We start from the raw sequence: 48,614 nt of genomic DNA on the forward strand, positions 1-48,614 counted from the left end.
GAGGCGGCCGAGCGTCACGCGCCGGTTCGCCCAGAGGAAGGCGCTGCTCGCCAGGCCGAGGCCCGGCGCGCGGCGGAAGGGCTCGGCCGCGTCGATGTCGTAGGGGTGGCAGTAGCTCCAGGCGAGCGGGCCCTCCAGCCGCGCCGACATGGCCCGGAGGTCCCAGGGCGGCAGGTAGCGGAGGTACATGCCGCCGAGGAAGGGCAGGCGCGCCGGGCCGAGGCGGGCGAGCGGCACCGGAAGCTCCAGCAGCCCCTCCCCGCCCTCCAGCGGCCAAAGGAAGGGGCGGCGGGGCGCCGCGGGGTGGCCGTGCAGGAAGCCGCGGGCCGGCAGCACGGAGGAGGAGTAGCCGTGCCCGGCCTCGGCGATCACCGCGGCGGCCCAGGCGGTGCGGGGCGTGAGGGAGAAGAAGGGCGCGCGGAAGCCCGGCACGGCCTGGCCGGAGGCGTCCTGCAGCGCGGCCCGGGCGCGGCGGGCCTCGCCGAGCAGGCCCCGGGGGCCGAGCGCCTCGAGGTCGCGGTGGCTGTGGTTGTGGGAGGCGACCTCGTGGCCCCGGGCCGCGATCTCGCGCACGAGGCGGGGCGCGGCCTCGGCCACCTCGCCGAGGATGAAGAAGGTGCCGCGCGCGCCGGTCTCGTCCAGCAGGTCGAGCAGGGCGGCGGTGGCGTCGAGGTGGCGCCGGCCGCCGGGTTCGGCCGGGCTCGGCTCCACGTCCGCCGTGAAGGTCAGGCGGCGCGGGAGGGCCGCGAAGGGGCAGGGATCATGGCGCGCGCGCATGGTTTGTGGCTTACTGCGCGGCGTCATCGAGATTTTTTAAAGCGCAGTGCCATCCCCTGTGCTTAATCCATGGAACGAAATGGGCGCGAGGGTGGAAACGCCCAGGGTGGAGATGGAAAGAGTGACTTCGACCACGACGATGACGGCGCTGGAAGCAGAGGTTGCGGGTCTGATCGTCGAAGCCCTGCAACTCGAGGTTACGCCCGAGGAGATCGACCCGGAGGCCCCGCTCTTCGGCGAAGGCCTGGGGCTGGACAGCATCGACGCGCTGGAGATGGCCCTGGCCGTCTCGCGCCGCTACGGCTTCCAGCTTCGCTCCGACGATGAGCGGAACGGGCGGATCTTCGCCTCGCTGCGGAGCCTGTCCGCGCATATCGAGAAGAACCGGGTGGGCTGAGCCGTGCCCCTTCGCGCAAGGGGTGCCTGGCTGTTCCGGCGGCTCGGGCCCCTGGCCCTGCCGGGCGCGGCCTGGCTGCTGTTCGGCCACGACGCGGTGCTCGCGGTCCTGCCGCTGGTGCCCGCGCTCGCGCTCGCCGGCTTCGCCTGGGGCTTCGCGCGCACGCTGCGCGCGGAGCGCGAGCCGCTGATTGCCCGCTACATCCGCTTCGACGAGCGGCGGGACGACGCGGAATGCGCGGGCTACGCGCGGCGCCTGACAGGCCTCTGGGCCCTGGCGCTGGCCGCCGCCGCCCTCGCGCAGCTCGTCCCGCTGGCGGGGGGCGGGGCCGGGTGGCACGTCGTGCCGCCGCTGCTCCTGCTGGCGCTGTTCCTCGGGGAGCACGTGGTGCGGAGCCTCCGCTTCCCCGCGGGCGGCATCGCCTGGCCCGACCAGACCTTCCGCGCCATCCTGCGGTCCGAGCGCGCGCGGCATGGCTAGCCTCCCCTTCCTCGACCGCGCGCCCGGGGAGGTCCTGGCGCGGCGCGGGGGGCGGGCCGTCACGGCCGGCCGCTTCCTGGCGGATGTCGCGGCGCTGGCGGCGCGGCTGCCGGCGGCGCCCTACGCCCTCAATCTTTGCGCGGACCGCTACCTGGCGCTGGTCGGCTTCGGCGCGGCGCTGGCGCGGGGGCAGGTGACCCTGCTTTCGGCCGACCGCTCGCCCTACCGGCAGCGGGCGCTGGCCGCGCTCCATCCCGGCGCCTACGCGCTGGTGGACGGCGGGGAAGCGGTGATCCCCGCGGCGGAGGCGGGCGCCTGGGGCGAGGGGGAGGGCGCGAACTTCGACCTCTCCGCCGAGGCCATCGCCGCCATCGGCTTCACCTCCGGCAGCACGGGGGAGCCGGCCGCGCACGCCAAGCCCTGGGGCGCCCTGGTGGCGGCCGCGCGGGCGGCGGCGCGGCGATTCGGGCTGAACGACGCGGCCGACCCCGCGACGGTGATCGGCACGGTGCCGGCCCAGCACATGTACGGCTTCGAGACGACCCTGATGCTGCCGCTGCGGGCGCCGGTGGCCATCCATTCCGGCGCGCATTTCTACCCCGTGGAGGTGGCCGAGGCGGTGGCGGCCGCGCCCGGGCGCCGGGTGGTGGTGACGACGCCGCTGCAGCTCCGGGCGCTCGTCGCGGGGGGCGTCGCGGGCGTCTCGGCGGTGATCTCGGCGACGGCGCCGCTCGCCCCCTCCCTCGCCGCCGCGGCGGAGGCGGCGCTCGGGTCCGCGGGTGACCCGGTGCCGGTGCTCGAGATTTACGGCGCGACCGAGATGGGCTCCATCGCCAGCCGCCGCACGGTGGAGGGCGAGGCCTGGACGCTCTACGACGGCGTGCGGCTGCGGGCGGAGGGCGGGGAGGCCGTCAGCGCCCTCGTACCTGGCCTCGACGCCCCCGTGCCGCTGGCCGACCTGGTGGAGGTCGCGCCCGACGGCCGCTTCCGGCTGCTCGGCCGCCGCGGGGACCTCGTGAAGCGCGGCGGGCGGCGGGCCTCGCTGGCCGCGCTCAACCGCGTGCTCTCGGAGATTGAGGGGGTGGAGGACGGCGTCTTCCTCGCGCCCGAGGACCTCGACGCCAACCCGACGGCGCGGCTGGCCGCCTACGTGGTGGCGCCGGGCCTGACCCCGGCCGGCATCGTCGCGGCGCTGCGCGAGCGGGTGGAGGCGGTGTTCCTGCCGCGCCCCCTGGTGATGGTGGAGCGCCTGCCGCGGGACGCCGTCGGCAAGCTCACGCGCCGCAGCCTCGAGGCGCTGCGCGAGCGCCTGCCGGCGGCCGAGGCCGAGCGCCGGCCCGCTGGCGCCGAGCGCCTGTCCGGCGCCGCCGGGGGCGGGGCATGAGCGAGGGGCGCCGGCTGCGTTTCACCGTGCCGCCGGAGCATCCCTGCCTGCCCGGCCATTTCCCGGGGCGCCCCGTCGTGCCCGGCGTGGTGCTGCTGGACCGGGTGATGGCGGCGGCGGGGATGGCGGGCGCGGGGCGGCTGCCCTCCGCCAAGTTCCTGCGGCCGGTGCTGCCGGGGGAGGAGGTGCTCGTCGAGCTGCGCCCGCTGGAGGGGGGGCGGCTGGCCTTCACCGCCCATGTGGGCGCGGAGCTGGCCTTCCGAGGGGAGGTCGCGCCGCCATGAGCTGGACCCGCGAGCGCGAGCGCGGCGGCGCGGCGCTGCGGCTGATGGCCTGGATCGCCCGGCGGATGGGCTGGCGCTTCTCGCACGCGCTGCTCTACCCCGTGACGGCCTGGTTCATGCTCTCGGCCCCGGCCCGCCAGCGGGAATCCATGCGCCGCTTCCAGCGCCGGGCGCTCGGGCGGGAACCGGGCTGGGCGGATCTCTGGCGCCCCTACTTCGCCTTCGCCGCGACCATGCTCGACCGCGTCTACCTGCTGCAGGGCCGCACGAAGGGCTTCGAGATCGCCGTCACGGGGCTGGAGGCGCTCGACGCGCATATCGCGGCGGGCTGGGGCTGCGTGCTGCTGGGCGCGCATTTCGGCTCCTTCGAGGCGATGCGCGCGCTCGCCGACCGCGGCTGCCCCGTGGAGGTGATGGCCTTCATGTACGAGGCCAACGCGCGGCTCGCCAACGCCGTGTTCAGCGCGCTGTCGCCGGAGAAGGCGGAGCGGGTGGTGGCGCTCGGGCGGGCGGATTCCATGCTGCGGGCGAAGGAGTGCCTCGAGCGCGGGGGGCTGGTCGGCATCCTCGCGGACCGCCGACCGGCGGTGGGGGAGGACCGGGTGGTGCCGGTGCCCTTCCTCGGCGCGGCCGCGCCCCTGCCGGCCGGGCCGCATATCCTGGCGGCCGTGCTGGGGGCACCGGTGATGCTCGCCTTCGGGGTCTGGCGCGGGCCGCGGCGCTACGAGATCCGCTTCGAGGAGTTCGCGGCGCGGGTGGTGCTGCGCCGCGGGGCGCGCGAGGCGGACCTCCGCGACTCGGTGCTGCGCTATGCCGCGCGGCTGGAGGCGATGGCGCGGGCGCACCCGGCGAACTGGTTCAACTTCTACGACTTCTGGGAGGAGCTGGACGGCCCCGGCCGGCCGGCGCCCGTGCCGGCCGCGGTCTCGCCGGCCGGCCGACGGGCCGTGCTGGCGCTGCCCGCGCTGGCCGCCGCCCCCCTGGCGGCACCCGGCGCCGCGGAGGGCGGCGGGCTGGAGGCGGTGATGGCCGCCCTGGCCGCGGTGCGGCGGAGCGAGGCGGAGTTCGTCGAGACGAAGGAGATCGCGGGCCTGGCCGACACCTTGCCGAGCCGCGGCACCCTGCTGTGGCAGGCGCCGTCCACGCTCGAGAAGCGGGTGGTGGAGCCCTTCCAGGAGCGCATCGTCGTGAGCGGGGAGCGGCTGGTCTACGAGCGCCCCGCGCGGGGGGAGCGGCAGGAGGTGAACCTCGACCAGGCGCCCGAGGTGCGGGCGCTGGTGGAGGCGATCCGCTCGACCCTCGCCGGGGACCTGGCGACGCTGCGGCGCTACCACGAGGTGTCCTTCGCGGGCACGCCGGAGGCCTGGACGATCGTGCTGCACCCGCTTTCCGTGCGGGTGCGGGCGGTGGTGCAGCGGCTCGAGATCCGCGGCGTCGCGGGGTCCATCCGCTGGTTCCAGACCGTGGGCAACGAGTCCTCCGTCATGCAGGTCACGCCCCGGACGTGAGATCGCCCCTCGTGCGGCCGGCGCTGGCCCTGGCCGCCCTCGCGCTGCTCGGCCTCCTCCTGTTCCGCGCGGTCGAGATCCGCACGGACATGGCCGACTTCCTTCCCCCCGCCGCCACCCCCGGCGCCGCCTTCCTGCTCGGCGAGCTGCGCGACGGCGCCGCGACGACGCTGCTGCTGGTGGGGCTGGAAGGGGCGGAGGCGCCGGAGCTGGCGCGGGTCTCCAAAGCCATGGGCGCCGCGTTGCGAGAGGGGGGCCTCTTCGCCTTCGTCGGCAACGGCACCGGGGACCTGACGGAGGGCGAGCAGGCGCTGCTGTTCCGCTACCGCTACCTCCTCTCCCCGGCGGAGGGCGTCTTCGAGGTGGCGGGGCTGCGCCGGGGGCTGGAGGCGCTGCTGGACGGGCTGCGGTCCTCCATGTCGGGCGTGCTGTCGCGCCTGGGCTTCGCCGACCCGCCCGGCGTGTTCCTCGACCTGCTGAAGGGGTGGCTCGGCGGCAGCACGGTGACGATGCGGGACGGCGCCTGGTTCGCGGGCGGGGACGGCCCGCCGCGGGCGCTGCTGGTGGCGAGGAGCCGCGCGCCGGGCACGGACATGGAGGGGCAGCGCGAGGCCTCCGAGGCGGTGCGGGCCGCCTTCGCCGCCGCGGAGCCTCGGGGCGCGCGGCTGCTGCTCTCCGGCCCGGGCGTGTTCGCGGCCAGCGCGGCGGCGGCGGTGAAGGCGGACGTGGAGCGGGTGTCGATCCTTTCGGGCGTGCTGCTGCTGGCCTTCCTCGTCTGGCGCTACCGCTCGGGCGCGATGCTGCTGGCGGCGGGGGTGCCGCTGCTGGCGGGGAGCCTCGCGGGGGCGCTGGCCGTCTCGCTCGTCTTCGGGCGGGTGCAGGGGGCCGCGCTCGGCTTCGGGGTGACGATGCTCGGGGTCGCCGTGGACTACCCCATCCTGCTGCTGACGGGCCGGCGCCCCGGCGAGGCGCTCGGGGCGGCCGCGCGGCGGATCTGGCCGACGCTGCGGCTGGCGGCCGGGGCGGCGGCGCTGGGGCTGGTCGCGATGATGGCCTCGGGCTTTCCCGGCCTCGCGCAGCTCGGGCTCTTCGGGGCGGCGGGGCTGCTGGCGGGGGTCGCGGTCACCCGCTGGGGCCTGCCGCGCCTGCTGCCGGGCGAGGCGGTGGCGGCGCGCCCCCTGCCGGGGCCGGTCATGCGCGGGCTGGGCCGGCTGCGCGGCCGCCGCGTGCTGGCGGCGGGGCTGGTGGCGCTGGCGGCGCTGTGGCTGGTCCTGGCCGGGCCGCCGCGCTGGGAGGACGACATCGCCCGGCTGAGCCCGGTGCCGGAGGCGGACCGGAACCTTGACGGGGAGCTTCGCGCGCAGCTCGGCGCGCCCGACGTGCGGCACTTGGTGGCGCTGCGGGGAGCGAGCGCGGAGGCGGTGCTCCGGGCCTCGGAGAGGGTGGCGGGGGCGCTGGCGCCCTTGCTGGCGGCGGGGAGGCTGGGCGGGCTGGACCTGCCGAGCCGCTACCTGCCGAGCCTCGCGGCCCAGGCCGCGCGCCGGGCGGCCATGCCGCCGCCCGAGGTGCTGGCGGCGCGGCTGGAGGAGGCCGGGCGGGGCCTTCCCTTCCGCCCCGGCGCCTTCGCGCCCTTCCTGGCGGCGGTGGAGGAGAGCCGCGCGCTGCCGCCGCTCGACCTCGCGGCGCTGGCCGAGGCGCCGCTGATCTCGGCCCGCCTCTCGCCCCTGCTGACGGGCGGCGAGGGCGGCTGGCGGGGCCTCGGCCTGCTCTCGGGCGTGGGCGACGCGGGCGCGGTGCGGGCGGCGCTGGAGGGGCTGGGGGACCCCGGCATCCTCTTCGTGGACGTGAAGGGCGAGACGGAGGGGATGATCGCGGCCGCGACGGGCGGCGCGCTCCTCTGGTGCGGGGTCGGGGCGTTGGCGGTGCTCGGGCTGCTGGCGGCCGGGCTCGGCGGCGCGGGGGCGGCGCTGCGGCGGGCGGCGCCAATCGCGGGGGCGGTGCTGGTGGTCCTGGCGGTCCTCTCCGCGGCGGGGGAGCGGCTGACGCCCTTCCACCTCGCGGCGCTGCTGCTGATGGCCGGCGTCGGGCTCGACTACGCGCTGTTCCTGGGGCGCGCGGAGCCGGACGCGGCGGAGGCCGCGCGGAGCCTGGCCGCCGTGCTCACCTGCACGGTGACGACGCTGCTGACCTTCGGGATGCTCGCCCTCTGCGCGACGCCGGTGCTGCACGGGATCGGGCTGACGGTCTCGGTGGGGGTGGCCGCGGCCTTCCTGCTCGCGCTCGCGCTGGCGCCGCGCGCGGAAGCCACGGCCTAGATGGCGCGGGCGCGCGCTAGAATTCGCCGGTTCCCCGCTGCACAGCGGGCTTGCCCGATGCGATAGAGCCGTCAGATGTCACCCATGCTTCCCCCTCTCGCCCTCGCCGCCCGGAGCACCGTCAGCGCCATGGGCACCGGCGCCGCGGCCACGCGGGAGGCGCTGCACGCCCGGCGCGGCGGGCTCGCGCCCTGCGACCTGCCGGGGATGCCCGAGGGCATCTGGGTCGGCCGCGTGCCGGGGCTGGAGGCGGTGGCGCTGCCGGAGGCCCTCTCGCGCTACGTCTGCCGCAACAACCGGCTGGCGGAGATGGCGCTGCGGACAGACGGCTTCGCGGAGGCCGTGGCGGCGGCGGCCGACCGCTACGGGCCGCAGCGCGTGGCTGTGGTGCTCGGCACCAGCACCTCCGGCATCGCGGAGACCGAGGAGGCTTATGCCCGGCGCGGCGCGGACGGGGCGCTGCCGGCGGAATTCGACTTCACCCACACCCACGACCTGCACGCCCTGCCGCGCTACGTCCGGGCGCGGCTGGGGCTTTCCGGCCCCGCGGTCTCGATCTCCACCGCCTGCACCTCGGGCGCGCGGAGCTTCCTGGAGGCCCAGGTGATGATCGCGGCCGGGCTCTGCGACGCCGCGGTGGTGGGCGGGGTGGACACGCTCTGCCGGATGACGCTGCACGGCTTCCGGGCGCTGGAGCTTCTCTCGAAGGCGGCCTGCCGGCCCTGCGCCGCGGACCGGGACGGGATCTCAATCGGCGAGGCCGGGGCGCTCGTGCTGCTGGTGCGGGCGGAGGACGCGGCGCCCGGCACCGTCGCCCTCCTCGGCGCCGGGGCGAGCGCGGACGGGCACCACATGTCCTCCCCCCACCCCGAGGGGCTGGGCGCGGTGGCCGCCATGCGGGCCGCGCTGGCGGCGGCCGGCGAGGGGCCGGTGGACTATGTCAACATGCACGGCACCGGCACGCGGGCGAACGACGCGATGGAGGGGAACGCGCTCCGCGCCCTCTTCGGGGAGGGCGTGCCCTGCTCCTCCACCAAGGGCTGGTCCGGGCACACGCTCGGCGCCTCGGGCGCGCTGGAGGCGGTGATCGCCGCGATCTGCGTGGAGGACGGGCTGGTGCCGGGGTGCCTGGGCGTGGAGACGCCGGACCCGGAGTTCGGCGTGGACGTGGCGGTGGGGAACCGGGCCGCGCCGGTGCGGCGCGTGCTGAGCAACTCCTTCGGCTTCGGCGGCAGCAACCTCGCCCTGGTGATCGGGCGGGCGTGAGCGGGCCGCGGAGGACGTCCCGGTGAGGTGCGGCATCGCGGGCATCGGCCTGATCGGCCCGGGCCTGGCCGGCTGGGCCGCGGGGCGCACGGTGCTGGCGGGGGAGGTGCCCTGGGAGCCCGCGCCCGTCGCCCTGCCGCCGCCGGCCGCCCTGCCGCCGACCGAGCGGCGCCGCACGAGCCCCTCCGTCCGCCTCGCCCTGGCCGCCGCCGCCGAGGCCGCGGCGGGGTCGGGGCTCGCGCCCGACGGCCTGGAGACGGTCTTCGCCTCCTCCAACGGGGACGGCGCCGTGGTGGGCTCCATCCTGGAGGCGCTGACGGCGCCGGACGGCGCCATCTCGCCGACGCAGTTCCACAACTCCGTCCACAACGCGGCGGCGGGCTACTGGGGCATCGCCATGGGCTCGACCCGCGCCTCGGTGAGCCTCGGCGGGCACGACGACAGCTTCGCGACGGGGCTGGTGCAGGCGGTGGCCAACGTCGTCGCGCGCGGGGTGCCCGTGCTGTTCTGCGCCTACGACGCGCCGCTCACGGCGCCGCTCGACGCCAAGCGCCCGACCGAGGCGCCCTTCGCCGCGGCGCTGGTGCTGGTGCCCTCAGGCGGCGTGTCGCTCTCCGTGGAGATGGCGGTGGGGGCGGAGGAGACCCCGGCGGGGGCGTGGGAGGGCCTGGCACGCGGCAACCCCGCGGCGCGCTCGCTGCCGCTGCTGCGCGCCCTCGCCCGGCGCGAGGCGGCGCGGATCGGCCTCGGCCTGGCCGATGGCGGGGCGGTGGTGGTCGAGGTCGGCGCGTGACGCCGGTCGTGCCCCATGGCGGGGCCATGCGCCTGCTCGACCGCGTGGTGTCGCACGACGCGGAGAGCATCCTTTGCGCGGCGGTCTCTCACCGCGATCCCGGCAACCCGCTGCGGCGGGACGGCGCGCTGCCGGCGGTCTGCGGGGTGGAGTACGCGCTGCAGGCCATGGCCGCGCACGGGGCGCTGACCGGCGACGGGCCGCAGCCCGCGGGGTATCTCGCCAGCCTGCGTGGCGTCGCGCTGCACGCCGCGCGGCTGGACGACGTCGAGGCCGACCTCCTCGTCTCGGCGCGCGCGCTGTCGCGGGCGGCGCGGGGCTTCGTCTACGCCTTCGAGGTCTCGGCGGAGGGCCGGGCGCTGGTCTCCGGCCAGGCCGCCATCATCCTCCCGGAGACCGCATGATCCGTGCCCTGGTGAGCGGGGGCGCGAGCCCCATCGGCGCGGCGATCTCGCGCGCGCTGGCGCGGGACGGGCACCACGTCATCGTCCACGGCAGCGGCAACCCGGATCGCGCGCGGGACGTGGCGGACGGGATCGCCGCGGCGGGCGGCAGCGCGGAGGCGGTGGCCTTCGACCTGACCGATGACGACGCCTGCGGCGCCGCCCTGGCGCGGCTGCTGGAGGGCGGGCCGGTGCAGGCCGTGGTGCACAACGCCGGACTGCACGACGACGCGCCGATGGCCGGCATGTCCGCGCGGCAGTGGCACTCGGTGGTCGACGTGTCGCTGAACGGCTTCTTCCGCCTCGTGCAGCCGCTGCTGCTGCCGATGATCGGCACGCGCGCGGGGCGGATCGTCGCGATCTCCTCGGTCTCGGGCGTGATGGGCAACCGGGGGCAGGCGAACTACGCGGCGGCGAAGGCGGGGCTGCACGGCGCGGTGAAGTCGCTGTCGATGGAGTGCGCGCCGCGCGGCGTCACGGTGAACGCGGTGGCGCCCGGCATCATCGAGAGCCCGGCGACCGAGGCCTTCACGAAGGAGCAGCTCCGCGCGCTGGTGCCCGCGCGCCGGGCGGGCCGGCCGGAGGAGGTGGCGGAGCTCGTCGCCTTCCTCGCCTCCCCGCGCGCGGCCTACATCACCGGGCAGGTCATCTCGATCAACGGAGGGATGGCGTGACCATCGAGACCTTGTCGACGCGCATCGCCTACGAGAACCCCTGGACGCGGCTGCGCGAGGACATCATCCGCCGCCCCGACGGGACGGAGGGCCTCTACGGCGTGGTGGAGCGCTCGGACTTCGTGGTGGTCGTGCCCGTGCAGGACGGGCGGGTGACGCTCGTCGAGCAGTACCGCTACCCCGTGCGGGAGCGGCTCTGGGAGTTCGTCATGGGCATGTGGGAGACGCGCCCCGGCACCGACCCCGCCGCCATCGCCGCCGGCGAGCTGCGGGAGGAGACGGGGCTCGTGGCGGGGCGCATGACCTATGCCGGGGGGATGTTCCAGGGCGCGGGCTACTGCAACCAGCGCGGCCACGTCTTCCTGGCGACGGAGCTGACGCGGGGCGAGACCGCGCGGGAGGCGACCGAGGCGGACCTCGTGAGCCGGGACTTCGCGATCGGGGAGCTGGAGGCCATGCTGCGCGACGGGGTGATCCGGGACGCGATGAGCATCGCGGCCTTCGGCCTGCTGCGGCTGAAGGGGCTGATATAGGAAGCCCCGGGAGGGGGGACCCTCCCGGGGCTTTCGCGCCTTACTTCGTCTGCTGGATCGCCGAGAGGATCCAGGGCTCGCCCGGGCGGCGGGCGAAGGTCCAGATCTCGGTGGTGGTCTGCCGGGCGTTCGGGTTGCCCTCCACCACCGACCCCGCGGCGTCGCGGGTCACGTCCACGAGGCTGAAGCGCATGGCGACCGTCGCGTAGTCCGTGCCGTTCTCCGACCAGGCCTCGGCGAGGTCGCCGGCCTCGAGGCGGACGTCGCTCGTCTGGTTCCGCCAGCCACGGGCCGCGAGGTCGCGCAGGTCGCCCTCGAAGTAGCGGGCCATCTCCGGGGTGGAGAGGCGGCGCAGCGCCGCGACGTCACCGGCCGACCAGGCCTGGTTGATGGCGACGAGGCTGTTGCCGAAGGCCGCGAAGTCGGCCTCGCCGACCTGCAGCGGGCGGGTGGCGGCCTGGCCGCCGGCGCCGCCCATGGTGTTGCCGTCCATCTCGCGGGCGTAGGCGTTCGGCACGGCCCCACGTGGGCCGGGGCCGGCCATGGCGGGCATGCCCGGCGCCTCGGCGCGGCGGCTGCGGATGACGCGGAGCACCAGCCAGACGATGCCGGCGATGAGGGCGAGCTGGAGGAGGAAGCCGAGGAAGCCGGCGCCGCCCGACATGCCGCCGAAGGCGCCGTGGCCGAACAGCATCCCCGCGATGCCCGCGCCCAGCAGGCCGCCCATCAGCCCCGACATGAAGCCGCCGCCGAACATCCCGCCCCGGTTGGGCGTGGTGTAGGAGGGCGAAGGGCGCGGCTGGAAGCCCGGGTTCGTGGCGCCGGGGTTCCCGCGCGGCGCTTCCGTGCGGTTGAAGGGCGTCGCGGTCTCCGGCGCGGTCCGGGTGGTCGGCGGCGGGCTGTAGCTGCGGGAGCCGCGGCTGCCCGAGGAGAAGCCGCCGCCGGGACGCGCCTCGGCGATGGCGGGACCGAGCGCGAGGCTCAGGGCGGCGAACGCGGCCAGGAGGCGGGCGCGGCGGCGCATGGGGTGGGTGCTCCGGGACTGGTTTCTCACAACGGTGTAATATAGTGGAAAGGCCGCTGGTTTCCATGGGGGCCCCTCAAAGGGCGGCGCGGCCGCCCGGGCCGCGCCGGGGGCCGCCTCAGGCCGGCTCCGCCTCCCGCTTCCGCATCATCGCCTGGAAGGCCGGGCGGGCCTGGCAGGCGGTGATCCAGGCCTGGATGTGGGGCCTCTTCTCGAAGAGGGCCGTCGCGGGCTGGGCGTAGCGGAGCACCTCGGCCAGGTTGATGTCGGCGACGGTGAAGCGGCCGCCCAGCAGGTGACCGCCGCCCTCGGCCAGGGCGGCGTCCAGCACGGCGAAGGGCGCGCGGAGGCGGGCCGCCGCGGCCTCGGGCTCGCGCTTCTGCACGATGGCCAGCGCGTCGGCCTCGAGGCCCATGCCCCAGAGCGCCCACATCACCGCCAGCCCCTCCTCCTTCGCGTCGCGCGGCGCGAGCGGGCCGCCGTGCTTGCGGGCGAGGTAGAGGCCGATGGCGAAGGACTCGTGCAGGACGAAGCCGTCATCGTCCATCGCGGGGATCAGCCCGTTGGCGTTGACCGCCCGGAAGGCGGGGGAGGCGGTGTTGAGCGGCGCGTCGGGGGCCGCGGGGTCCTTCAGGCGATAGGCCTGGATGACCGGGACGTGCTCGAAATCGAGGCCGAGCTCCATGGCGGTCCAGACGGGGCGCGTCGCGCGGGAGCGCAGGACGCCGTAGAGCTTCAGGGGCATGCACCGTTTCCTCGATCGTTGGCGAGGAGCCGATAGCACGCCCCCAAGATGTTGATCAGGGGCGGGGATCAGGCCCCCGCCATGGTCAGCCCCTCGATCCGGAGCGTCGGGCTGTCGGTGCCGCGGCGGAAGCGGAGGTCGCTGGCGGGGGTGATGTTCAGGAACATCTCCAGCAGGTTCCCGGCGATGGTGACGCCCGAGAAGGGCTCGGCGAGCTGCCCGCCCCGGATCATGAAGCCGGAGGCGCCGCGGCTGTAGTCGCCGGTCAGGCCGTTGATGCTGCTGCCGATCATCTCCGTGACGTAGAGCCCCTCGGCGATGTCGGACATCAGAGCCTCCGGCGAGAGCGTGCCCGGCTCCAGCCAGAGGTTGGTGGTCGACGGCGAGGGCGTGCCGCCGACCGAGCGGGAGGCGCGGCCGTTGGAGGCGAGGCCGAGCTGCCGCGCCGCGCGCCAGTCGAGCAGCCAGTGGTTCAGCACCCCGTCCTCGACGATGGCGAGCGGCGCGGTGGGCATCCCCTCGGCGTCGAAGGGGCGGGAGCGGGGGCCGCGGGGGCGGGTGGGGTCGTCGCGGAGAGTGAGGCCCTTGGCCATCACCTGGGTGCCCATCCTCTCCCGCAGGAAGCTCGTGCCGCGGGCCACCGAGGCGCCGTTGGCGGCGCCCACGAGGTGGCCGAGGATCGAGCCGGCGACGCGGGGGTCGTAGACCACGGACAGGCGCGCGGTCGGCGGGCGGATCGGGTTCAGGCGGCGCACCGCGCGCTCCCCGGCGTTGCGGCCGAGCGTCTCGGGGTCGTCGAGGTCCGACAGGTGGGTGGCGGAGGCGTAGTCGTAGTCGCGCTCCATCCCCGTGCCCTGCCCGGCGAGCGCCGTGACGGAGAGGCTATGGCCACTGCGGGTGTAGGTGCCCGCGAAGCCGTTGGAGGCGGCGAGCGCGATCACGGTCCGGCTCCAGCCGGCCTCCGCGCCCTCGGAATTGGTGACGCCGGCGATGGCGCGGGCGGCGTCCTCGGCGCGGCGGGCGCGCTCGGTGAGGCGCGCGACGTCGGGCTCGACGCCGTCGTCCATGTCGAGCGGCAGGTCGGCCAGCGCCGGCACGCGGTCGGGCAGGCCGCCGAAGGGGTCCTCCGGCACGGCGCGGGCCATGGCGACGGCGCGCTCGGCGAGGCCCGCGAAGCCGCGGGGGTCGGCGTCGGTGGTGGAGACGATCGCCTGGCGCTTCCCGAGGAAGACGCGCAGCCCGATGTCGAAGCCCTCCGCGCGCTCGACGTTCTCGACCTCGCCGAGGCGCATCTGGAGGGAGAGCGAGGCGCCAGCCGCGAGCATGGCGTCGGCCGCGTCCGCCCCGGCCGCGCGGGCGGCGGCGACGAGCTCGGCCAGCGTCTCGCGCGGGTCGGCCTTGGAGAGGACTTCGCTCACGCCGCCAGCCTCTCGACCACCTCGGGAAGGTGCGGCACGCGCCCGGCGGGGCCGAGGGCGGCGAGCGTCGGCGCTGCGCGGAAGACGCGGGCGGCGGCCTGCTGGACCTGCTCCACCGTGACCGCGGCGATGCGGGCCTTGGTCTCCTCCACCGGGATGATGCGGCCGTGGACCTGGAGCTGGCGGGCGAGCTGCTCGCAGCGGGAACCCGTGGATTCGAGGGACATGAGCACGGAGGCGCGGAGCTGCGCCTTGGCGCGGGCGAGCTCCTCCTCGGTCACGTCGTGCTGGATGCGGCGAAGCTCCTCCAGCGCGGCCGGCATGAGCTCGGCCGCCTGCTCCTCGCCGGTGCCGGCGTAGATCGTGAAGAGGCCGGAATCCCGGTAGGGCGAGTGGAAGGAGTAGACGGAGTAGACGAGGCCGCGGCGCTCGCGGATCTCCTGGAACAGCCGCGACGACATGCCGCCGCCGAGGATGGTCGAGAGCAGCATCGTCGGGTGGTGCATGGCGTCGCCGTAGGCGGGGCCGGGGAAGCCGAGCAGCAGGTGCACCTGGTCGAGGTCGCGCTCCTCGCGGAACTCACCGCCGGTGTAGCGGGCGGGCTCGGCCTCGTGCTGGTCGATGCGGGGCAGGTCGGCGAAGTGCTGCTTCGCGAGCTCCACGAGGTTGTCGTGGTCCACGGCGCCGGCGGCGGCCACCACCATGCGCGACGGGCCGTAGTGGCGGCGCATGTAGCCGGTCAGCGCCTCACGCGGCAGCGTCTCGATGATGCCGGCGGGGCCGAGGGTCGGGCGGCCCATGGGCTGGTCGTGGAAGGCGCGGTCCTGGAAGTGGTCGAAGACGATGTCATCAGGCGTGTCGTTCGCCTGGCCGATCTCCTGCAGGATCACGCCGCGCTCGCGCTCCACCTCCTCGGGGATGAAGGTGGAGTGGGTCAGGATGTCGCCGAGGATGTCGGCGGCGAGCGGCAGGTCCTCCTTCAGAACCTTGGCGTAGTAGGCAGTGGTCTCGCGCGCCGTGTAGGCGTTGAGGTGGCCGCCCACCGCCTCGATCTCGCGCGCGATGGCCTGGGCGTCGCGCTTTTCGGTGCCCTTGAAGGCCATGTGCTCGAGGAAGTGGGAGACGCCGTTCTCCTCGGCCGTCTCGTCGCGCGTGCCGGTGTGGACATAGGCGCCGATGGAGGCGGTCTCGACGCGCTCCATGGCGTCGGACACCACGGTCAGGCCGTTCGGCAGGCGGGTGAGGCGGATCGCGCCGCCCGTTGCGGGGTCGGTCGCGGCGGCGAGGGTGGACTCGGTCATGCGGGGAGGGGGCTTCCGGAGTGGGGACGCTTCGTCCGCCCAATGTAGGGCGGAAGGGCGGCCGGTGCGAGGCGTGGGGGGAAGCGGCGTCCGACGATCCGCGGTGGGGACCGGGGGGCGGCCTTTTGCCGGCCCGCCCGGACGCTCACGCGCGGGCCAGGGTGTCCGGGGCGGAGGGCGCCCGGCCGGCGGAGAGGTAGTTCTCCAGCGCCTTCCGCACCAGCGCGGCCAGCGCCTCGGCCTTCCGGGTGCTGCCGGCGCTCGCGCTGCCGTCGGTGCCGTCGCTCCGGGAGGAGGGAAGGCCCAGCCGGTCGGTCCCGCCACGCGGCCCGCCGGGAGGCGGCCTGCCCGCCTGGAACTCCGTGGCGGTCAGGCTGCCGTCGCCGTTCGTGTCGAGGCGGGCGAAGAGGTCGCCCGGCGAGGGGCCGGCGCCGGGGGTGCCCGAGGCCTCCTGACCCGAGAGGAGGGCGGACATCGCGCCCGAGGCGAAGGCGCCGCCCGGCGCGCCGCCGTGGCGGTGGCCCCGCGGGCGCCCGGCCTCGAGCTCCGCCGGGGTGACGCTGCCGTCCCCGTTCGCGTCCAGCTTGGCGAAGATCGCCGCCGCGCGGTCCGTGCCGGTCGCCTGACCGGCCGGTTCGGCCGGGACGCGGCCGTTCTTGCCGGGGGCCATGGAACGGAACTCGTCCAGGCTGAGCCCGCCGCTGTTGTCCTGGTCGGCGCGGGAGAAGGTCCTCTCCCGCATCCGTTTCATCCCTTCCGGCGCCTGGGCGCTGGAGGCTGACGAGACCTGCACGGTCCTGTTCCCTTGTGGAAGGTGGCGCGGCGGGCCTGGCCCGTCGCGGCCCCGCGGTGGCGGGGCAGGGCGGCCGCGCAAGAGTGAGGCCATGATCACGCCCGCGCCTGGCCGGGCGCGGCCGGTGTTCCCCTAGGCAGCCCGGCGGGCGCGGAGGGACGGGGCGCCCTCGGGCTGCTCCACCGCGACGGCGGGCGGGCGGGGGCGAGCGGGGCGCGCGGCGGGCTGGGGGGGCGCGGGCGGCTCCGGCCCCCGGTGCGGCACGAGGAGGATGATGCCGGCGAGGAGGGCCGCGGCGACCGGCATGGCCGGGGAGCGCCGCGCCGGCGCCGCCGCGGGCCGGCGCGGGCGGCGGCGCTTCGCGCGGGCGGGCGCCGCCTCCGGCCGGGGGGAGGCGGGCGCGTCGGGCCAGTCCACCAGCCGCTCCACCCTCGGCAGGTCGGAGACGTGCAGCAGCAGCACGCCGACGCGCGCCGCCAGCGCGTGGGCGGCGGCGGTGTAGGGGGCGTTGGAGACCACCGCGGCCGCGTCCGCCCCCGCGTAGCCGCGCCCGGCGAGCGCCTCCTGCACGGCCTTGTTGCCGACGGGGCGCGTGTGGAGCTTGCACTGGATGACGAGGGCGCGGCCGTCCTTGCGGGCCAGCACGTCCACCCCCTGGTCGCCCGAGCCGCGGCCGACGGCGACGGACCAGCCGCGGGCGGCGAGCACGTCGCCGCAGTGCTGCTCGAACTGGCGCGGGGTGAGGCTGGGGGGCGGCGGCGGGGCCGGTTCCTCGGCGGGGATGCCGTGCAGGAGGACGAGGAGGGCCGCGAGGGCGAGAAGGGCGAGGGCCGCGAGCAGCAGCGCCATCCCGAACCCTCCCTTCCTCGCCCTGGCGGTTCCGGCGCGCCGCCGGCGGCCTGCCGGGGCTTGCGACTCGGAAGAACGCGTCCGGACAGGGTTTTTAGGTGCCGTTCCTCAGAGAGAACTTCAACGACGGAGTCTAACTGATCCTTAACGGGCGCTACTTTCTTCCTGTGACCGCCGTCACAGCGCTGCGGCGCCCCCGGATCCAGCCTGCCCTCCTCGTGCCGCCGCGGAGCCCCTTCCGCCGGCCGCCACGGGTTTGGGAGAGACGACCATGGCCGACCTCGCGGCGATCCTGGACGAACCGGTCAGCTGGACGGCGGCGGCGACCGACGCCGACCTGCGGACCTTCCTGTCCGACCTGCAGGCGAACATCCTCAAGGGCCACGGGCGCTCGCACGCGGCGCACCTGTTCCTCACCTTCGACGGCATGGCGCCGGGCGCGGTGGCCGCGCTGGTGCGCGCGATGGGGGCGCATTGCACGAGCGCCTACGCGCAGCTCCTGCGGAACCGGCGCAACCCGCCCTATCTCGACGGCGGGCCGGTGCGCTGCTTCTTCCTCTCGGCCCGCGGCTACCGCGCGCTCGGGCCGCACGCGGGGCTGCCCGCCGGCGAGGCCTTCGCGGCGGGGATGGCGGCGCGGCGCGAGGTACTGGGCGATCCCGAGCGGGCGCGCTGGGACCGGGTGGGCTGGCGCGACGGCGAGCCCGACGCGCTGATCCTGCTGGCCAACGCCCACCCGGCGGCGGTGACGGAGGACCTCGAGATCATCGAGTCCTGGCTCAACGGCACCGGCGCGCGGATCCTCGTCATCGAGCGCGGGCTGCAGCAGCACCGCCGCTTCCGGCCCGACGCGGACCCCGAGGGCGTGGAGCATTTCGGCTACGTCGACGGGCGCAGCCAGCCGCTGTTCCTGCGCGAGGACCTCGATCGCGAGCGGCAGGCCCTGGCGGCGGAGCCGGGCGGCGAGGCCTGGTCGCCGGCCTTCAAGCCCTCGCAGTTCATCGTCGCCGACCCGAACGGCCGCACGCCGCACGCCGCCGGCAGCTACTTCGTCTTCCGCAAGCTCGAGCAGGACGTGCGCGGCTTCAACGCGGCGGAGGACGCGCTGGCGCGGGCGCTGTTCGGCAAGCCCACGGCGCAGCAGAGCGACCGGGCGGGCGCGATGGTCGTCGGGCGCTTCGAGGACGGGACGCCCCTGACCCTGCACGACGGGGAGAGGCGCCAGGCGGTGCCCAACGGCTTCACCTACGCCGACGACCCGAAGGGCGCGAAGTGCCCCTTCCACGCGCATATCCGCAAGACCAACCCGCGCGGCGACATCCGGCGGGAGCTGAAGCTGCCCGATGACGCCGCCGACCGCGCGCCGATCATGGCGCGGCGCGGCATCACCTACGGCGCCCCCCGCCCGATGAGCGCCGACGGGAGCGAGTTCGCCGACGCGGGCCGCGAGCCCCAGCACGATTCGGGGCTTCTGTTCATGGCCTACATGGCGAGCCTGGAGGCGGGGTTCGAGTTCACGCAGAGGAGCTGGGCGAACAACCCGTCCTTCGTCGGCAACCTCAACCCGGCCGCCGGGCGCCCGTCGACCGGGGTCGATCCCGTCATCGGGCAGACCGCGACGGCGGCGGAGCGCGCGCACCGCTACCTCGACGGCCACACGCCGGGCGCGGTGCCGAAGACCCTCTCCTTCGAGAACTTCGTGCACCTGAAGGGCGGCGAGTACTTCTTCGCGCCGTCGCTCTCCTTCCTGCGAAGCGTGGGGCTCTGAGGCGGCGCAACCCGACCCGCGCGGGGGCGCTCTCCCGCGGGAGGGAAGACCCATGGCCCCATAGCACGAGCACGCGCACGACCCCGGCGACTCCGTGCCGCCGGGCGTCGCGCCCAAGGACCCGCCGCCCCTGACCGAAGAGGACCGGCGGGTGAAGCGGAAGCTGGAGCAACTGGGAGGCGGCGCGAGCCCCGAGGCCGGCGAGGCCCGGGGCCGCGCCGAGACGGACGGCCCGGAGCGGAAGGGCGCCTAGCGCGGCGCTCTCAGGCGTTGCGGCGCGCGTGGCTCCGCACCGCCGCCTCGATGGTCGCGAGGTCGGCGGGCAGCACCGTGAAGCGCTCCTCGCGCTCGTAGAGGTCCGCGAGGTGCAGCGGCAGGGCCGGGCGGGCGCCCGTGGCCCTCTCGACCGCGTCCGGGAACTTCGCGGGATGGGCGGTGGCGGCGACGATGATGGGCGTGCGCGCGTCCTCGGGCGGGCAGGCGTGGCTGGCGGCAGTGCCGGCGGCGGTGTGCGGGTCGGCGTCGTAGCCCTGGGCGTGCAGGCGGCGCATCTCCGCGACCGTCTCCTCGTCGGACACGGCGTGGGCGCGGAAGAGGGCGGTGGCCGCGCGCCAGGCCTCGTCGGGCACGGGCATGGCACCGGTCTCGCGGAAGGCGCGCATGGTGGCGGCGGTCTTCGCCCCATCGCGGCCGAGGAGCTCGAAGAGAAGGCGCTCGAAGTTCGAGGAGACCTGGATGTCCATGCTCGGCGAGAGGCTGGGCGCCACCGGGCGCGCCGTCATGTCGTTGGCGCCGATGAAGCGGGCGAGGATGTCGTTGCGGTTGGCGCCGATGATGAGGGTCGAGACCGGCAGGCCCATGGCGCGCGCGGCCCAGGCGGCGAAGACGTTGCCGAAGTTACCCGTGGGCACGGCGAAGGCGACCTCGCGCGCGGGGGCGCCGAGCGCGAGGGCGGAGGCGACGTAGTAGGGGATCTGCGCGGCGATGCGCGCCCAGTTGATGGAGTTCACCGCCGAGAGGTTCATCTCCGCGCGGAAGGGCGCGTCGTTGAACATGGCCTTCACCAGGTCCTGGCAGGTGTCGAAGTCGCCGTGGACCGCGATGTTGCGCACGTTCGGCGACAGCACGGTCGTCATCTGCCGGCGCTGCACGGCGCTCGTCCGGCCCTCGGGGTGGAGGATGACGATGTCGAGGCTGTCGCGGTCCCGGCAGGCCTCGATGGCGGCGGAGCCCGTGTCGCCGGAGGTGGCGCCGACGATGGTGATGCGCTGGCCGCGCCGGGCGAGCACGTGGTCGAACATCCGGCCGAGAAGCTGGAGGGCGAAGTCCTTGAAGGCCAGCGTCGGGCCGTGGAAGAGCTCGAGCGCGAAGCGGCGCTCGTCGAGCTGCACCAGGGGGGCGACGGCGGGCGTGTCGAAGCCGGCATAGGCGTCCCGGCACATGGCCAGCAGCACGCCGGGGGCGAAGGCGTCGCCGGCGAAGCGGCCGATAATGTCGGCGGCCAGGTCCGGGTAGGGCAGGCCGCGCAGCGCCTCCCACTCGGCGGGGGACAGGGTGGGCCAGGTCTCCGGCAGGAAGAGGCCGCCATCCTCGGCCAGGCCGGCCAGGAGGACGCCCTCGAAGGAGCGGGGGGCGGCCTCGCCGCGGGTGGAGACGTAGCGCATGGACGGGGGCTTAGCGGAAAGCCCCGCGCGCCGGAATGCCGCGCGGCGCATGGGTGCTTCTTGGCCGCGCCGGGCGTGGCAGGATGCGGGGATGATCCGGCGCGCGCTCCTCCTCTCCGTCCTCGCCGTGCCGGCCCTGGCGCAGGAGCGGGCGCCGGCCCGGCCGGGGACGCCGGAGGGGGAGGCGCTGCTGGCGCGGCTGCGGGCCGGGGGGCTGGTGCTCTTCCTCCGCCACGCCGACACGCGGGGCGAGCCCTGCGACCGGAGCTTCCGCCTCGGCGACCGCGAGGGGCAGCGCAACCTCTCCCCCGCCGGCCGCGCGCAGGCGGCGGCGATCGGGCGGCGGATGGAGGAACTGGGCATCCCGGTCGCCCTTCCCGTGCTGGCCGGCCCCGTCCTCCGCGCCCGCGACACGGCCGAGGCCGCCTTCGGCGCGGCGCGCGTGCGGGTGACGGACGACCTCAACGCCGACGACTACGCGGGCGGCCGGCTGGCCGAGGTGCTGGAGGGGCACCGCCGGCTGCTGGCCGACCCCGTGCCGCCCGGGGCGAACCGCGTGCTGGTCGGGCACCGCACGCCCTTCATCATGGTCGCGGGGCCGGAGGTCGGCGGGCGGGCGCTGCCGGAGGGCGCCTTCGCGGCGGTGGAGCCGGGCGGGGCCAGCCGGGTGCTCGGCATCCTGGAACTGGCGCCGCTGCCGGGTGGCGGCTTCCACGGCTGCTGAGCGGCCAGGCCCGCCGGGGGGAGGGTGCCCAGCCGCGCGCGCCCGGCCTAGCCTGGGGGCTGCAAAGGGAGAGAACCGCGTGATCCACGTCGTCGCCATCATCACCGCCAAGCCCGGCCAGCGGGAGGCGGTGCTGCGCCTCTTCCAGGCGAACTGCCCGGCCGTCCTGGCCGAGGAGGGCTGCATCGAGTACCTGCCCGTCGTCGACGAGCCCGATTTCGGCCCGGCCCAGACGCCGATCGGGCCGGACAGCTTCATCGTGATCGAGAAGTGGGCGAGCGCGGAGGCGCTGCGGGCGCACGGGGCGGCGCCGCACATGGTCGCCTACGGCAAGGCCACGCGGGAGATGCTGGCGGGCCGGACCATCCACGTGCTGACGGACGCCTGATCGGGATCTCGCCGGACGGGCGTGGCATTTCCGGCTGTTCTTTACCGTCCAGCCGGTATAGTGGACCGCCATGCCGCTCGACCCCGTCGCCCCGCCCGGCGCCCGCACCCGCGTCCTTGACGCCGCCGAGGCCATCGTCCGCGCCCGCGGCGTCCATTCCCTGACGCTGGAGGGCGCCGCGCGGGAGGCGGGGATCTCCAAGGGCGGGCTGCTCTACCACTTCGCCTCGAAGGAGGCGCTGCTGGTCGCGCTGATGCAGCGCCTGGCCGACCGCATCGCCGCGGACTACGAGGCGATGCTGGCCGCGCAGCCCGAGGGACCGGGGCGGGCGGTGCGCGCCTGCCTCGCCTTCACCTTCGACGAGCCGCACATCCTCGAGGCCCATTCGCGGGCCGCCGCGGTGCTGCTGGCCGCCTTCCACCACGACCCCGCCCTGCTCGACCCCGTCCGCGCCTTCTTCGCGCGGGTGCGGGCGGAGGCGGTGGCGGACGGCACGCCCCCCGGCGTCGCGGCGGCCGCCATGATGGCGGGGGACGGGCTGTTCATGGCGCGCCTGTTCCAGCTCTACGAGCCCGGGCCCGCGGAGCTGGCGGCGCTGCGCGCCACGCTGCACGGCCTGCTGGAGCGCGGCGCGTGAGGGCGCTGGGCTGGCTCGCGCTGGTCGCGCTGGCGGCCGGGGCCGGCGCCTGGTCCGCGGGCCTCGGCCCCTTCGCGCCGCCCCCGCCCGTGGCCTCCGCGGCGGCCGCGGGGCCGATCGGGGTGGGGGCGCTGGGCCGGGTGGAGCCCGCCGGTCGCATCCGCCGCCTCGCCGCCCCCGCGAGCGGCGCGCGGCTGGACCGGCTGCTCGTCACGGAGGGCGACCGGGTGGCGGCGGGGCAGGTCCTCGCGGAGTTCGCCGACGCCGCGCAGCGCGACGCCTCCGTGGAGGAGGCGACGGGGCGGGCCGCGCAGGCGGCGGCCACCCTCGCCCGCACCCGCGCGGGGGGAAGCGAGAGCGAGCTCGCGGCCGCCGAGGCGCGCGTCGAGGCGCTGCGCGCGGCGGAGGAGACCGCGATGCGCGACGCCGGGCGCTCCCAGTCCCTCGTCGCCTCCGGCGCCGGGGCGGCGGCGAACGCCGAGCGCAACCGCTACCTCGCGGCGCAGCGGACCGCCGAGCGCGCGGCGGCCGAGGCGGAGCTGGCGACGCTGCGCCGCCCGCGCGCCGAGGACATCGCCCGCGCCGAGGCCGACCTGGCCGCGGCGCAGGGGGGGCTGGCCCGGGCGCGGGCCGACGCCGCGCTCGCCCGACTCCGCGCGCCCGCCGACGGCACGGTGCTCCGCGTCATCGCGCGCGAGGGCGAGGCGGTGGGGAGCGAGGGGGTGCTCGAGATGGGAGACCTCTCGCGGCTCGACGTCGTGGCGGATGTCTACGAGACCGACCTGCCGCGCCTCCGCCCCGGCGCCCCGGCCGAAGTGGTCGTGCCCGGCGAGGCCGCGCGCCTCAACGCCGTGGTGCGCGAGATCGGCTGGGTGGTGCGCCGCACGACCCAGGCCGGCACCGACCCCGTGGCCGCGGTGGACGCGCGCACGGTGGAGGTGCGGCTCACCCTCGACGAGGCGGCGCGGGCGGCGCTCTCGCGGCGATCGGGCATGCAGGTGCAGGTGGCCATCCAGCCGTGAACGCGCTCACCGAACTCCGCGTCCTCCCCCCGCCCGGCACGCGGGAGGCGCCGAAGCCGCCGGGCCTCGCGGCCTCCACGCGGCTGGCCGTGCGGCTCGCCTGGCGGCAGCTCCGCTCCGAGAAGGCGCGGCTGGCCTCGGCCATCGCGGGGGTGATGTTCGCCTGCATGCTCGTCTTCATGCAGCTCGGCTTCCGCTCGGCGCTGTTCGAGAGCGCGACGACCCTCATCGGCGCCATGCGGGCGGACCTGTTCCTGATGAGCCCGATGACGCTCGCCTCCTTCCGGCCGGAGCCGATCCCGCGGGCGCGGGTGTCCCAGGCGCTGGCGGTGGAGGGGGTGGCGGCGGCGGCGCCGGTCTATCTCGCGCAGTCGAGCTTCCGGAACCCGGCGACGGGCACGCGGCGCACGATCCAGCTCATCGGCTTCGACGTGGAGGCGGGGGTGCTGGACCTGCCCGGCCTCGCCTCCGTGCGGGAGGCGCTGAAGCAGCCCGACAGCTTCGCCTTCGACGCGCGCTCGCGCCCCGAGTTCGGGCCGGTGACGGCGATGCTGGCCGAGCGCGGGGCCTTCCCCGTGCAGATCGGCAACCGCGACCTGCGCGTGGTCGGCACGGTGGAGCTCGGCTCCTCCTTCGGGGCGGACGGCAACGCCGTGGTGTCGGAGGTGAACTTCCGCCGCGTCGTCAGCGCGCGGAAGGCGTCCCTGGTGGACCTCGGCGCCATCCGGCTGCGGCCGGGCGCGGATCTGCTGGCCACCCAGGCGGCGCTGCGCGCCATCCTGCCCCCCGATGTCGGCGTGCTGACCCAGGCGGAGCTGCGCGCGCACGAGCGCCGCTACTGGGAGGAGGCGACGCCGATCGGCTTCATCTTCTCCTTCGGCAGCCTCATGGGGCTCATCGTGGGGATGGTGATCGTCTACCAGGTGCTGTTCAGCGACATCGCGGGGCACCTGAAGGAATACGCGACGCTCAAGGCGCTCGGCTATTCCAGCGGCTATCTCGGGCGGGTCGTGCTGGGGGCGGCGGGGATCCTCGCCGTGCTCGGCTTCGTGCCGGGGACGGTGATCTCCTCCATCCTCTACGGCGTGGTGGCGGACGCGACCTTCCTGCCGCTGAACATGACCGTCGAGCGCGCGGCCTGGGTGCTGGTGATGATCTTCGGTATGTGCGCGGCGGCGGGGCTGCTGGCCTCGCGCAAGCTGCGCGACGCCAACCCCGCGGACATGTTCTGATGGGGCGCCGCTGATGCTGGGCGACCCCATCGAGCTCGAGAGCGTGACCTACGCCTACGGGGACGGCGCGCTGCGGCGGGAGGTGCTGCGGGACGTCGCGCTGCGCGTGGCTCCCGGGGAGATCGTCATCCTCACCGGGCCCTCCGGCAGCGGCAAGACGACGCTGCTGACGCTGGTGGGCGCGCTGCGGGCGGCGCAGGCGGGGTCGCTGCGCGTGCTCGGGCAGGAGCTGGCGGGGGCCGGGGAGGGGGTGCGCGTCTCGCTCCGCCAACGGATCGGCTTCATCTTCCAGAGCCACAACCTGCTCGGCTTCCTCACCGCGCGGCAGAACGTCGCCATGGCGCTGGAGCTGGACGGCGCCATCGAGGAGCGGGCGCGGCTGGCGCGGGCGGGGGAGATGATGGCCGCCGTCGGCCTCGCCGAGCACACGGAGAAGCTGCCCGGCCAGCTCTCGGGCGGGCAGCGGCAGCGCGTGGCGGTGGCGCGGGCGCTGGTGCACGCCCCGAGCCTCGTGCTGGCCGACGAGCCCACGGCGGCGCTGGACCGGGCGAGCGGCGGCGAGGTGGTGCGGCTGCTGCGCGACCTCGCGCGGTCCCGCGGCACGGCGATCCTGCTCGTCACGCACGACCCGCGCATCCTGGACGTCGCGGACCGGATCGTGATGATGGAGGACGGGCGGGTGGTGAGCGGGAGCGCCGCCTCCGTGCTGCCGGCGGGCGCCCCGGCGGGGCTCGCCGCGCCGGGCGGGGCGCCGCGCGGCTGAGCCGCGCCTAGGACACCACGACGCCCGCCCCGGCCGCGTAGAGCCGCGCGGCCAGGCCCGGCTCCGGGCGCAGGAAGACGACGCCCGGGGAGGGGTTGCGGATCATCTCGGCCCCGGCGGCCTCGACCGCGGCCTGGGCCTGCGCGTCGCTGTGGAAGACGGCCACGATGGGGGGCGTGACGGCGGATGCGAGGGGGGCCGGGGCGGTCGCCTCGGTCTCGATGGAGGGGTGCATGCGCCGGACTGTCGGGGCAGGCGCTGAACAAAAGGTTCACCGCGCACCCCGGGCGTCGTTTTTCCGGAACGGGGTCGCGCAGGGTGAAACGGGCCCGGGGCACACCCGTTCATCACCCTCTCCGCGGCCAGGGCGGGGGCTGGCCCGGGGCACGCGCCTCATGATTGTCATTTGATCAAGAACGCGTGTATGGCGAGTCAGCGAGTCATCTTTGCAACTCACGGTAGGCAGGCTGCGGCCGCTGGTCCGTCGGAGGCCGTCGATGCGTGTTCTTCAGCCGGGCCGGGACTACTTCCCGCCGCGCGTCCTGCTTCGCGGCGACCGTCCCGCCCTCGCCGGCTTCCGCCCCGCCGTGGGGACGGCCTGCGAGGAGGGCGCGGTTCGGGAGGACGGGCCGGCGGCCGGCACCGGCCTTCCCGTCGCCGCCGCGACGGTGATCCCGGCGGCCGCCCTGCCCAGCGCGCCGGCCTGATCCGACTCGGCCGCCTCAGCGCTCCCCGTCCGGGAGCACCGGCCGGGGATCGAGCGAGGTCGAGAGCCAGAACAGCCCGAGATGCAGGTGGGGCCCGGTGACCCGCCCCGTGGCGCCCGAGGCGCCGACGACCTGCCCGCGGCGGACCTCCTCGCCCGGCCGGACGTCGATCCCCGACAGGTGGGCGTAGAGGGTGGTCACGCCGTGGCCGTGCTCGATCAGCAGGGTGTTGCCGGTGAAGTAGAGGTTCTCGGCCAGGGTGACGCGCCCGCCCGCCGCCGCCATGAGGGGCGTTCCCACGGGCACCGCGATGTCGAGGCCGAGATGCGGGGCGCGGGGCTGGCCGTTCAGGATGCGCTGGCTGCCGTAGACGCCGCTGATCCGGCCGCGCGCGGGCCAGTCGAAGCCCTCGGCGAAGTAGGGGGTGGCCGTGTCCGTGCGGCGGGCGGCGTTCAGGCGCTCCTGCTCGGCGCGGATGCGCGCCATGTCCTCGGCGTCAGGGGTGACCATGCGGCCGGGAAGGCCTTCCAGGCGCTGGATGTCCCAGGCGCGCGGCAGGACGGCCAGGCGCCGCTCCTCGCGCGCGCCGCCCGGGGCGGTGACGGCGAGCGTCGCCTCCGGGCCGGCGTCGCGGCCGAGGCCGAAGGCGAAGACCCCCGCCGGCGAGACGCGCAGCGCGCGCCCCTCGAATGCGACGCGGCTGCCGGGCTCGGCGCGGCCGGTGACGAGGGCGCCCTGGGCGACGCGCTCCGGCAGGACGAGGGCCGCGGCCGCGGGGCGGGCGAGGAGGAGCGCCGGCAGGGCGAGCGCCGCGCGGCGGGGCAGGCGGGTGGCGGGGATCGCGGACCGGGAGGGGAAGAAAGGCATCCGGCCGATCTTGCCCCCGGGGGGGGGCGATGGGTAGGCCGAGGGGGATTTGACTTGTTGGCCCCCCTGTTCTGTGTGATGCCCCCCCACCCGATCCGGAGCCGCCCAGGTTGAACGGGATCTCAGTTTGAACGGGCTCCTGCTGGGCCCGGCGGCGCTGCGGGACGTCGCGGGCCGCCCGGGTTCCTGCCCTGCGCCGAGCCTGCCTTCCTCGCGCGGCGTGGCGGAGGCGGGCCGGATCGTCTGGCTGGACGTGCTGCGCGCGGTCGCGGTGCTGCTGGTCACCGTGGGTCATGTCTTCATGGTGGGCGTCAACGACGGGCCGACGGTCTCCCTCTGGCTCCCGCTTCCGGAAGGGCCCCTCTTCGGCCCGGACGCCTACCAGCAGAACGTCATCGGCATCCTGGGCGACGTCCTGACGCGGTCCACCGGCGCCAATGTCGGCGGCCTCGGCGTCGGGACCTTCTTCCTCATCAGCGGCTACGTCATCCTGCAGACGATCGACCGCACGCCGCCGCTGGCCTTCATCCTCCGCCGCGTCTTCCGGATCTTCCCGCTCTGCATCGTGGCCTCGCTGGCGGCGGCGGGCGTCACGGCGCTCTACTGCGCCTGGGCGGGCGGCGTGTCGCCGCACTCGGTGCGTTCGGTGCTGTTCTCCGCCTTCGCGCTCGCCGATTTCGTCGGCGCGTTTCCTGTCATTCCCGTGCTCTGGACCCTGCGGACGGAACTTGTCTTCTACGCGCTGATCGCAGCCACCGCCTGCGCCGTGCCGCGGATCCGCCTCGGCACGCTCGTCGGGCTGGCGGTGGGCTGCCTCTGCGGCGTGCTGGCGGTGGAGGCCTGCCGCAACGGCTCGCTCCTACCCGCGTCGGTGCTCATGATCGCGGTCCAGGTCAGCGGCATGCTGGTCTACGTGAACTTCATGCTCATCGGCGCCGCGCTCTACCGCGGGCACTCCGAGGGGCGGAGGGCCGCGGGCGCCGCCGTCGCGGGGGTGCTCGGGGTCGTCTTCCTCCTCGGGGCCGGCCCGTTCTTCCGGGCAGGCCCCCTCGGCGTCAGCCTGGCGGACGCCTTCTACTCGATCCTGCTCTTCGTCGCGGCCGCTTGGCTGAAGCCGCGCGGCGCCTGGACGGCGCCCCTGCGCTGGGTCGCCGACATCAGCTACCCGCTCTACCTCGTCCACGTTCCCCTGGCCTGGGCCTGCCTCGTCCTCCTCGCGCAGGCGGGCCTGGGGCCGACGCTGTCCGGCTTCCTGAGCCTGGTCCCCGTCACGCTCCTCGCCTGGGCGCTTCACCTCGGCGTGGAGAAGCCCGGCAACCGGCTCGGTCGCCGGCTGTCGCGGGGCGTGGCCTGAGCACCGCGCCGCCCGCTACAGCAGCGTCTCCTGCGCCGCGCCGCCCTTCGCGGGCCGCCTCGCCCGGTCGTCCGTGACGCTCAGGGTGCCGTCGGCGAACTTCAGCAGGAGCCGCTGGCCGGGCGCGACGCCGGCCGCGGCGGTGACGGGCTGGCCGGCGCTGTCCCGGACGAGGGCGAAGCCGCGCTCCAGCAGCGCCTCGTAGGAGGCCCCCTCCAGCCGCGCCGACAGGCCGCGCAGCGCCGCCCGGCAGGTGCGCAGGTGCGCGGCCAGGAAGGGCGTCGGGTCCGGGATGCGGGAGAGGGCCGTGCCGCGCTCGGCCAGGCGGCGCTGGGCGGCGGCCTGGAGGCGCTCGGCGCCCCGAAGCTCGCGCGCGCGCGCCTCGCGCAGGCGGGCGCGGAGGAGCGGCGCCGGGTCGGGCAGGCCGGCGAGGCGGCGGGAGGAGCGGTCGAGCGCCGAGCGGGCGGCGCCGCCGGCGCGGAGCGCCAGTAGGGAGAGGGCGGCGCGGCGGGCCGCGATGGCCTCCTGCGGGCGGGGCAGGCGGGCGGCCGTGCCCTCCAGCAGCCGCCGCTTGGCGCCGATGAGGGCGCGCGGGGCGAGCTGGAGGCGGTGGCCACGGTCCTCCAGCCGGTTGCGCCCGGCGGCGACGAGGGCGGGCAGGTCGGGCAGCCCCGTCGCCGCGCGGCCGAGGCGGAGCCGCCCGCGGTCGAGCACCGAATGGGCCGCGCGGGCGAGGCGGGTGCCGCGCTGCTGGAGGGCGGCGAGGAGCTCCTCCCGCGAGGGCACGGCGAGCTCCGCCGCGGCGGTGGGCGTGGGCGCGCGGCGGTCGCTGGCGAAGTCGATGAGGGTGGTGTCGGTCTCGTGCCCGACCGCGGAGATGAGGGGGATGGGCGAGGCGGCGGCGGCGCGGACCACCACCTCCTCGTTGAAGGCCATCAGGTCCTCGAGGCTGCCGCCGCCGCGGGCGACGATGATCACGTCCGGCCGCGGGATGCGGCCCAGCGGCGAGAGGGCGCCCATCGTCGCGATGGCGGCCGCCACCTGCTCGGCCGCGCCCTGGCCCTGCACGGCCACGGGGATCAGCAGCACGCGGCGGGGGAAGCGGCGGGCGAGGGTGGTGCGGATGTCGTGCAGCACCGCGCCCTTCTCGCTCGTGATGACGCCGATCACCTCGGGCAGGAAGGGGAGCGGGCGCTTGCGGCCCTCGTCGAAGAGGCCCTCGGCGCCGAGGCGGAGGCGCAGCTTCTCGATCCGCGCCAGCAGCGCGCCCTCGCCGGCGTATTCCAGCCGCTCGATCTGCAGCGCGTAGTCGGACCGCTTGTCGGAGGCGGTGATCTTGCCGGTCGCGATCACCTCCACGCCGTTCTCGGGCCGGACCGCGAGCTTGGAGAGGGCGCCGCGCCAGATGATCGCGCGGATGGTGCCCGTCTCGTCCTTCATCGAGAGGTAGGAGTGGCCCGAGGGATAGGTCTTGAACTCGGTGATCTCGCCGCGCACGCGGATGCGCCCGAAGGCGGTCTCGAGCGTCCGCTTCACGGCGCCGGAGATTTCCGTGACGCTGTATTCGGGTATGTTGCCGTGGGTGCCGTCCATCGGCGGCATTATGGCCCCGTCCGCTCCCCGGCGCCACGCGGGCGGCGCCCGTCGCGCGGAAGCGTCCCCCTCCCCCTCCCCGGAGTTCCCGGCCGCCCCATGCCAGCCGATACCCTTTCCCCGCCCGAGGACCAGCTCACCCGGCTGCGACGCTACGGCGAGATCCTCAGCGACTTCGGCCGCATGACCGGCGAGAGCAACGAGGTGGACCGGCTCACCCAGCTCGCCTGCGTGCAGGCCGCGCGCGGCATCGGCATCCGCCACACGAAGGTGCTCCGCTACCGGCCGGAGGTGGGGGACCTGCTGGTGGTGGCGGGGGTGGGCTGGGGGCCGGGGGTGGTGGGGCATGTGAGCCTCGGCACCGACCTCGCCTCCCCGCCCGGCCAGGCCCTGCAGACGCGGCTGCCCAACGTGGTTGCGGACCTGCCGAACGACCCGGAGTACCGCTATTCCGGGCTGCTACGGGACCACGGCATCGTCTCCCTGCTCAACGTGCCCGTGGCGGTGGACGGCTATGTCTGGGGCGTGCTGGAGGTGGACAGCCAGGAGCCCCGGCACTTCGGCCAGGACGACGTGCGCTTCCTCTCGGCGCTGGGCCACACGCTCGGCCTCGCGCTGCGCGGGCGGATCGGGGAGCAGGCGGCGGTGGGCGCGGTGGCCGACGCCGCCCGGGCCCTGGCGCAGGAGCGGATGCTGCGCGGGGAGCTGCAGCACCGCAGCAAGAACGACCTCCAGCTCGTCCTCTCGCTGCTGGTCATGCAGCGGCGGCGCCTGCCGGACCAGGAGGCGCGGCGTGTCTTCGGCGACGTGCTGGACCGCGTGGCCGCCATCGGCGTCGCGCACGACCAGCTCAGCCCCGACGGCGCGACGGGGCTGATCAACCTGTCGGACTACCTCCAGGCCCTCTGCGGCAACCTCTCCCAGCGGCGGGAGGGCGTGCTGGTCGAGGCCACGCTCGAGAGCGCGGCGATGCCGCATTCCCGCGCCGTGCCGCTCGGCCTCGTGGTGAACGAGCTGGTGACGAACGCGCTCAAGCACGCCTTCCCGCAGGGGCGGGGCGGGGTGATCCGGGTGGAGTTCGAGGTGGCGCCGCCCGGCGAGGGCCGGCTCTGGGTGCGCGACGACGGCATCGGCATGGGCCCGCCCCGGCCCGGCAGCTCGGGCACGGAGCTCGTGCGGCGGCTGGTGCAGCAGGTCGGCGGCCGGCTGGAGCGGACGGAGCAGGCGCAGGGGACCGGCTTCCGCGTCACCTTCCCCCTGGTGACCTGAGCGGCGGCACCCCTGGCCCTCGCCCGCCGGCGAAAATAGAAAGGGCGGCGGGGAGGCCTCTCCCTGGATTCCGCTTCGGGGATGGGCGCGCGCATGAAGGTTCTCCTGGTCGGCGGCGGTGGCCGCGAGCACGCCCTCGCCTGGCGCATCGCCGGGAGCCCGGCCCTCACGGCCCTCTGGTGCGCCCCGGGCAACCCAGGGATTGCCGCCCACGCGGAATGCGTGGCGATCGGGGCGGAGGACGTGCCGGCGCTGGTGGCCTTCGCGCAGGAGAAGGCGGTGGACCTCGTCGTGGTCGGCCCCGAGGCGCCGCTGACGCTCGGGCTGGCCGACGCGCTCCGCGCCGCCGGCATCGCCTGCTTCGGGCCGGACGCGGCGGCGGCGCGGCTGGAGGGGTCCAAGGCCTTCACGAAGGAGGTGCTGGACGCCGCCGGCGCGCCCACGGCCGGCTGGGCGCGCTTCGACGACCCCGCGGCCGCGCGGGATTATGTGCGGGCACAGGGCGCCCCGATCGTGGTGAAGGCGGACGGGCTGGCCGCCGGCAAGGGCGTGGTGGTGGCGGCGACGGTGGCGGAGGCCGAGGCCGCGATCGCCGACCTCATGGAGAGCCGCGTCCACGGCGAGGCCGGGGCGAGCGTGGTGATCGAGGAGTGCCTGATCGGCGAGGAGGCCTCCTTCTTCGCCCTTTGCGACGGCGTGCGCGCGCTGCCGCTGGCGGCGGCGCAGGACCACAAGCGGGTGGGGGACGGCGACACCGGCCCGAACACCGGCGGGATGGGCGCCTATTCCCCGCCCCCCGCCTTCACCGACGCCCTGCGGGACGAGGTGATGGCGCGGGTGGTGGACCCCGTGCTGGCCGAGATGGCCCGGCGCGGCGCGCCCTTCCGCGGCGTGCTCTTCGTCGGGCTGATGCTGACGGCGACCGGCCCGCGGGTGATCGAGTTCAACGTGCGCTTCGGCGACCCCGAGTGCCAGGCGCTGATGATGCGGCTGCGGGGCGACCTGCTGCCGGCGCTGGCGGCCTCGGCGGCCGGCGATCTCTCGGGCGTCTCGCTGGAGTGGTCCGATGAGCCCTCGCTCGTCGTCGTCGTGGCCGCGCGCGGCTACCCCGGCGCGGTGGAGAAGGGCGGGCGGATCGGCGGGCTGGAGGCGGCGGCGGCGGTGCCGGGGGCGCGGGTCTTCCACGCGGGCACGGCGCGGGGGCCGGACGGGTCGGTGGTCGCCGCCGGCGGCCGGGTGCTGGGCATCGGCGCCGCCGCGCCCGACCTCCGCGCCGCGCGGGAGGCGGCCTACCGGGCCGTGGACGCGCTCGACTGGCCCGGCGGCTTCTGCCGGCGCGACATCGCGCACCGGGCCCTGTGAGGGCGCGGCGTAAACCAGGGCTTCATGAAACTCGGCGAGAGCTTGGGGGCTGGATCGTGACGAGGGCGGCGCGCCCGGGGAGGACAGGGCAACGGTGACGGAGGCGATCGCGTCCATCCGCTGCGGGGACGACCTGCGGGGCCGGGTTCCCGGCGCCTTCTTCCCCATCGCGGACCCCGTCTGCCAGGGGCCGGTGCACGGCGAGTTCCCCGAGGACTACGTCTCCCGCCGCGCGGGCTTCGTGGCCGGGCACTACGCGCACGGGGTCGCGGGCGTGCGGGCGCGGCTGGCCGGCGAGTACGCGGCGCTGCGCGAGCTGCCGCAATACGGCCGCGTGCTGCTCTGGTTCGAGCACGACCTCTGGGACCAGGCGGCGCTCATCCGCGTGCTCTCGGTGCTGGCGGCCTGGCCGGCGCTGGCCGGGCGGCTCTGGCTGGTGCCGCCGGACGGGGTGCGCGGCTTCGCGGAGATGCCGCAGGCGGAGCTGGAGGCGATCGAGGCGGAGCCGCTGCCCTGGTCGGCGGTCGAGGCGGGGGCCGAGGCCTGGGACGCCTTCGCCTCGGACGACCCGACGGCGCTCGACCGGCTGACCCGCCGGGCCCTGCCGCTGCCCCACCTGGCGCGCGCGATGCGGCGGCACCTGCAGGACCTGCCCTGGGTGACGGACGGCCTCTCGCTGACGGAGCGGCTGGTGATGCGGGCGGCAGCGGAGGGGATCACGGAGGAGGGGCCGATGCTGCGCCACCTGCGGGCGGCCGACCCGGTGTTCCACCTCACCGACCTCATCCTGCGCGACGTGGTCGGGCGGCTCTCCACCGGTACGCGGCGGCTGCTGGCGCGGGAGGCGCCGCACGCGCCGACGCCGCGCGGGGCGGCCATCCTGGCGGGGGAGGCGCGGCACTCGCCGGGGCCGCGGCACCAGGCGGGGGTGGTGGTCGGGCCGCGCGGGCGGTGGTGGTGGAACCCGCGCTCGGCCGGGGTGACGGACCGGCTGCCGGGGCGGCCGGGGTTGTTCGGATAAAGAGAACCCCCGGCGGGAGACCCGCCGGGGGTTTTGCCTGTCGCGGTCCCGGGGGCTGTGCCCCCGGCCCGGATCACGCCGCCTCGCTCTCCGAGCGGCGGGCGTGCTTCTTGCGCTCGTGCGGGTCGAGGTAGCGCTTGCGCAGCCGCACCGCGGTCGGCGTCACCTCCACCAGCTCGTCCTCCTCGATGTAGGCGATGGCCTGCTCGAGCGACATGCGGCGCGGCGGCACCAGGAGAAGCGCCTCGTCCTTGCCGGCGGCACGGATGTTGGTGAGCTTCTTCTCCTTGATCGGGTTCACGTCGAGGTCGTTCTCGCGCGAGTGCTCGCCGAGGATCATGCCGACATAGACCTTCACGCCGGGGTCCACGAAGAGCGCGCCGCGCTCCTGCAGGGCGAAGAGGGAGTACTGCACGGCCTCGCCGTCCGAATTGGAGATGAGGCTGCCCTTCACGCGGCCCTCGATCGACCCGGCCCAGGGCTGATAGCCAAGGAACAAGCGGTTCATCATGCCGGTGCCGCGCGTGTCCGTCATGAACTCGCCGTGGTAGCCGATGAGGCCGCGCGACGGGATGTGGAAGGTCAGGCGCACCTTGCCGCCGCCGGACGGCCGCATGTCCTGCATCATGCCCTTGCGGAGCGACATCTTCTCGACGACGACGCCCGAGTACTGCTCGTCGACGTCGATGAGCGCCTCCTCGAAGGGCTCCTCCTTCTCGCCGGTCTCGGGGTTCACCTGCGTCAGCACGCGCGGGCGGCCGATGGTGAGCTCGAAGCCCTCGCGGCGCATCTGCTCGATGAGGACGCCGAGCTGGAGCTCGCCGCGGCCGGCGACCTCGAAGGCGTCCACTTCCTCGGACACCTTCACCTTGATGGCGACGTTGCCCTCCGTCTCCTTGAAGAGGCGGTCACGGATCTGGCGGGAGGTGACCTTCTTGCCCTCGCGGCCGCCGAGCGGGCCGTCGTTGATGCGGAAGGTCATGCTCAGCGTCGGCGGGTCGACGGGGATGGCGGGCAGCGGCTCCGTCACCTCGGGGGAGGCGATGGTGTCGGGGATCGTGGCGTCGGACAGGCCGGCGATGGCGCAGATGTCGCCCGCCTGGACCTCGTCCACCGGCACGCGGTCGAGCCCGGAGAAGGTCATCAGCTTCGTCAAGCGCCCCGTCTCAACGATCGAGCCGTCCTGGCGCAGCACGCGGACCGGCATGTTCGTGCGGGCGGTGCCCTGCTCGATGCGGCCCGTGAGGATGCGGCCGAGGAAGTTGTCGGCCTCGAGGATGGAGGCGTTCATCGCAAAGGGGGCGTCGCGGTCGACCGTGGGCTCGGGCACGTGGCTCAGGATGAGGTCGAACATGGGGGAGAGGTCCTTGCGGGCCCCGTCCATCGTCAGGTCGGCCCAGCCCTGGCGGCCGGAGGCGAACATGGTGTGGAAGTCGAGCTGCTCGTCGGAGGCGCCCAGCGCCGCGAAGAGGTCGAACACCTCGTTCAGCACCTCGTCGGCGCGCGCGTCCTGGCGGTCGACCTTGTTGATGACGACGATCGGCTTCAGGCCGCGGGCGAGCGCCTTGGTGAGCACGAACTTCGTCTGGGGCAGCGGGCCCTCGGCGGCGTCGCAGAGGACGATCGCCCCGTCGACCATCGAGAGGATGCGCTCCACCTCGCCGCCGAAGTCGGCGTGGCCAGGGGTGTCGACGATGTTGATCTTCACGCCCTTCCACTCCACCGCGGTGGACTTGGCGAGGATCGTGATGCCGCGCTCGCGCTCGAGGTCGTTGCGGTCCATGGCGCGCTCGGCCACGACCTGGTTCACGCGGAAGGCGCCGGCCTGCTTCAGCAGGTTGTCCACGAGGGTGGTCTTGCCGTGGTCGACGTGGGCGATGATCGCCACGTTGCGGATGCTTTGTGTCATCGCGCGGTGTCCTTCGTCTGGCCGGGGCGTGCCGCCCCGGTGCGCGCGATGCCGTTTGGCCCGGAAGATGCCCGGGAAACCGATCGCGCCCGTTTCGCACCCCCCGACGGGGGCGCGGCCTTCGCTCGAAGATCCATCCATATGGAAGGCCCCGCGCGCATCGGGCGGCGGGGCCTTTCTTCGGCGGTTCGGCTTGTTGCAGCGCACAGATAGCGTGCCATGGGCCGGATTGCGAGAGATTCCGCGATGCTTGCGGCCCGTCCCGCGCATGCGCCCCCGTCATGCGGTCCCGGTCGGCGGGCGGGGGGGGCGGCCCTCCCGCGCCGCCGGGCCGGGGTCAGCCCCGCGGGGGAGCGGCCTCGCCGGGCATGTAGGGGGAGGGCGGCACCGGGCGGGGCAGGCGCGGCGGGCGGGCGGAGGGCGGCACGGGCGGCTGGACGTCGATGGCCGTCGGCGCGCTCTCGGGCAGGGGGACGGCGCCGGGGCCGGAGGGGGTGGCGAGAAGGGCGTTCTCGGCGCGGTCGAGCGCCTGGAGGGCCGAGCGGGTGTCGCCCTGGCCAGCGAGGCGGCGGGCGGCGGCGAGCTGGCTCAGGGCCGCGCTGCCCTGGGGCCGGGAGGCCTCGGTCGCGACGACGGAGTTGGTCAGCAGGCGGGTCTCGGCGCGCTCCAGCGCCTCGACGGCGGCCCCGGCGCGGCGGCGGACGAGGGCGGCGCGGGCCTCGGCGATCAGGCCGCGGGCGGTCTGGACGTCCAGGCTGTCGGCCATGGCGGCGTTGCGGTCCTGGGCGGGGACGTAGGGCACGGCCGGGCTGCCGCGCTCGCGCTGCATCTCGCGGATGGCGGGGTCGGCGTAGCCGGACTGGGCGAAGGCGGGGCCGGCGAGGGCGAGGGCCGCGAGGGCGATGGCGAGGGAGCTGGTCGGGCGGGTCATGGAGGGCCTTTGCCTGGTGGTCGGGTGCTGGGTGGTCGGGTGCTGGGTGGTGCCGGGCTGGAACGCGGCCGGGACGGGGCGGCTTCCCACGCCGGGGGCGCCTTGTCCCCCCGCGGGTTCCGGCCGCGGGAACGCCCCGCGGCCGTCGCGGGAGGGGGTCAGGCCCCGACGAGGGCCTTGAGGTCGGCCTGCGGGCGGGCGCCGAAATGCGAGATCGCCTCGCTCGCCGCCACGCTGCCCCAGCGGCCGCACTCGGCCAGCGGCAGGGCCTTCGCGTGGGCGGCCAGGAAGCCGGCGGCGTAGGCATCGCCCGCGCCGGTGGTGTCGATGACCGTGGTGGGCGCCGCCGGCATATCGATGACCTCGCCACCCCCGATGATGCGGCTGCCCTTCTCGCTGCGGGTGAGGGCGACGAGCTTGCCGGTGGCGGCGAAGGCGCGGGTGGCCTCGTCCACGTCGTTCACCTGGAAGAGGGAGAGCGCCTCGTCCTCGTTGGCGAAGACGATGTCGCAGTCGCGCGTGATGAGGTCGAGGAAGGCGGTGCGGTGCCGGCCGACGCAGAAGGCGTCCGACAGGGTGAGGGCGACCGCGCGCCCCGCGCCGTGGGCGATGGCGGCCGCGTGGCGGAAGGCGGCCTGCGCGGCCGGCGGGTCGAAGAGGTAGCCCTCGAGGTAGGTGACGGCGGCGGACTCCACGGCCGCCTTGTCCACGTCCGCCTCGCCGAAGGCGACGCAGGCGCCAAGATAGGTGTTCATCGTCCGCTGCCCGTCGGGCGTGACGAGGATGAGGCAGCGCGCCGTGGGGTCGCCGCCCTTCAGCGGCGCGGTGGGGAAGCGGATGCCGAGCGCCTTGAGGTCGGCCGCGAAGGCGCGGCCGGGCTCGTCGTCCGCGACCTTGCCGAGGTAGCCGGCCTTCGCGCCCAGCGAGGCGGCGGCCGCGCAGGTGTTGGCGGCCGAGCCGCCCCCGGTCTGCACGCTGGCGGTGAGGGAGGCGTGGATCGCCTCGGCGCGGGCGGTGTCGATGAGGGCCATGGCGCCCTTGGCCATGCCCCATTCGGCGAGCGTCGCCTCGGTGGCGGAGGCGACGACGTCCACGATGGCGTTGCCGATGCCGAGGACGTCGAGCGCTGCCCCTCCCGTGCCGGTTTGCGCCATGCTGGTCTTCCTTCGCGTGTTGCCTGGGCCGGGGAGGGATGGTTCCCCGGGGGCCGTCCGGCCGTGCCATAGCACGCGGCGCCGCGTCGGGCAGACCCCCCCTCCGGCCGTGCCGCCGGCCGTGCCGCGCAATTATCCGCGCCCGCCGCGCATCCGGCCGTTGTGCCCGATCTCCGGACCGTGATAGCCGAGGGACGCAGGTGCGGGGCCGGGGGGTTCCCACCGCGCCGGGTCCTCTGTCCGCTGGTTCGCGGCTTGCAAAGCCCTTGCACGCCGGGTCCGCCGGACGGTTCGCCGAGCCGGATCACGATCGCCTGCCTGCAGGGAAATGCCATGTCCGTCTTCCGCCGCCGCCCGACTGACCAGGGTCCGTCCGAACCCACGACCGTGCCGGTGTCCCGCGATCCCGACCTGGCCATGCCTCCGTTCCGTCCCACCCCGGGCCAAGCGCCCAAGGACCCCGTCATGAGCCTGCCGCCCAAGCCCACCATGCCCCAGGCGCCGACCGCGCCGGGCGTGACCATGCCGGCCCGCCCCGCCGCGCGCGCGGCCACCGCCGAGCGCCGCACGCTGGTCGTCGGCAAGGGCATCTCGCTCCAGGGCACGGTCGCGGACGCCGAGCGCCTGGTGGTGGACGGCACGGTCGAGAGCCAGATGATCCACGCGACCGAGCTGCAGATCACCCATTCCGGCGTCTTCAAGGGCGCGGTGCAGGTGGAGGACGCCGAGATCGCCGGCGTGTTCGACGGCACCATCACCGCCCGCGGCAGCCTCACCATCCGCTCCACCGGCCGCGTGCTCGGCACCGCCCGCACCCGGCGCCTCTCGGTCGAGGAGGGCGGGCAGCTCTCGGGCAGCATGGAGATGCTGACGGACGCCCAGGCCGCCGCGCCCCCGCAGGCGCCCTCGCCCGCGCCGCAGCCGAGCCAGTCGCCGCAATACGCGGAGCCCAACATGGCGCCGACACGCTACTGAGCGCCGCGCCCCGGCCCCGGGGCGCTTTCCAGGGGCGCGGCGGGACGGCCCGCGCGCCCGCCACCCTCTCCGAGCCAGGAATGGCCCAGGAATGGCCATGCAACCGGACACCGGCGCGCAGCCCCCCCGCCCCCCGGCCCGGGGCCGGACGGCCCGCCGGTCGCTGGGCGCCGCCCTGGCCATGGCCCTCGCGAGCTGCGCCCCCGCCCCGGACCGCACCGCCAGCCGCGTGCTGGAGGAGGTGCTGGAGAGCCACCGCGCGAGCATCGCCAGCCTCGACGCCGGGCCGGCGGCCACGCGTCCCCTGCCGAGCGCCCCCCTTTCCAATGCGCCGGCCGGCCGCGGGGCTCCCGGCAGCGTCTCCGCCCTTCTCGGCCAGTCGCGCGAGGGGGTGATCGCCGTGCTCGGCCAGCCCACGCGGCGGCGGCCGGAGGGGGAGGCGGAGATCTGGCTCTACCAGGGGCCGAACTGCGCGCTGGACGTCGTGCTCTACCGCGAGAACCGGACGCCGCGGGTCGCCTGGGCGGCGGCGCGGGCCTCGGGCACGCAGCGGCGGACCGAGGCGGGGTGCCTCTCGGAGCTGGTCTCGGGCTGAACGGGGCGGGCTGACCGCCCGGCGGCCTCAGCCCTTCGCCGGCGCGCGCAGGCCCAGCCGCCCGAGGCTGACCGCGGCGCCCGCGAGGGCGAAGCCCGCGCCCGCCAGCAGGAGGGGCGCGGTGGCGCCGTCGCCGAGCAGCCCGAAGCCGACGGCCACCACCGCCGCGCCGAGCGTCGTGCCCAGCAGCCGCGCCTGGGCGAGCATCCCGTTGGCCGCGCCCGCGCGCGACCGGGGGCCGGCGGTGAGGATCGCCCGGTTGTTCGGCGTCTGGAAGAAGCCGAAGCCGATGCCGCAGAGCACCATCCGCCAGACGATGTCGGGGTCCGAGGGCGCGGCCGGCAGCAGGGCAAGGGCGAGGAGCCCGGCCGCGAGGCAGCCCATGCCGATGCTGCTGAGGATGCCCGCGGGGTAGCGGTCCGACAGGTATCCCGAGAGGGGCGCCACCACGACGATCACGAGCGGCCAGGGGGTGATGAGCAGCCCCGTCCGCACCGCGTCGTAGCCGAGCCCGTGCTGGAAGAAGAAGGGCAGCGCGACATAGGCCACCGTCTGCGCGGCGTAGGAGAGGATGGAGGTGGCGAAGGAGAGCGCGAAGAGCGGGATGCGCAACAGGTCGAGCGGCACCAGCGGGTGCGGGCGGGCGCGCTGCTGGCGCAGCAGGAGGACCATCAGCGCGACGCCCGCGGCGATGCCCGCGAGGCCCAGGGCGGCCGAGCCGCCGAGCGCGTCCACGCCGAGCACGAGCAGCACGAGGGCGGCCGCGTTGAGCAACGTGCCCGCGAGGTCGAAGGGGCGGTGCTGGCGGGGGCCGGGCGGCAGATAGCGGAGGGCCATCGCGATCGCCAGCGCGCCGATGGGCAGGTTGACCGCGAAGAGCCAGCGCCAGTTCGCGACCGTCAGGATGCCGGCCGCGACGCTCGGCCCCAGGGCCGTGGAAATGGCGACGGTCAGCCCGAAGAGGGCGATGCCGCGCCCGAGCAGCCGGCGCGGGAAGATCGCCTGCATGAGCACCCCGCCCACGACCGAGGAGCAGGCGCCGCCCAGGCCCTGGGCCACGCGCGCGGCGACCAGCCCCCCGAGGCTCGGGGCCAGCGCGCAGGCGAGGGAGGCGAGGGTGAAGATGAGCGTGCCCGCGAGGTAGAGCCGCCGCGCGCCGATCCGCTCGCCGAGGGAGGCGAGCGGCAGCAGGGCGACGGCGGTGGCGAGCTGGTAGCCGTTCACCACCCAGACCGAGGCCGCGGGCGTGCCGCCGAGGTCGTGCGCGATGGTCGGCAGCGCGACGTTGGCGATGGAGCTGTCGAGCGTGCCGAGGAAGGTGCCGAGCAGCACGCCGAAGGCGGCGAGCAGCCGCCGCGGCATGGGCAGGCCGTCCTCCTCCTCCTCCGCCGGGATGGTCCCGCTCATGCGCCGGCTCAGGCCGCGGCCAGCGCGTCCCGCGCCGTCAGCCGCCCGTCGTAGAGGGCGCGGCCGATGATGACGCCGGCGATGGTGCCGGTCGCGCGCAGCGCCGCGAGGTCGTCCGGCCCGGCCACGCCGCCGCTGGCGATGACGGGGGTGGCGAGGCGCGCGGCCAGCGCCGCCGTAGCCTCGACGTTGACGCCGCCGAGCATGCCGTCGCGGTCGATGTCGGTGTGGATGATGGCGGCAGCCCCCGCGTCCTCGAGCCGGAGGGCGAGGTCGAGGGCGGTGAGCGTGCCGGTCTCGGCCCAGCCCTCGGTCGCGACCCGGCCGTCCCGCGCGTCGATGCCGATGGCGACGCGGCCGGGATGGGCGCGGCAGGCGGCGCGGGCGAAGTCCGGGTCCTTCGCGGCGGCGGAGCCGAGGATGACGCGGGCGATGCCGGCCCCGAGCCAGGCCTCCACGGTCGCCATGTCCCGGATGCCACCGCCGAGCTGCACGGGGCGGGTGGTGGTGGCGAGGATGGCGCGCACGGCCTCCGCGTTGGCGGGGCGGCCGGCGAAGGCGCCGTCGAGGTCCACGACGTGCAGCCAGGGGAAGCCGGCCTCGTCGAAGGCGCGGGCCTGGGTGGCGGGGTCGCCGTAGACCGTCGCCTGCGCCATGTCGCCGCGCTTCAGGCGCACGACCTGCCCGCCCTTGAGGTCGATGGCGGGGTAGGGGGTGAAGTCCATGGCGGTTCCTCGGCCGGCCGGCGTCGCCCGCGGCGGCTTATCGTTCGGGGGGAAACAGCGCGTCCTTGGAACGGCCGCGCACGGGCTCCAGCGCCTTGTAGTAGTGGTGGCCGGCGACGGTGCGGCCCTCGATCCGGGCGTAGGCGGGGTGGGTGCCCCAGCGCGTGTAGCCGAGCCCTTCGAAGAGGGCGATCGCGGTCTCCTGGGTCTCGCGCACGTCGAGGTTCAGGACGCGGTGGCCCAGCGCCGCCGCGTGCTCCTCCACCCGCCGCACCATCAGCCGCGCCAGGCCGTGGCCGCGGGCGTAGGGCGCGATGTAGGCGTGGGTGAGCTGGGCGGACCAGGCCTGGGCCTCGTTGTAGCGGGGCGGGCGGACGAGCTGGGCGGAGCCGACGGGGTGGCCGTCGAGGCGGGCCACGAAGAGCACGCGCTCGGGCACCAGCAGCACGCCGCGGAAGTGCCGCGTCAGCGCCTCGCGCCCCTGGGCGTTCACCCAGCCGAAGCCGCCGCCCTCGATGATGGCGGCGTCGGTCGCCTCGCAGAGGTCGGCGAGGTCGGCATCGGAGAGGGAATCGACGCGCTCGACGAGAAGGGTGTGGGTCGCCTGGGTCATGGGTTCCAGCGGAGGAAGTTCCGCAGGATCCGGAGCCCGACGGGCCCGGACTTCTCCGCGTGGAACTGGGTGCCGGCGAGGTTGTCGCGCCCGATCACCGCCGCGACCTCGCCGCCATAGGCGGTGCTCGCCAGCAACTCCTCGCGCCGGCCGCCGGCGAGGGCGTAGGAGTGGACGAAGTAGGCGTGCGCCCCCTCGGGCAATCCGGCGAGGAGGGGATGGGCCGCGCGGGTGTCGAGGGCGTTCCAGCCCATCTGCGGCAGGGGGAGCGGGGCGCCGTCCTCGCCGCGGGGGTCCATCGGCGCGATCTCGCCGGTGACCCAGCCGAGGCCGGGGGTCACGCCGTGCTCCAGCCCGCGCTCGGCCATGAGCTGCATGCCGACGCAGATGCCGAGGAAGGGGCGGCCGCGGTCCATGGCGGATTCCCGCAGCGCCTCCTCCACCCCCGGCAGGGCGGCGAGGCCGCGGGCGCAGGCGGCGAAGGCGCCCTGGCCCGGCAGCACCACGCGGTCGGCCGCGCGGACCTCCTCCGCGGTGGTGGTGACGGTGAGGTCAAGCGGCAGGCCCTCCTCGCGCGCCGCGCGCTCGAAGGCGCGGCGGACGGAGGCGAGGTTGCCCGAGCCGGGGTCGATGACCGCGACCTTCACGCCATCACCCCGCGGGCGAGGCCCGGGCGGGCGGAGAGGAGGCGGAGCAGCGCCTCCTCCTCGTCGCGCCCGGCGACCACGCCCTCGGTCGCGAAGCCGCGGCGGCGCAGCGTCCAGCGCTGGAGGTCGCGGGCGTGCAGGCCGAGCAGGAGCTGGAGCGCCAGCGTCGCCCAGCCCTCCCAGGGATCGGGGACGAAGGCGACGGCGGTGGCGAGCAGGAGGTAGCCGAGGAGCGCGAGCCAGAGCCCGTGGCGGATCAGCCAGAGGGGGCCGAAGAGAGTGGCCCAGCCGGAGAAGCCCTCCCGCACGAGGCGGGTGGCGGGTTTCCCCTCGCCGGCCCGGGCGTGGACGGTGAAGACCCGCATCACGCCTCCAGCACGCCCTTGGTGGAGGGGATGGTGCCCTCGGCGCGGGGGTCGGCCTCGACGGCCATGCGGAGCGCGCGGGCGAAGGCTTTGAAGAGGCCCTCGGCGATGTGGTGCGCGTTGGTGCCGGCGCGCTGCGTCAGGTGGACGGTCATGGCCGAGTTCATGGCGACGGCGCGGAAGAACTCCTCGAAGAGCTCCGTGTCCATCTCGCCGACCTTGTCGCGCGGGAAGCTCGCGGACCAGGCGAGGAAGGGGCGGCCCGAGATGTCGATGGCGCACTCCGCCAGCGCCTCGTCCATCGGGACGAGCGCCTGGCCGTAGCGGCGGATGCCGCGCTTGTCGGCGAGCGCCTTGCGGATGGCCTGGCCGAGGACGATGCCGACGTCCTCGGTGGTGTGGTGGAAGTCGATGTGCAGGTCGCCGACCGCCTCCACCGCGAGGTCCAGCATCCCGTGGCGGGCGACGGCCGTGAGCATGTGGTCGAGGAAGCCGATCCCCGTCGCGATCTCGGCGCGGCCGGTGCCGTCGAGGTCCAGCTTGAGGCGGATCCGGGTCTCGGAGGTCTCGCGGGCGATCTCGGCCCGGCGGGGGAAAGCGTCCATGGCGGCTCTTTAGACCCCCGGCGGTGTGGCGGCCAGCGGGGCCCGCCCCGTTATCGCGTCACCGCCGGCGGAGAATGTAGTTGATGGTGAGGTCGATCTCCGCGCTGTCCTCCCGCGTGCTCGTGGGGAAGGGCGGGACGGAGCGGCCGCGGAGCAGGGCCTGGGCCCCGGCGTCGAGCCAGATGGAGCCCGAGCGCCCGATGAGCTGCAGCCCCGAGACGCGGCCGGTGCGGTCGACCGTGAAGCGGACCACGGCGGTGCCGTCCTCCCCGGCCTCGGCGGCCTGGCGGGGGTAGTAGCCGTGCTCGCGCAGCCACGCCATGAAGGCCGAGCGCCAGTCGGCGCCGAGGTTGGCGCCGCGGATGCGAAGCTGGGCGTTCGGCGCGTCCGCGTTGGGCGGCGCGGCGGAGGCGGCGGCCTGCTGGTCCCGCCGCTGGCCCGACCCGCCGGGGGCGGCGGGCGCCGCGGGACGGCCGAGGCTGATCGGCGGCCCCTGGCTGAGGTCGAGCGCCCCCGCGAAGGGGGAGACGGGCCGGGCACGCGGCGGGGCATTGGGCGGCGCGGCCGGCGGGGCGGGGGCGGGCGAGGCCACCGGCGGGGCGGGCGGCGGGCGCGCGGGCGCGGCGGGCGGCTCCGGCACGAAGGGCGGCGGGAGGGGCAGCGCCGCGACCTCCGGCGCGCGCGGCGCCTCGACGGGCGGGGGCGGCAGGGAGAGTTCCGAGGGCGCGGGGCGCTCGGGCAGGGGCGGCAGGGCGCGCGCCGGGGGCGGCGCCGGCAGGACGGCCAGCGGGGGGACCTCGGCCGCCGGGGCCGGCGGCAGGGGCTGCGGCGGGGCGGGCAAGGGAGGCGCGGGCAGGGGCGGCGCGGGCGGGGGCGGCTCGAAGGGGCTGGGCGGGGCGAGCGCCTCGGCCGTTGCCTCGGGCGCTGGCGGGGCGGAGGGCGGCGCCTCGGCCGTGCGCGGCAAGGGCGGCGCCGGAAGGGCGCCGGGCGTCGGGGGTTCGAGCGGCGCGGGCGGTCCCTCGCTCGGCGGGGCCGGCAGGCTCTCGGGCGCGCCGCCCTCGTAGACGACGTCCACCGCGGCGGGGGAGCCGGGTTCGCTCATCTGGCGCGGCGGCAGGCCGAAGAGGGCCCACCAGAGCACCGCCAGGTGCAGCAGCACGGAAAGGGCGAGGGCCGGGCCCCGCCAGGGATGCCCCCGCCGCCCGCGGATCGCGCGGCGCGGGGGCGGCCGCAGGACGGTCCGGCCCGCGGAGAGTCCCGCCGCGCTCATGCCTGGACCATCGTCGACGCCACCCGGAGACCACCCTGCCCTTCGTTACCCCGCCAGATAAGCCGCCCGGCCCGGCGGGGGAACCGGTGCGATTGCAACAGGGCGGCCGGATCGCCACATGGGCGCCTTCACATGGCACCCATCATGAATAACACAGCACAAGACACCCTCGGCTGGCATGGCACGACGATCCTCTGCGTCCGCAAGGACGGGCGGGTGGCCATGGCCGGCGACGGCCAGGTCTCCATGGGCCAGACGGTCGTCAAGAACAACGCCCGCAAGGTCCGCCGCATCGCCGGCGGCCGTGTCATCACCGGCTTCGCCGGCGCGACGGCCGACGCCTTCACCCTGCTGGAGCGCCTGGAGGCGAAGCTCGAGCGCTTCCCGGACCAGCTCGAGCGGGCGGCGGTGGAGCTCGCCAAGGACTGGCGGACCGAGCGCAGCCTGCGGCGCCTGGAGGCGCTGCTCGCGGTGGCGGACAAGGACCGCTCCCTCCTCATCACCGGCCAGGGCGACGTGATGGAGCCCGAGGACGGCGTCATCGGCATCGGCTCGGGCGGGAACTACGCGCTGGCCGCGGCCCGCGCCCTGATGACGGTGGACGGCCTCGCGGCCGAGGAGATCGCCCGCCGCTCCATGACCATCGCCGCCGACATCTGCGTCTATACGAACGGGCGCTTCGTGGTGGAGACTCTCTGATGCCCCTGGACAACACCGCCGTGACCGAAGCCGTGAACCTCTCCCCGCGCGAGATCGTCTCCGAGCTCGACCGCTACATCGTCGGCCAGCACGACGCCAAGCGCGCCGTCGCCATCGCGCTGCGCAACCGCTGGCGCCGCCAGCAGCTCGCGCCCGGGCTGCGCGAGGAGGTGGTGCCGAAGAACATCCTCATGATCGGGCCGACGGGCTGCGGCAAGACGGAGATCGCCCGCCGCCTGGCCCGGCTGGCCAACGCGCCCTTCCTCAAGGTCGAGGCCACGAAGTTCACGGAGGTCGGCTATGTCGGCCGCGACGTGGACAGCATCGTGCGCGACCTGGTCGAGGCCAGCATCACCGGGATGCGGGAGGGCGCCCGCGCCGAGGTGCAGGCCAAGGCGGAGCTGGCCGCCGAGGAGCGGCTGGTGACGGCGCTCGTCGGCGAGGGCGCCTCGGGCGAGACGCGGATGAAGTTCCGCAAGCTCCTCCGCGAGGGCGGGCTGGAGACGAAGGAGGTCGAGGTGCAGGTGGCCGAGCAGGCCACGCCCATCGGCGCCATGGACATCCCGGGGATGCCGCCCGGCGCCGGGAACATCCAGGAGATGATGGGCAAGATGTTCGGCGGCCGGTCCCGCGCCCGGAAGATGACGGTGGCCGAGGCCCGCAGCGCCCTCCAGCGCGACGAGGCGGACAAGCTGCTCGACCAGGAGGCGCTGACCCGCAACGCGGTGGCGCATGCCGAGCAGAACGGCATCGTCTTCATCGACGAGATCGACAAGGTCTGCGCCCGCACCAGCGAGGGCGGCTTCCGGGGCGGCGACGTCTCCCGCGAGGGTGTGCAGCGCGACCTGCTGCCGCTGATCGAGGGCACGACGGTGAACACGAAGCACGGCCCGGTGAAGACGGACCACATCCTCTTCATCGCGTCCGGCGCCTTCCACCTCGCCAAGCCCTCGGACCTGCTGCCGGAACTCCAGGGCCGCCTGCCGATCCGGGTGGAGCTGAAGGGGCTGACGCGCGACGACTTCCGCCGGATCCTGACCGAGCCCGAGCACGCGTTGACGACGCAGTACACGGCGCTGCTGGGCACCGAGGGCGTCACGCTCGACTTCGGGCCGGACGCGATCGACGCGGTGGCCGAGATGGCCGCCGACATCAACGACCGCGTGGAGAACATCGGCGCCCGCCGGCTGGCGACCGTGCTCGAGCGGCTGCTGGAGGAGGTGTCCTTCACCGCCTCCGACCGCCGCGGCGATACGGTGCGGGTGGACGCGGCGATGGTGCGGGACAAGGTGGGGGCGCTCGCCTCCAGCACGGACCTGTCGCGCTTCATTCTCTGAGGGCATCCGGCGGGCGCCCCCATCGGGGCGGCCCGGCTGGCGCCGGGGGGCGGCCGCGCGCCCTCCCCGGCGCCGGTGGATTCGGACGCCGCGGACGTCCTGCTTCCTGCGAAAGCTCGCTCACATTTCCGTGAATTTGAGCATTTTAGGGAATGCGCTCGCGAATGACAAAAATTGCAACCTGTTTCAGGGGGAGAGAACCCTAACCACACGATAAGTTTATTTCTGGTGGAAAGCGGAGCGGAACTGTGCAACCTACCGGCAGGGGGCGCCGGCAAGAATTTCAAGTGCGTAACGAAATTCCGACGGGCGCCGGAGCCATCCACCCGGGCCCTCCTCCACTCCGCTCAGACGAGAACTCCATGAGACTCCCGACGATCGCCCCCGAGCAGAGCCCCGTTCCGGGAACGGCGGAGCGTCCGGGGGGGACGGACACCGTCCTCGTCGTCTGCCGGCCCTTCCGGCCCGATCCCGCCCTGCTTCCCGGCGTGAGCTTCCTGTTCGTGGAGGGCGAGGGGACCGGGTGGGAGGAGATCGAATCCGTCCGGAAAAACTTCGCTCGCGTCTTTGACAAGCCCCCACGAGGTGCGCCGGGTCGGATGTTAATGGCGCATGGGCAGGAGCTGGGCCGAGGCGTGGGCGGTTTGGCCGTGTGGTGGCCTGCCGAGGTGCGTTAGGACGACCTCTGGCGCGGGCGGGCGGTAGTGCAGCGAGGAGTGCGGGCGAACGGTGTTGTAGTGGCGGCGCCATTGCTCGATCAGGACCTTGGCCTCGGCGAGTGTGTTGAACACCTCGGCGTTCAGCAGTTCGTCGCGCAGCTTGCCGTTAAAGCTCTCCACGTAGCCGTTCTCCCAGGGGCTGCCCGGCTCGATGAACGCCGTCCTCGCGCCGACGCCGGTGATCCAGCCCTTCACGGCCGTGGCGGCGACGGCGCCATTGCTCGATCAGGACCTTGGCCTCGGCGAGTGTGTTGAACACCTCGGCGTTCAGCAGTTCGTCGCGCAGCTTGCCGTTAAAGCTCTCCACGTAGCCGTTCTCCCAGGGGCTGCCCGGCTCGATGAACGCCGTCCTCGCGCCGACGCCGGTGATCCAGCCCTTCACGGCCGTGGCGGCGAACTCGGGCCCGTTGTCCGAACGAACATGACCCGGCACGCCGCGCAGGATGAACAGGTCCGACAGCACGTCGATGACGTCAGCGGCCCTGAGTTGTCGGCCCACCCGGATGGCCAGGCACTCGCGGGAGAACTCATCGACGACATTCAGCATCCGGAACTTGCGCCCGTCCCGGGTACGGTCCTCCACGAAATCATAAGCCCATACCTGGTTCGGCCGCTCGGGGCGCAGCCGCACGCAGGAGCCGTCAGCCAACCACAGCCGACGACGTTTAGGCTGCCGGGCGGGTACCCTCAGCCCTTCACGGCGCCAGATACGCTCAACCCGCTTGTGATTGCACCGCCAGCCCTCCACCCGGAGCAGCGCGGTGATCCGGCGGTAGCCGTACCTGCCATACTGCCGGGCCAGATCAATGATGCTTGCCGTCAGCGCCTCCTCGTCGTCCGCTGCGCAGGGCACCTTGCGCTGTGTCGAGCGGTGCTGCCCCAGCACCGCGCAGGCTCTGCGCTCGGACACGCCGAACTCATCCCTCACGTGCCCCACCGCCGCGCGACGACGGGCGGGGCTCAGTATTTTCCCGACGCCGCTTCTTTCAGGATCACCTTGTCCAACGTCAGGTCCGACACCGCTTTCCGCAGCCGCGCGTTCTCCCGCTCCAGCTCCCTCAACCGTCTCACCTGGTCCAGCTTCAGGCCGCCGAACTCGGCCCGCCAGCGGTAATAGGTCTGGTCGGTCACCCCGATCGCCCGCACCGCCTCCGACACCGGCTTGCCTTGCGTGGTCAGCACCTCAACCTGCCGCAGCTTGGCGACGATCTCCTCGGGCGTGTGCGTCCTCTTCCGGCCCATCCTCTGCCTCCTCAAAACAGCCGCCGGTCCACATAACCGACGGACCGCTTCTACGGGGGCACGTCA

At 75.3% G+C, this 48,614-nt stretch carries 49 protein-coding genes and 2 pseudogenes (1 of these 51 only partly in view); 28 read left to right on the forward strand and 23 right to left on the reverse strand.

The window, feature by feature from the left end:
• Positions 1-777 carry the 5' portion of a DUF3473 domain-containing protein gene (locus EAH89_RS16325; protein ID WP_161993628.1) on the reverse strand. Its footprint begins 132 nt before the window's first position, so the window shows 777 of its 909 coding nt (coding positions 1-777); the start codon lies at positions 775-777; its stop codon lies beyond the left edge, outside the window.
• Positions 778-889: 112 nt separating this feature from the next.
• Between EAH89_RS16325 and EAH89_RS16330 the strand changes: the two genes are divergently transcribed.
• The 11 genes from EAH89_RS16330 (at position 890) to EAH89_RS16380 (ending at position 10,854) form a co-directional block, all read left to right on the forward strand.
• Positions 890-1,174, forward strand: a complete 285-nt coding sequence (locus EAH89_RS16330; RefSeq protein WP_140884754.1) for a phosphopantetheine-binding protein — start codon at positions 890-892, stop codon at positions 1,172-1,174.
• A gap of 3 nt (positions 1,175-1,177) precedes the next feature.
• Positions 1,178-1,654 (forward strand): hypothetical protein, encoded by a 477-nt coding sequence (locus EAH89_RS16335; RefSeq protein WP_140884755.1) that lies wholly within the window; start codon positions 1,178-1,180, stop codon positions 1,652-1,654.
• Positions 1,647-3,038 (forward strand): AMP-binding protein, encoded by a 1,392-nt coding sequence (locus EAH89_RS16340; protein WP_140884757.1) that lies wholly within the window; start codon positions 1,647-1,649, stop codon positions 3,036-3,038. The genes EAH89_RS16335 and EAH89_RS16340 overlap by 8 nt, the downstream gene beginning before the upstream one ends.
• The gene (locus EAH89_RS16345; RefSeq protein ID WP_206667579.1) at positions 3,035-3,322 is read left to right on the forward strand and encodes a hypothetical protein; all 288 of its coding nucleotides are present in this window, start codon (positions 3,035-3,037) and stop codon (positions 3,320-3,322) included. The genes EAH89_RS16340 and EAH89_RS16345 overlap by 4 nt, the downstream gene beginning before the upstream one ends.
• A complete protein-coding gene (locus EAH89_RS16350) occupies positions 3,319-4,830 on the forward strand; it encodes an LpxL/LpxP family acyltransferase (protein WP_140884758.1) in 1,512 nt (503 codons plus the stop codon). The genes EAH89_RS16345 and EAH89_RS16350 overlap by 4 nt, the downstream gene beginning before the upstream one ends.
• Positions 4,827-7,145 (forward strand): MMPL family transporter, encoded by a 2,319-nt coding sequence (locus EAH89_RS16355; RefSeq protein ID WP_140884759.1) that lies wholly within the window; start codon positions 4,827-4,829, stop codon positions 7,143-7,145. The genes EAH89_RS16350 and EAH89_RS16355 overlap by 4 nt, the downstream gene beginning before the upstream one ends.
• Before the next feature lie 84 nt (positions 7,146-7,229).
• Positions 7,230-8,411 carry a beta-ketoacyl-ACP synthase gene (locus EAH89_RS16360; RefSeq protein WP_206667580.1) on the forward strand — a complete coding sequence of 394 codons (1,182 nt, stop codon included), beginning with the start codon at positions 7,230-7,232 and terminating at the stop codon, positions 8,409-8,411.
• A 22-nt stretch (positions 8,412-8,433) separates the two neighbouring features.
• Complete coding sequence (locus tag EAH89_RS16365; RefSeq protein WP_140884762.1) at positions 8,434-9,204, forward strand: beta-ketoacyl synthase chain length factor; 771 nt, start codon at positions 8,434-8,436, stop codon at positions 9,202-9,204.
• Positions 9,201-9,608, forward strand: a complete 408-nt coding sequence (locus EAH89_RS16370; RefSeq protein ID WP_206667581.1) for a phosphotransferase — start codon at positions 9,201-9,203, stop codon at positions 9,606-9,608. The genes EAH89_RS16365 and EAH89_RS16370 overlap by 4 nt, the downstream gene beginning before the upstream one ends.
• Complete coding sequence (gene fabG, locus EAH89_RS16375; RefSeq protein WP_162861323.1) at positions 9,605-10,321, forward strand: 3-oxoacyl-ACP reductase FabG; 717 nt, start codon at positions 9,605-9,607, stop codon at positions 10,319-10,321. Before EAH89_RS16370 ends, fabG begins: the two co-directional genes overlap by 4 nt.
• A complete protein-coding gene (locus EAH89_RS16380) occupies positions 10,318-10,854 on the forward strand; it encodes an NUDIX domain-containing protein (protein WP_140884763.1) in 537 nt (178 codons plus the stop codon). Before fabG ends, EAH89_RS16380 begins: the two co-directional genes overlap by 4 nt.
• A gap of 40 nt (positions 10,855-10,894) precedes the next feature.
• Here EAH89_RS16380 and EAH89_RS16385 read toward each other — a convergent pair whose 3' ends face one another.
• From EAH89_RS16385 to EAH89_RS32195, 6 genes are all read right to left on the reverse strand, one after another.
• A complete protein-coding gene (locus EAH89_RS16385) occupies positions 10,895-11,878 on the reverse strand; it encodes a Tim44 domain-containing protein (RefSeq protein WP_140884764.1) in 984 nt (327 codons plus the stop codon).
• A 118-nt stretch (positions 11,879-11,996) separates the two neighbouring features.
• Complete coding sequence (locus EAH89_RS16390; protein ID WP_140884766.1) at positions 11,997-12,623, reverse strand: glutathione S-transferase family protein; 627 nt, start codon at positions 12,621-12,623, stop codon at positions 11,997-11,999.
• Positions 12,624-12,691: 68 nt separating this feature from the next.
• Positions 12,692-14,041, reverse strand: a complete 1,350-nt coding sequence (locus EAH89_RS16395; protein ID WP_241667054.1) for a TldD/PmbA family protein — start codon at positions 14,039-14,041, stop codon at positions 12,692-12,694.
• Positions 14,038-15,342, reverse strand: a complete 1,305-nt coding sequence (locus EAH89_RS16400) for a M16 family metallopeptidase (RefSeq protein ID WP_140884767.1) — start codon at positions 15,340-15,342, stop codon at positions 14,038-14,040. Before EAH89_RS16400 ends, EAH89_RS16395 begins: the two co-directional genes overlap by 4 nt.
• Before the next feature lie 145 nt (positions 15,343-15,487).
• Positions 15,488-16,084 carry an EF-hand domain-containing protein gene (locus tag EAH89_RS16405; RefSeq protein WP_161993629.1) on the reverse strand — a complete coding sequence of 199 codons (597 nt, stop codon included), beginning with the start codon at positions 16,082-16,084 and terminating at the stop codon, positions 15,488-15,490.
• A 183-nt stretch (positions 16,085-16,267) separates the two neighbouring features.
• Positions 16,268-16,984, reverse strand: coding sequence for a restriction endonuclease (locus EAH89_RS32195; protein ID WP_140884770.1), 717 nt, complete (start codon positions 16,982-16,984; stop codon positions 16,268-16,270).
• A gap of 271 nt (positions 16,985-17,255) precedes the next feature.
• Here EAH89_RS32195 and EAH89_RS16415 point away from each other — a divergent pair, with 271 nt between their 5' ends.
• Both EAH89_RS16415 and EAH89_RS31305 read left to right on the forward strand, forming a co-directional pair.
• The gene (locus tag EAH89_RS16415) at positions 17,256-18,752 is read left to right on the forward strand and encodes a Dyp-type peroxidase (protein WP_140884772.1); all 1,497 of its coding nucleotides are present in this window, start codon (positions 17,256-17,258) and stop codon (positions 18,750-18,752) included.
• Positions 18,753-18,846: 94 nt separating this feature from the next.
• Positions 18,847-19,005 carry a hypothetical protein gene (locus tag EAH89_RS31305; RefSeq protein WP_161993630.1) on the forward strand — a complete coding sequence of 53 codons (159 nt, stop codon included), beginning with the start codon at positions 18,847-18,849 and terminating at the stop codon, positions 19,003-19,005.
• 10 nt (positions 19,006-19,015) lie between these two features.
• Here EAH89_RS31305 and thrC read toward each other — a convergent pair whose 3' ends face one another.
• Positions 19,016-20,416, reverse strand: a complete 1,401-nt coding sequence (gene thrC, locus EAH89_RS16420) for a threonine synthase (RefSeq protein ID WP_140884773.1) — start codon at positions 20,414-20,416, stop codon at positions 19,016-19,018.
• A 91-nt stretch (positions 20,417-20,507) separates the two neighbouring features.
• Between thrC and EAH89_RS16425 the strand changes: the two genes are divergently transcribed.
• The 6 genes from EAH89_RS16425 (at position 20,508) to EAH89_RS16450 (ending at position 25,182) form a co-directional block, all read left to right on the forward strand.
• Positions 20,508-21,140: a histidine phosphatase family protein gene (locus EAH89_RS16425; protein WP_161993631.1), complete on the forward strand. Its 633-nt coding sequence runs from the start codon at positions 20,508-20,510 to the stop codon at positions 21,138-21,140.
• A gap of 79 nt (positions 21,141-21,219) precedes the next feature.
• A complete protein-coding gene (locus tag EAH89_RS16430; RefSeq protein ID WP_140884777.1) occupies positions 21,220-21,528 on the forward strand; it encodes a putative quinol monooxygenase in 309 nt (102 codons plus the stop codon).
• Between the two features lie 70 nt (positions 21,529-21,598).
• On the forward strand, positions 21,599-22,165 hold the full coding sequence (locus EAH89_RS31310; RefSeq protein ID WP_161993632.1) for a TetR/AcrR family transcriptional regulator: 567 nt from the start codon (positions 21,599-21,601) through the stop codon (positions 22,163-22,165).
• Entirely contained in the window at positions 22,162-23,187 is a 1,026-nt protein-coding gene (locus tag EAH89_RS16440; protein ID WP_140884779.1) for an HlyD family efflux transporter periplasmic adaptor subunit, read from the forward strand. The genes EAH89_RS31310 and EAH89_RS16440 overlap by 4 nt, the downstream gene beginning before the upstream one ends.
• Positions 23,184-24,419 (forward strand): ABC transporter permease DevC, encoded by a 1,236-nt coding sequence (devC, locus tag EAH89_RS16445; protein ID WP_140884781.1) that lies wholly within the window; start codon positions 23,184-23,186, stop codon positions 24,417-24,419. Before EAH89_RS16440 ends, devC begins: the two co-directional genes overlap by 4 nt.
• 13 nt (positions 24,420-24,432) lie before the next feature.
• The gene (locus EAH89_RS16450; RefSeq protein WP_140884783.1) at positions 24,433-25,182 is read left to right on the forward strand and encodes an ATP-binding cassette domain-containing protein; all 750 of its coding nucleotides are present in this window, start codon (positions 24,433-24,435) and stop codon (positions 25,180-25,182) included.
• A gap of 7 nt (positions 25,183-25,189) precedes the next feature.
• Here EAH89_RS16450 and EAH89_RS16455 read toward each other — a convergent pair whose 3' ends face one another.
• Positions 25,190-25,417 carry a hypothetical protein gene (locus tag EAH89_RS16455; RefSeq protein ID WP_140884784.1) on the reverse strand — a complete coding sequence of 76 codons (228 nt, stop codon included), beginning with the start codon at positions 25,415-25,417 and terminating at the stop codon, positions 25,190-25,192.
• A 262-nt stretch (positions 25,418-25,679) separates the two neighbouring features.
• Here EAH89_RS16455 and EAH89_RS16460 point away from each other — a divergent pair, with 262 nt between their 5' ends.
• Entirely contained in the window at positions 25,680-25,889 is a 210-nt protein-coding gene (locus tag EAH89_RS16460; RefSeq protein WP_140884785.1) for a hypothetical protein, read from the forward strand.
• Positions 25,890-25,904: 15 nt separating this feature from the next.
• Here the strand turns inward: EAH89_RS16460 and EAH89_RS16465 are convergent, their stop codons facing one another.
• On the reverse strand, positions 25,905-26,756 hold the full coding sequence (locus EAH89_RS16465; protein ID WP_140884787.1) for a M23 family metallopeptidase: 852 nt from the start codon (positions 26,754-26,756) through the stop codon (positions 25,905-25,907).
• Positions 26,757-26,883: 127 nt separating this feature from the next.
• Between EAH89_RS16465 and EAH89_RS16470 the strand changes: the two genes are divergently transcribed.
• Positions 26,884-28,110, forward strand: a complete 1,227-nt coding sequence (locus tag EAH89_RS16470; protein WP_140884789.1) for an acyltransferase family protein — start codon at positions 26,884-26,886, stop codon at positions 28,108-28,110.
• 15 nt (positions 28,111-28,125) lie between these two features.
• Here the strand turns inward: EAH89_RS16470 and xseA are convergent, their stop codons facing one another.
• A complete protein-coding gene (xseA, locus tag EAH89_RS16475) occupies positions 28,126-29,712 on the reverse strand; it encodes an exodeoxyribonuclease VII large subunit (protein WP_140884791.1) in 1,587 nt (528 codons plus the stop codon).
• A 90-nt stretch (positions 29,713-29,802) separates the two neighbouring features.
• On the opposite strand from xseA, the gene EAH89_RS16480 reads away from it, so the two are divergent.
• The 3 genes from EAH89_RS16480 to EAH89_RS31315 all read left to right on the forward strand — a co-directional run bounded on the left by EAH89_RS16480 (position 29,803) and on the right by EAH89_RS31315 (position 33,355).
• Entirely contained in the window at positions 29,803-30,972 is a 1,170-nt protein-coding gene (locus tag EAH89_RS16480) for a sensor histidine kinase (RefSeq protein ID WP_140884792.1), read from the forward strand.
• A 93-nt stretch (positions 30,973-31,065) separates the two neighbouring features.
• Positions 31,066-32,334 carry a phosphoribosylamine--glycine ligase gene (purD, locus tag EAH89_RS16485; RefSeq protein ID WP_140884794.1) on the forward strand — a complete coding sequence of 423 codons (1,269 nt, stop codon included), beginning with the start codon at positions 31,066-31,068 and terminating at the stop codon, positions 32,332-32,334.
• Between the two features lie 94 nt (positions 32,335-32,428).
• Positions 32,429-33,355 carry a hypothetical protein gene (locus EAH89_RS31315; protein ID WP_161993633.1) on the forward strand — a complete coding sequence of 309 codons (927 nt, stop codon included), beginning with the start codon at positions 32,429-32,431 and terminating at the stop codon, positions 33,353-33,355.
• 73 nt (positions 33,356-33,428) lie between these two features.
• Here EAH89_RS31315 and typA read toward each other — a convergent pair whose 3' ends face one another.
• The 3 genes from typA to EAH89_RS16505 form a co-directional block, all read right to left on the reverse strand.
• Positions 33,429-35,264, reverse strand: a complete 1,836-nt coding sequence (gene typA, locus EAH89_RS16495; protein ID WP_140884796.1) for a translational GTPase TypA — start codon at positions 35,262-35,264, stop codon at positions 33,429-33,431.
• Between the two features lie 337 nt (positions 35,265-35,601).
• Positions 35,602-36,285 carry a hypothetical protein gene (locus EAH89_RS16500; protein WP_140884798.1) on the reverse strand — a complete coding sequence of 228 codons (684 nt, stop codon included), beginning with the start codon at positions 36,283-36,285 and terminating at the stop codon, positions 35,602-35,604.
• A 68-nt stretch (positions 36,286-36,353) separates the two neighbouring features.
• Positions 36,354-37,349, reverse strand: coding sequence for an adenosine kinase (locus EAH89_RS16505; RefSeq protein ID WP_140884800.1), 996 nt, complete (start codon positions 37,347-37,349; stop codon positions 36,354-36,356).
• Positions 37,350-37,814: 465 nt separating this feature from the next.
• Here EAH89_RS16505 and EAH89_RS16510 point away from each other — a divergent pair, with 465 nt between their 5' ends.
• Positions 37,815-38,324 carry a bactofilin family protein gene (locus EAH89_RS16510; RefSeq protein ID WP_140884802.1) on the forward strand — a complete coding sequence of 170 codons (510 nt, stop codon included), beginning with the start codon at positions 37,815-37,817 and terminating at the stop codon, positions 38,322-38,324.
• A 97-nt stretch (positions 38,325-38,421) separates the two neighbouring features.
• Positions 38,422-38,919, forward strand: a complete 498-nt coding sequence (locus tag EAH89_RS16515; protein ID WP_140884804.1) for a hypothetical protein — start codon at positions 38,422-38,424, stop codon at positions 38,917-38,919.
• A gap of 27 nt (positions 38,920-38,946) precedes the next feature.
• On the opposite strand, the gene EAH89_RS16520 is transcribed toward EAH89_RS16515, so the two are convergent.
• From EAH89_RS16520 to EAH89_RS33105, 7 genes are read right to left on the reverse strand one after another with little or no spacing between them, the layout of a single operon-like run.
• Positions 38,947-40,326 carry an MFS transporter gene (locus EAH89_RS16520; protein WP_140884813.1) on the reverse strand — a complete coding sequence of 460 codons (1,380 nt, stop codon included), beginning with the start codon at positions 40,324-40,326 and terminating at the stop codon, positions 38,947-38,949.
• Positions 40,327-40,334: 8 nt separating this feature from the next.
• Positions 40,335-41,051 carry a 1-(5-phosphoribosyl)-5-[(5-phosphoribosylamino)methylideneamino]imidazole-4-carboxamide isomerase gene (gene hisA, locus EAH89_RS16525; protein ID WP_140884814.1) on the reverse strand — a complete coding sequence of 239 codons (717 nt, stop codon included), beginning with the start codon at positions 41,049-41,051 and terminating at the stop codon, positions 40,335-40,337.
• 37 nt (positions 41,052-41,088) lie between these two features.
• Entirely contained in the window at positions 41,089-41,664 is a 576-nt protein-coding gene (locus EAH89_RS16530) for a GNAT family N-acetyltransferase (RefSeq protein WP_140884815.1), read from the reverse strand.
• Complete coding sequence (gene hisH / locus EAH89_RS16535; protein WP_140884816.1) at positions 41,661-42,311, reverse strand: imidazole glycerol phosphate synthase subunit HisH; 651 nt, start codon at positions 42,309-42,311, stop codon at positions 41,661-41,663. Before hisH ends, EAH89_RS16530 begins: the two co-directional genes overlap by 4 nt.
• Positions 42,308-42,676: a DUF2628 domain-containing protein gene (locus tag EAH89_RS16540; protein ID WP_140884817.1), complete on the reverse strand. Its 369-nt coding sequence runs from the start codon at positions 42,674-42,676 to the stop codon at positions 42,308-42,310. The genes hisH and EAH89_RS16540 overlap by 4 nt, the downstream gene beginning before the upstream one ends.
• The gene (gene hisB, locus EAH89_RS16545; RefSeq protein WP_140884818.1) at positions 42,676-43,281 is read right to left on the reverse strand and encodes an imidazoleglycerol-phosphate dehydratase HisB; all 606 of its coding nucleotides are present in this window, start codon (positions 43,279-43,281) and stop codon (positions 42,676-42,678) included. The genes EAH89_RS16540 and hisB overlap by 1 nt, the downstream gene beginning before the upstream one ends.
• 58 nt (positions 43,282-43,339) lie before the next feature.
• Positions 43,340-44,551, reverse strand: a complete 1,212-nt coding sequence (locus EAH89_RS33105) for an energy transducer TonB (protein ID WP_140884819.1) — start codon at positions 44,549-44,551, stop codon at positions 43,340-43,342.
• 144 nt (positions 44,552-44,695) lie between these two features.
• On the opposite strand from EAH89_RS33105, the gene hslV reads away from it, so the two are divergent.
• Positions 44,696-45,250, forward strand: a complete 555-nt coding sequence (gene hslV, locus EAH89_RS16555; protein ID WP_140884820.1) for an ATP-dependent protease subunit HslV — start codon at positions 44,696-44,698, stop codon at positions 45,248-45,250.
• The gene (gene hslU / locus EAH89_RS16560; protein WP_140884821.1) at positions 45,250-46,587 is read left to right on the forward strand and encodes an ATP-dependent protease ATPase subunit HslU; all 1,338 of its coding nucleotides are present in this window, start codon (positions 45,250-45,252) and stop codon (positions 46,585-46,587) included. The genes hslV and hslU overlap by 1 nt, the downstream gene beginning before the upstream one ends.
• 602 nt (positions 46,588-47,189) lie before the next feature.
• On the opposite strand, the pseudogene EAH89_RS33470 reads toward hslU, so the two are convergent.
• Together EAH89_RS33470 and EAH89_RS16570 are read right to left on the reverse strand one after the other, a co-directional pair.
• Positions 47,190-47,501: pseudogene (locus EAH89_RS33470) on the reverse strand (integrase core domain-containing protein); the annotation flags it as partial.
• A 13-nt stretch (positions 47,502-47,514) separates the two neighbouring features.
• A pseudogene (locus EAH89_RS16570) lies at positions 47,515-48,548 on the reverse strand (IS3 family transposase); the annotation flags it as partial.
• Positions 48,549-48,614: the final 66 nt, after the last annotated feature.

Origin of the sequence: Muricoccus nepalensis, from assembly GCF_006438825.1 — a bacterium.
GTDB classification, from domain to species: domain Bacteria; phylum Pseudomonadota; class Alphaproteobacteria; order Acetobacterales; family Acetobacteraceae; genus Roseomonas; species Roseomonas nepalensis.

Coding starts and splice junctions, on each gene's coding strand:
- fabG (WP_162861323.1), top strand. CDS start 9,605: ATGATCCGTGCCCTGGTGAGCGGGGGCGCGAGCCCCATCGGCGCGGCG.
- EAH89_RS16530 (WP_140884815.1), bottom strand. CDS start 41,664: ATGACCCAGGCGACCCACACCCTTCTCGTCGAGCGCGTCGATTCCCTC.
- EAH89_RS16480 (WP_140884792.1), top strand. CDS start 29,803: ATGCCAGCCGATACCCTTTCCCCGCCCGAGGACCAGCTCACCCGGCTG.
- EAH89_RS16385 (WP_140884764.1), bottom strand. CDS start 11,878: ATGCGCCGCCGCGCCCGCCTCCTGGCCGCGTTCGCCGCCCTGAGCCTC.
- EAH89_RS16405 (WP_161993629.1), bottom strand. CDS start 16,084: ATGCGGGAGAGGACCTTCTCCCGCGCCGACCAGGACAACAGCGGCGGG.
- EAH89_RS16515 (WP_140884804.1), top strand. CDS start 38,422: ATGCAACCGGACACCGGCGCGCAGCCCCCCCGCCCCCCGGCCCGGGGC.
- EAH89_RS16465 (WP_140884787.1), bottom strand. CDS start 26,756: ATGCCTTTCTTCCCCTCCCGGTCCGCGATCCCCGCCACCCGCCTGCCC.
- EAH89_RS16425 (WP_161993631.1), top strand. CDS start 20,508: ATGATCCGGCGCGCGCTCCTCCTCTCCGTCCTCGCCGTGCCGGCCCTG.
- EAH89_RS33105 (WP_140884819.1), bottom strand. CDS start 44,551: ATGAGCGCGGCGGGACTCTCCGCGGGCCGGACCGTCCTGCGGCCGCCC.
- EAH89_RS16390 (WP_140884766.1), bottom strand. CDS start 12,623: ATGCCCCTGAAGCTCTACGGCGTCCTGCGCTCCCGCGCGACGCGCCCC.
- hisB (WP_140884818.1), bottom strand. CDS start 43,281: ATGGACGCTTTCCCCCGCCGGGCCGAGATCGCCCGCGAGACCTCCGAG.
- EAH89_RS16540 (WP_140884817.1), bottom strand. CDS start 42,676: ATGCGGGTCTTCACCGTCCACGCCCGGGCCGGCGAGGGGAAACCCGCC.
- EAH89_RS16520 (WP_140884813.1), bottom strand. CDS start 40,326: ATGAGCGGGACCATCCCGGCGGAGGAGGAGGAGGACGGCCTGCCCATG.
- hslU (WP_140884821.1), top strand. CDS start 45,250: ATGCCCCTGGACAACACCGCCGTGACCGAAGCCGTGAACCTCTCCCCG.
- EAH89_RS16330 (WP_140884754.1), top strand. CDS start 890: ATGGAAAGAGTGACTTCGACCACGACGATGACGGCGCTGGAAGCAGAG.
- EAH89_RS16350 (WP_140884758.1), top strand. CDS start 3,319: ATGAGCTGGACCCGCGAGCGCGAGCGCGGCGGCGCGGCGCTGCGGCTG.
- hisA (WP_140884814.1), bottom strand. CDS start 41,051: ATGGACTTCACCCCCTACCCCGCCATCGACCTCAAGGGCGGGCAGGTC.
- EAH89_RS16400 (WP_140884767.1), bottom strand. CDS start 15,342: ATGACCGAGTCCACCCTCGCCGCCGCGACCGACCCCGCAACGGGCGGC.
- hslV (WP_140884820.1), top strand. CDS start 44,696: ATGAATAACACAGCACAAGACACCCTCGGCTGGCATGGCACGACGATC.
- EAH89_RS16455 (WP_140884784.1), bottom strand. CDS start 25,417: ATGCACCCCTCCATCGAGACCGAGGCGACCGCCCCGGCCCCCCTCGCA.
- typA (WP_140884796.1), bottom strand. CDS start 35,264: ATGACACAAAGCATCCGCAACGTGGCGATCATCGCCCACGTCGACCAC.
- purD (WP_140884794.1), top strand. CDS start 31,066: ATGAAGGTTCTCCTGGTCGGCGGCGGTGGCCGCGAGCACGCCCTCGCC.
- EAH89_RS16360 (WP_206667580.1), top strand. CDS start 7,230: ATGCTTCCCCCTCTCGCCCTCGCCGCCCGGAGCACCGTCAGCGCCATG.
- EAH89_RS16415 (WP_140884772.1), top strand. CDS start 17,256: ATGGCCGACCTCGCGGCGATCCTGGACGAACCGGTCAGCTGGACGGCG.
- EAH89_RS32195 (WP_140884770.1), bottom strand. CDS start 16,984: ATGGCGCTGCTGCTCGCGGCCCTCGCCCTTCTCGCCCTCGCGGCCCTC.
- EAH89_RS16505 (WP_140884800.1), bottom strand. CDS start 37,349: ATGGCGCAAACCGGCACGGGAGGGGCAGCGCTCGACGTCCTCGGCATC.
- EAH89_RS16340 (WP_140884757.1), top strand. CDS start 1,647: ATGGCTAGCCTCCCCTTCCTCGACCGCGCGCCCGGGGAGGTCCTGGCG.
- EAH89_RS16345 (WP_206667579.1), top strand. CDS start 3,035: ATGAGCGAGGGGCGCCGGCTGCGTTTCACCGTGCCGCCGGAGCATCCC.
- thrC (WP_140884773.1), bottom strand. CDS start 20,416: ATGCGCTACGTCTCCACCCGCGGCGAGGCCGCCCCCCGCTCCTTCGAG.
- xseA (WP_140884791.1), bottom strand. CDS start 29,712: ATGCCGCCGATGGACGGCACCCACGGCAACATACCCGAATACAGCGTC.
- EAH89_RS16450 (WP_140884783.1), top strand. CDS start 24,433: ATGCTGGGCGACCCCATCGAGCTCGAGAGCGTGACCTACGCCTACGGG.
- EAH89_RS16460 (WP_140884785.1), top strand. CDS start 25,680: ATGCGTGTTCTTCAGCCGGGCCGGGACTACTTCCCGCCGCGCGTCCTG.
- EAH89_RS31310 (WP_161993632.1), top strand. CDS start 21,599: ATGCCGCTCGACCCCGTCGCCCCGCCCGGCGCCCGCACCCGCGTCCTT.
- EAH89_RS16510 (WP_140884802.1), top strand. CDS start 37,815: ATGAGCCTGCCGCCCAAGCCCACCATGCCCCAGGCGCCGACCGCGCCG.